Source organism: Bacillus sp. BF2-3 (assembly GCF_008368795.1).
Classification (GTDB): domain Bacteria; phylum Bacillota; class Bacilli; order Bacillales; family Bacillaceae_G; genus Bacillus_A; species Bacillus_A cereus.
This window is the reverse complement of the sequence record NZ_QOSA01000037.1, coordinates 57,672-115,342: the sequence shown is the minus strand read 5'-3', so window position 1 is coordinate 115,342 and position 57,671 is coordinate 57,672. Positions and strand designations below refer to the sequence as shown.

The window sequence follows — 57,671 nt, the reverse complement described above, 5'->3', positions numbered from 1 at the left end:
AAATGGGAGATGCTACTTTATTTTTCTCTTTGATCATTTCACGAATTCCGGCGAATTGCGCCCATTTTACCATTCCTCGGCCTTGTTGCATATTAGCGTTGTTCATGCTTTGTGTCCCCCTAACAGTGTGTTTCTGTATCTTGCTGTTGCATTATTTGTATACGAAATTCCTCTTAATATGCTATTCTCTCCAAATTTTGTGCGTATTTCATCCGTTACTTTCGTTAGCTTTATTTCTTGTTCTCTTTGCGTGATATTATCAAAAAGTGAAATTTGTTCTTCTCCTTCTTGAAGTAGGTTTGTTAAGGATATGTTTGTGCTACGAATGGTTTCGCCAGTATATTGCTGATTTGAACTATCTCATTTTTACTTCGTTTAGAAGAAGGAATTCCTAAGTAAAGAGTTCTATCGAACTCTAATTTATTAGGCTAGTTCCACAGTTCTTGCGGTTAGAAGCCTTATCGTTGCATTCTTTAGAAGGAATCATCTTGGTTAAAATGATAAAAAATGTGAAAATCGACATCTAAGATGACCCTATTCAGTAGGATTAAATAATTGTACATTGTAATTCTTTTTAAAAACAAAAGAACATTAGTTCTTATTATACACGAACATTAGTTCTTTTATAAAGAGGTTTAAAAAATTTTTTAAAATTAATTTTTTTGTTAAAAAGAATATGTAACAAAGGGGTAAAATCCCTAACAATAAAAAAGTAGTGGAGAGATAATGATATTGATATAGCATATTTAAGAGACATAACTTTAGGAATTTTTAAACGTTTTATGAGTTCAGGAGTTGGTAGATATGATTCATATAGATATTGATATGTTGATTTATCAAAAAGTTCAACAGTTCATTAGCTCCAAATTATACATAAAGGAAAGATAATATTTTGTTCTGATGAAGAGCGAAAGTTCGATTTTGAAATGCAGGCTTTAAAAATGTATTTAAAATTGAATGAGGAATAATAAATTAACGGAGCAACTTCCAGTGACTTCATAAAAGATGCACTAAGAGAAATTCCATTTACGTATGTCTAAAATACAGAATTTTACTTAAAGATTGTGAAAAAGTGTCTTTTTATTTTCTCAACTGTTGAATTGCTATAGAACAAGAACTCTTCCTATAGCAATTCATGAGTTTAGAGGAGAGAAAAGTATATAAATAATTAAAGTTAGATATTATAATAATATAGTGAAAAGGACCTCTGTTTCATTAAGAAATGTGTATGTTCTGATTTGAAATTTAAGATGTATGAAATAGCCACTTGTATATTGAACGGCGTTGAAGTTACGCAAGTAATGAAAGCCAACTTAACTTATAGGTGAAATCTATTTAAAATGAAGTTAGGTTCATACATAAGTTATTTGGAAGTGCGTCATAATCTGTCATTAAATAGGCTTTATTGGGTCTATATTTCTATCAAATGTTTTTTGCAACTGAACCCTTTTTTAATTTGCTTCAAGCCAATTGTAAGAAGAAAAATGAAAAGTGGTTTCATGGGTTTGTTGGTTTTCTATCTTTTTCAGTTTTTTTACTTCGTTTTGACGCTTAAGAGTATTCTCTCTAATACGGTCTACAAGATTATTAGCGAAAAATGCAGGTTCATATTCAATTACTTCGCCTTGGGATAAATACTTTTTGACGTTCATAGCATGTTTACCTATTGCATTTAATACATCTACCTTGTGGAATGTTGTAATTCCAGCTTCTGCAAGTATTTTCTTCACAACATTAATTGCCTTTAGATCGGGACAGATCCCAACTTGTTCAAGGATAGGATTTAATAAGGCATAATTATTCTTTTGTAAAACAATATTATTTTTAAGTTCTTCTATTGGTTCTTCATCTATTTTTGTTTTAGAAGATTTATTTGGATATGTATCATTCTCGTTGGGATAAATCTCACTAAGGTCAAGATAACTAGAATAAATATTATTAGGATGTACTTTTTCCTCCCCTAGGGGTGGAGTTTTCTCCTCACTAAGGGGTGTACTTTTTCCGTCACTAGGTACCGGGATTTCTCCTTCCCTAGTACCGGAATTTTTCTTATCTACTTTTTTTACACCGTATTTATCTATGGCAGTAGCTATACACTCTTCTAATGTTTTTAATGGTTCTTTCTTCTTTTTCTTACGCATCTTAACATGTTTGTAGTATTCTTTTTCACCTAGGAAATGTGCTAATGACGCTCCACTAGGATCGGGTTCATTCAAGTAGATTCGATTAGCGCCTCCATCTACTGATTCTGTGGATACAAGTTCTTCAGCTATAAGCTCTTCCATGAACTTCGTAACAGTTTTGTTTGAAATATTTAATGAGAATTCGATTTCTTGATTATCTAAAATACAATAAATATCACCTTTTTCATCTACGAAGGCAGGCGTGTCGTTTCCGTTATCAACTGAAATTTGTGTTGTATATATAGATAAATTAAATCGATCTCTTATTAACATGTATAGTAATTTCGCACCGATACTTAAATTCTCACGATATTGTTTTTTCCAAATGAAAACTTTGGGTAGTTTATAGAACTCTTCGTTTGGTATATCTTTTATATTAATTCTCTTTTTTAACATAAAAAAGCCTCCAGATTCATTGGTAGTATAATAGTTTGCAAAGGACAAAAGATTAAAAAGATAAAGAGCAGTATCTTTGTATTATTAAAGATGATAGATTTTCATAATAGAACAAATACAAATTGAAATATTAATTTACGCATTCCAATTTTAGACTCAAAACGAAAATATAAGTGTTCTTACTTTTAAATTTTGTCCTAGGCTCGATGTGGCGAACATCGCAGCCTATTTTTTAGGTTAATTTTTATGAAATGTCTCGAAAAGGTATTGACAAATCGGATTTAATGATGTTTATTTTTCTTGGTTTTATCATACAAGGGACAAATAGCGATTGCAATCACCTTTTTTACAAATACTAACTTTAGTTATTTAATGACAAAAATGTTATTTTAACTAAAAAACAATATTAACTTTGTTAATCTAGTGTTTATTCAACAAAATAGGATATATTTTTATTTGTTACATGAATGAAATATGTCGATAATGTCATTTATCTGAAAGATAGGAAAATTAAGTGAGATATGGTTTTTGTAATTAAGTAGGGGCTAAAGCTCCTACTTTTCTTGTGTTTTTAAAGTTTACAATTTTTTTCTGAAATGAAGTGGTGCTTTTGATAAAATTACTAGCATTTTTTAAATCAAGTGTTTATGTTACCTACATTAAGAAAACATTAGGAGGAATTATTTTTGAAAAGCCTTAATATTACTATTTATACAATTAACAGTGCAGAAGGAGAAAGGGTTGCAGAAAAATTAGCCAAGTACGATTTAATGGCGACAAATAAACATATTGTACGAGATCGTTTTACTTTTACCGAGTTCAAAGCTTTGTTAGCGTTAACAGACAACGGTTTAGATGACTTATTAACTCAACGTGGTAGTACAATTGATTTTCTTACTGAACAAGGGATTGATCTTGATGACTTAACGTTACGTGAAGCATACAATGTCATTCTTCAAAATCCGAAGTTGCTAAAAACAACTATCTTGACAGACTGGAATAGGATTGCATTTGGGTTAAACGGTACGAAGATGTTCCTTCCACGACATTTAAGAAAGCAAGAACAACGGAAGATGTACTTAAAACCAGAAGCACAAATCGAGTACGAGGAAGCTAGTTGAATATAAAAGTTACTAATCATATGTAGTAATTTTAAAAAAATTTCGACTTAACTAAAATATTTTAGTGTATTCCTAATACTAGTAGGGTTAAAGATATAATTAATCACCTTGTTAGTTATATAACATTACATACATTAAGAATTCATAAGGGACAAGTTAAGTGTGAAGATTAGTATGGCGAATTCTTGAAGAATATACCAAGTTTTTAGAAACAATTGCAATATTCTTTTGCATTGTATTGTCAATAAAGATTTTAACCAATCCTTAGTATGTGAAGGTTTTCTAATTATCTATACAGAATTGAAATCATTACCTAATAGGAAGTATTAGGTCTTTATTATTGGCAGGGTAAAACGGATGTTAGAAAATATTTCAATGGCAAAAGAACATGTGGTACTTCGGGACATATTAAGTGTAGTAACGAACTTGCTGTGATTGAGGGATTGACTAATGTAGTAAGTAGACTGTAATTACATACTTGATTAATAAGACATATTTAGCATTTGTTCGCAATTTTCAATGCATATTTGAAGTTATTAATTGGAGTAATAGATTGTAAAGGACCTGTTTTGATTGAATGAGAATTGACTTCTCGAATCAGTGGTCTTTTTTTTATTTTTAGTGGATTCTACTGTATTCCTCTATAAAAATATAATCTAATCTATTGAAAAAACAAAAAACTATGTGATAAAGGATTTTTCAAATGACAAATATACTAAAAGAAATTTATGTAAATAACGAACTAGATGTACTAGTAGATACTAATACGGAGGTGTTAGAAGCAGCAAAACTAATGAAGAGACTACAATCTCATATTAGCGAATTCTCCTACAATTTAAAATCTAGTGGAATGCAGGAGAAGGAAATTGTTTGTGGTGGACAGATTCAGAGTATTGTAAACATGAATAATCTAAGTGATACTGCGGGTGCTAATATTGTCTATGTAACACTTAATGATGGTTTTGGTGAGCTATTAATTGTGGTACCAGTAACTTTATGGCAGAAACTCAGTGCTAAAAAAGGTGATGTTGTAATTGCGAGTGGGAAAATGTTTGCCTTAAAAAGAGATTGTAAATTCAAATCAAAGGCAAATACAGATATTATTGTTTCACATGGATTTGAACCTTTTCGTGTGTTAGTGAGAGAAATTAAATTATTACCAGAATAAAGCGTTGGATAACGTCTTATTGATTTAATGAAAATTACAAGTGTACAATTTTCTTCTGACCTATTGACTTTTTGTTCTCAAATGGTTTTGTTTGTACATGCAAAAAAATATAACGTCGAATCCTCTTAAAGCGACTCAAAATAAGAGGTAAGATGAGGTGGGCTGATGCACTTCATAAAATACAGTCTGTAGTCTTAAAGAATTCAAAAGGAATATGAACAGATTGACAACAGAAGAATTAGGACCGGTAGAAGGTAGTGTTCTGGATGCAGTACCAGATGTAGTTGTTCCTCACGTATCTGGTTTTCTAGTTAGAGGAATTATACATTAGATTGCATTACATTAAAAACAAAAGAAGATTTCTTAAACACTAATGAACACCTCTTAATTAGAGTGGATTTTCATATTTTTGAAATTGCAGATAGCGAACGCTATATAAATCGAGTAACAAATAACTAAGCAAACTAAGACAATACAGGAGGATTTTAACTATGCAAAAAACATTAGCTAAAGAATACATTGAATCTGTAGCAAAGGCTTTATTAGAAACATCTCCAAGAGAGGTAATAGAATTTAAAACAGTATTAAATTCACACCCACAAGGTAATGAAACTCATGCAGGGATAAACGAAGTAATTTCTCGTATTTTCACTGATCCATTATTGACAGAACTCTTATCTATTGTAGGAATTGAATCTGAAGAGAAAACAATACAAGAACCAATTCTTGCTAGCTTATTAGCTTCTCAAATTTCAACTCAACAACTTTCTAAACAAATTCGTGAACAAGTAGCGAAAGTAGATATGGATTCTTCAGTAATGATTCCTTACATGAAATTAGAACCAAAGGCTAATCTTGCAGCTTTCATCAAGGAACAAGCTGCTTTCAAAAAACTTGTAGAAGATATAAAGGCTCAATCTGAAGTGAATACCAAAGAAGATTTTGCTGCAAATATTAAAAATCAAGTAGAACAACAAAGACCTGCTAAGACTACTGAGGGAAAAATAAAAAGTATCCTTGATGAAGTTGTTAACGAAATTATTGAAGACGGAGCTGCTAGTCAAACAGTCTGCTTAGACCCTAGTGGAATTAAGGTTTACGAAATTCTATTTTCTTCTGTTTTTTATAAAAAGGCAAATATGTTAGGTTTTAAAGAGTCTGTAGAGTACAAGCACGAATACACAGCATATATCCTAAGTGAACTTGCTACTTATTTAGTTGAAGAAGAAGGCTTTAAACTATCCTTTGAGGTGGTAGAAGATAAGGTAGTAGCAGGTTTAGCTTAATAGCCTGGTATTAAAGAGAATATAGGATGGAAAAGGCTACCCTTATTTTCTGGAAATAGTGTAGTAGACAAATGGTAAAAACAGTGCGGTACAGAAAAAAATAGACATATCAGTTCTCTTCATTTAGGAGCGCTCAATAAAGTAGATTAAGTTTAACCTTGAACTAAACATAGGAAGTGGTTAATTTAGTCGTGCATTTTAATCTATACGGAGGTGTACGACTATGGCCATTCCAGTTATACAAAATCTTGTGGCTGCAAGTAAATATCCAATCAAAGCTCCTTATTCTATGAACGCAGAGTATATTACAGTGCATAATACGTATAATGATGCTCCTGCAAAAAATGAAATAAATTACATGATTGGAAATAACAATGAGGTTTCATTTCATTTTGCAGTAGATGATATTGAAGTTATACAGGGTATTCCAGTTAATCGTAATGCTTGGCATTGTGGAGATGGCGGTGGGAATGGAAACCGAAAATCTATCGGTGTTGAAATCTGTTACTCGTTGTCTGGTGGTCCAAGATACGAAAAAGCTGAAAGTTTAGCAATTAAATTCGTCGCTCAACTGTTACGAGAACGCGGATGGGGAATTGATCGTGTGCGTACTCATAAGAGTTGGACAGAGATTGGTGTTCGAAACGGTAATTCTAGAGCAGTTAAGAATTGCCCACACCGTATCTTAGATGAAGGGCGCTGGAATAGTTTCTTAGCAGCAGTACAAGCTGAACTTACTGGTACGGATGCAACTATAGCACCACCAGTAACTCAACCCCCATCTTCAGATGGTATTGGTGTTGTTGAGATTCTTGTTCCAGAACTTAATGTAAGGGAATTTGCTAGCTTTGATTCACGAGTTGTTAAGACAGTGAAAAAAGGTGAAATGTATCAAACTTGGGGACTATCTAATGGTCTATACAATGTTGGAGGAAACCAGTGGGTGTCAGCAGGTCCTGCTTATGTTAAGTTTACTCCTGCAGGAAGTTCTAATGGAAATCCAGAAAATTTAGCTGGAAAACGTGATCCAATTGGGAAAATTACAACTACTGCAAATCTAAACGTTCGTACACAATCTTCTACAGATGGGGATATTATTCGTACTATCCTTAATGGAGAAACGTGGAATATTTACGATATTAGTGATGGATGGGCGAGAGTGCATGATGGTTGGGTTTCTCTATCTTATGCAAATCTAACAAGATATTAATTTCCAAAAAAGTAGGCACATGTTGTGTCTGCTTTTTTATTTAGATAATTTAAAAGTTATTATTGACTTTATTTGATTATAGGGTTTTATTAATAATCCAGCAAATATATTTAAAATTAAATTAATAGATTTTAGGATGGTCTTCGCTGTGAGGAAGAAGACCCTAGTATTCAATACTAGATTAGGGGAGTGGTAGGAGCCCTTAATTTAAATATAAAAAATAAATACCGGAAAATAAAAGAGAAGTACTTATGATTTTAAATATTATTTCTCTTTCGCTTAGCTGTTAGAGCGCTTATCTTACACACATAGAGTTACAGGTTCAAGTTTGTCATTTTAAAAAATTATAGTTCTATAGCTCTGCATAGCCTATGCGGTAGCACGGATTAAAATACCGTTTGGGTCGTTTGTTTTTAATAAAACGAAAAGGAGTTTGATATTAGTTGAAAACATTTTTAAGCAACTTAGTCCCCAGGGGTTATAAGACTAGAAATACAATAATTATTTATTGGCTAGGTTATGAATTAGTACTAGGTAACTAATGTAACGATAATACTACAGATAGATATACTAATGGTCGAAGAGGATTACTAGCTAGGTGGGTAGTAGTTGGTAAGGTTTACGCGATTTTGTAACCTGTTCTTTCTGGTAACTTATGATTATTCTCTCGCTCGTACTATTAACAGATTAGATATATTTAAAATAATATATACGCCTAATGTAAAGAGTTTACTTGTGTAGAAAAAAACTACGTGGGAAAGCTCTTTTTTTACCTTGATTTTTAATTTTTAAGTGCTTACGTTTTGAGAGGAGTTATTTATTAACAACTCATAAAAGCAGTTTGATGTTGTTTCATTAAAAACATTTTACTATAACATGAAATGTTTAAGAAGTACTTCTATTTTCATAAATCATGACACTACTAATGATAATCATATTTTAATAGAAATATGTAGGTACTTCTTTCAAAAAGATAGTAAATAAACTATCAACAATCTCCTTTTAATAAACTTATAGAGAAAAATTGGGGAGAAATGTAATCTTCACGTGTCATAAATAGAAGTAAAGTTTTTATACAGGATTTTAAAGAAAAGTAAAATCTCCACTAAATTGGCTGTATTTCTGTTGTTAAAACAGCTTCATGACCATGTGGCAAATGAAACATTTTTACCAAATTAATTAAACATTAGTTGGAGGTAATTTATTATGCATCAAATTATTACAATTACAGGTCGCTTAACTCGTGATCCTGAGAGTAATACGTATGGTGAAAAGACAGTTTGTCGTTTTGCTGTAGCAGTAGATGATGGGTATGGAGATAAAAAAACTACTGATTTCTTTAATGTATCTGTTTGGGGGAAAATGGGTGAAAAGGTACAAAGATACCAAAAGAAAGGTTCTGTTGTGCAAGTAATCGGTAAAATGAAATCTTCTAAGAAGGATAAAACTACGTACTGGGAATTACGCGCAAATAACATTGTATTTTTTACCTTTGATAATAATAGTAATCAACAACAAAATAACTTTGAAATGTTCACTGGTGACATAAATATCAGTGATGATGATTTACCATTTTAAAGTAGGTTATTTATTGGTGGAGGTGATTATATGAGTGATCAGAGAAGGTTACGGTCGGAGTTAAAACAAGGGCTCCATCAATTTACGATGACCCTTTATAATTCTTATAGACAAACTTTATCGCATGAAAAATCTGTAGAACAAATATCCAACTGTTTAATAGAAGAGTATGAATATGTAACTAAACAAGTCATGAAACAAGAACAAACTTTTAATCTTGGAAGCCTTGTTGAAAAGGTGGAAAAACGTGCTAAGGATGAAAAGGACCCCGTAAAACAGTTTGAGTTGTATGAAGATGTGGAAATTCTATTGCGTGCACAGGAACTTGTTACAAAATACGAAACGGGGAAGGATAATAAATGAATATTGCAAAATTAATGTGTGTAATTAATAAGTTTTGGTTTTGATAATAGAATGTTTTGTCGATTAAAAGATGATATGACCCATTTCATATCAACAAAGAAAGATAAATTTATTATGAATTATAAAAATTTTTTTACTCAGTCACAAAACATTAAAGATTGATTTAATACAGTACTTCCTATAAGAGAAGCCAATACCTTTGAAAATAGATTATTTCTATTTAATAGATGTAAAATTTGTTTTTGGAGGATTTGATTATATTCAATTTAGGGGTGAACAATTAAAGGATAAAGATTTTGTTGTTATTGTTAGTCAGCAAACTTATAAATTGTTCCTACCAATAGTTTCTCATCTTTATTCTACGCGCATTCATAATACACACAATGAAGTAGATTCATACTTTCCTATGTTAGACAGTTCGGAATGGTCAACTAAAATACATTTCTATTATAAAAAAAGTGAGGATTACGACCATTCGTTCAGTATATATTTTTTGAAAGGAAGGGTTAGCTATGCTAAAGAATCGTTCATGTTCATGGTGTGATAGCACCGGTATTACGGAGAAAGGATTTTGCTGTATGTGTAAAGGGAAAGGGTATATGGAAGTAATTGATCAAGCAGTGTTTGCTGCAAAACAACAACCTAACTTATCATGTCTTATCCGCGCTATTTCTAAGCATACGACTCCGGAGCAATTTTCAAACATCATGAATGATTGCTAAGTCTTAGCCAATTAGTTCAAGAGCTCCTTGAAAGAGGCTCCCTTTTTTTAGAGTTAATACCCTTAACTAAAGTAAGGAGAAAGGTAAATGTACTAGGGTTAAGATGTTTGTAAGTCACTTGTTTGGTTTATATATGTATACAAGTTTAAATTTACCAGTTAATCATGATTATAAGGAACAAGAAAGGGTCTAACCTGGCCTCCTAAAATTATTAACAACAGCAATATTAAAAACCGCTACATTGAAATCCCTCGATTAATACTCTAAAGAGATGTTTGAAAGAGGGATTTCAAATTAGGGGATGAAGCTGTATCAGAGGATATAGTTCATAAGTTAATAGAAGCTTAAGAGTAATTAAAAATTCCTACTAGCCTTGAGAAAAATAGTGGATTTAAAAATTGTAGAACTTGGATATGTGGTTAAGGTAAATTATGATAATCGTATGCACCAATGAGTGAAACCTAAATAGCAACAATAATAGAACTTGTTTACTCTCCCTTAAGAACATGATTTTGTAAATGTGATTTAAGTTGGGAGAAGAAAAAGTAGGATATGGCTCTAATCTCTGTAATTCGTTATGGTGATTAAGTACCATATCTTCTTTTTTTGGGGTGTTGCATATGTTTAAAGATGTTTTAATGGAGGATAATAAGGGGGCATTAATTCGAATTATTGTCTTTGTACTAGCTTGGTTGAATCAGTATTTGACTTCTAAAGGCTATCAACCTTTACCTGTATTAGGTGAAGCAGAAGTTGCTGCTGTTGTTACATTTATCGCATCGGTGCTGACATTGATAAATGATAACAAGGTAACGTCAAAGACAAAAGAACTTAAGGAATAATGTCATCTTGTAAGACGGGCTTAAATGCTCGTCTTATTTTTTTACCGACTTATTGACGTTTTCAAATTAACTGCTTACGTTTCTATTGAGAGTTGTGAATAGGGGGGATTTGCATTTATGAGTACTTACATTACCAAATGAAAATACAGCATTTAAATTGTAGCCACCAACTATAATAAATGCGAAAGTTAGGCGTTAAATCCATTTGAAGAAGTTGAGAGTTGTGAAGAAAATTTAATAGAAAATCAATTAGATAGAAAATATTTTTGTATAACCGAAAGGGGAAGCTCAAGATGATAATTACAGAACATGCCGTCAGGAGGTATAAGCAACGTGTTGGAAAAAGAACTGCTTCTAAGAAACGTGTTGTAATGCAAATTAATCGAGATCTTGCTCGTGATGTAAAATACCGCAAACCTTCTAAGGTTAAAAATCATTATATATTAGTAACATCTAGATACCAAGCTGTTTGTTACAAATCTAGAGTTGTTACTATCACTGGTCCGAAAGATGATGTTACCAACTACAAGTATACCACTCGTTGTGATCAGGAGTTGGGTCTTGTTGCATAAGTGTAGTAAGAAACAAATGGCGAATATGAGAATGTAGCAATTTGCAATTATGTAAATAGATTCAGCTTTATAAGAATACTAAAGGAAGGGGCTAGAAATTAGAAACCAGAAAGAAAAGCAAACGGCTGGGAATGTCGTGTAGAAAAATAGAGATTTAAAACCAGGGATTACTTAATGGTAAAAGATAAAAAGGCTATAAATACACATTTTAAAAAATAATTATTAATCCTAAGTATTTGTTTTTAAATATACATTTGAAGTGTTTTGAGAAAATTAACCCCACTCCGTTATTTCGTTTTGATGAAAAATATCTACTTTATTTATCTAGTGAGATCATTCAATCAAGAAATAAGAAAATCCAAGAGGAAAATGAAAGGATAAATTAGTGAGAATGTTTAGAAAGATGACAATGATTTCATTGAATGTTTATGTAAAGTTAATTGGTATCTTAAAATGGAGTATGGCAAAATTATTAGAGTGTAATGCATATGTTTTTATATCTTAGGGGTGAAAAATTTGAATTCAGCAAACTTGGGTTGGTTTATTTTATCTCAAACAATTTTGGGAATTGGCAGTTATGCAATTATGTGCGCTATATTCTGTTTAAGGTTCCATCGAAACATTACGATAATTTCTCTACTTTCATTTTTGACTAGTATTATTAATTACTCCATCTACTTTAATAAACAAGAAGGTATTGGTTATTTAGTACCGATTATAGGAATGCTGATAACTTTCCTTTATTTAGCTGCTATAGAGAAGCTTTCTATTATTTGGGCACTTGTAGTGACTGTTGCAGGAGGTGTCATTATACCTCTTATTATTCAAATTATGATCATATTTGCTTCACTTGGATTTTTTAGTCCTTCTGAATTGAAAGAGCATATTTGGAGGAATTATGCAATGGATATTACATCTGGTTTTAGCTATGCTTTATTAGCATTTGTTCTTTATTCTCAAGAGTGGACTTTTAAATTTGATTTCGAAAAAATACGTTTTAAATATGAGAAATATATAGTGATAGGAATTTCTCTTGTTGCGGCAATTGTTCTACCTGCTTCAATGTTTATGACACATGTAAAAGGTACTGATTTGAATTTAATATTTTTAACTATTAGCTCAACTTTAGTATTTATTCTACTTTTAATATTTTCCATAAGAAAAGAACGGACAGAAAAACAGTTTGACAAAACAATTAAGGAGGTAAAAACGAATGCTCAAAAAAATGATGTTTAATCTTTCAATGGCTGCAACTAAGATGTCTATTACTAGTAGTATTTCTTGGTGGTGGCAATAAATAATTAATGAAGAGGGCAGGCATCTTTATGATGATGGCTTTCTTTTTATAGATAATAATCAGATTTATTTGTAAATAAATAAAATGTCATAGAATCTTCATTCTAATTTAATTAGTTTTTTTATGTATAATATGGGAAAATTAAGTGGTACCAGTAATTATATCCACGGGATAATTTTATAATAAATGTAAGCGGGAATGTCTATCTAAAAAAGATGTCCATGTGCTTATAATTTTTAGACAAGGTTCAGTTGGAAGAGTAGTAGGTTTTAATAATATTACTGAAAGAAGCCGAATTCACCATACTTATTCATATAACAAGGGAGTAGTAAATAAAATGTCAAACAAAGATAAATCAAATATATTTGAAAAAACATTTGGTGAACTACTAGAAAACAACAAAGAAGAGAATGATGCGGTGATTTATCAATCGAGAGATAAATTACAAGAGGTCTTGTTAAGAGCAGAAGGGAAAAAAATCTTATCGCATGAAGATAGGGAAAAATCAACTGAGGGGTATATTTCTCCTTCCATTAAAGATGAAAAGTTGGAAGAGTTTGTAGGTGAAATGCCATTACCTCCTATTAATAGAGAACAAGAATCAAGGGCTGTATCTATTGGTTTACAAGAAATTCGGGAAATGAAGGAGTATATGCTGTATATTCATCGTTATATGATTAATGAATTTAATCGAATTTATGCTTCATTTCCAATTCTGTTTGCAAAAGACTTTGAAGATAAATTCGGCACTGCTCATAAGGAATTAGCCACAATAATGGAAGATATCGAGCATTTCATTATTGGAGATATTTATAATGTAGAGGCAGTGAAAAATGATTTTAAACTCGTTCAAATCCTCGAAGGAAAGCGGCTTTCAATCCTCTATGATTTTTTAGAATATCAAAATAATAAAAAAATACAATAAAGACTTGTAAAATCAAGTGTAAGTGCTTATATTCTGTTTGGACATTTTATATTATGGTGTAAATGATTTTTAAGGTAAAACAACTGTTACAAATTTTGCATAGGGATGAGGTAGTTTATATGGAGAACAAACAAATCGTATCATATAATGCACAGTCAAGAGGTCATAAGACAAAGGGGAATACATACAAAGAACGTTACGTCGAGAATACATGCCCGGAGTGTCAAAATCCTCGTGCATATAAAGATGAATGGAAAACAAGGATTAAGTATACATGCTTAAAGCGTGCTTGCCGTCATCAGTGGTTCGAAAAGAAAGAGTTTCCTGAAGTTAAAGAATAAAAATAATGTATAAAGAGTCCGTTCTTTTAGGAGGGCTCTTTTTTATTTTACTTCTCTATAAAAACTTCTAACCTTCTCACTACTGTAACAACAGAAATATAATAATGAGAGGACTTGATCCAAAATGAAAACAAAAATCAAAAAGGGAAAAATAATACAGAACTGTTTAAAAGTCACGGCAGCAACCGTAGTGGCTAGCGGTGTAGGATTTCAATTTTATGAGATTCAAGAGTTAAACAAAGAAGTGAAATCCTTAGAGAAAAACCATAAACAAACTGTCCTAGAATTAAAAACCGCGAATGAAAACAACAAAGTATTAGAAGAACAAAAAAAACAAATTGCAGCTAATACAGAACAGCTTTCTATTGAATTAGAAGAAATAAAAAATGAAAACGAAGCTATGAATGAGGGGAAACATCAGTCTCAAGAAGAGAATCAGAAACTTCAAGCAGAGAATGCAGATTTAGCTAAGCAATTGCGCGAAGCGAAGGAATCTGCCAGGCCAGTGATGCCTGAAAAAACATCATCAGACAAATCTGATCCTCCTACTGCTAAAGATACTAGTGTTTCTAAAACGATTATGGGGATTGGTACTGCTTATACATTAAACGAGCCAGGAGTTACAGGTATAACAGCTTCAGGTAAGACAATACAACCAGGTATGATTGCAATGGATCGCTCGGTTCCAATGGGAACAAGAGTAAGAATTACATGTGATTCTTATCCATATATTAATGGAATTTACACTGTCGAAGATCGAGGTGGTGCTATAAAAGGAAACATAGTAGACATTTATATGACAGATGCTGACAGAATGAATGACTTTGGACGAAGAGATATCAAGATAGAATTTCTTAACTAGTTGATGATATGGATATCATTGGGCACGGTTGCTGAGAAAATCAGGAGAACATTAGAAGGAAAAGCAATTTTGGTATAACTATTATTTAGGTAAACAAACTGAAAGAAGTACAATGAATAGCGTAATACTTTATATTAAGAAAAATAGAATTAAAAAAGTTTTATAAAAATGGCCCATTGTATTATTTGATGGGCTATTTTTATGCATTCCTCAAAGAACGCGAAGTAAGTAGGAGAAGATGAGTTTGTTTCGGACAAGAGATGACAGGAACCATATTAATTTTTCCACGTACATAAAGTGGTACTATATACCGAATGTACGTTTGGTGTATAATAGACCTATATCGAAATGGAGGTGAAAGAAATGAGGCGCAATAAAGTATCTAAATTTTGTATCTAACCAAATTAAGCACAGGCACTGGTAACTAATAAAATAGTTAGCTATTTACATGTTATAGTCAATCACTTTCTATTCTCTTTGGGATAACGTATACAAAGATACAGGGAAAGGTTTGACATATGGTATATGCTTTCATAAACTTTCTGCCATGAAGAAAGTGTTTATTTTGCAAAAAGAAGTGGATAGTATTGCGATTCAGTCGTCTATTTGCAACATTGCGGATGCAAATACACTTTTTTTCAAAAAATAAACAGTATCCTGGGTTTCAAATCTAATAAGAACGAAGGAATCTTCTCATTAAAATAAACAGCTAGTAAAGGTAGCTAGAATTGATTAATATATGGAAAATTATTTGGACAAAGTCTCAAATTAAAGAATGAAGCGATAAGGTTTCTAACTGCATGGACTGTGAAGATGGTCTAATAAATTAGAATTCCAGAGAAATCTTTATTTAGGAATTTTCTCTTCTAAACGAAGTGAAAGTGTAGGCAGTTGAGTATAGTATGTAATATAAATAGGAAGGAAAACGTTTTTCGACTAAATGAAATAAAAGTCTATACATCAGAAGAATTGAAAGATAAAATGGAACTTGACCTAAACCAACATTTAAAACAGGTAGTTGAAATGCCGAGTATGCTAGGTGTTTAACTAAGAATGGATTATGAAAGTATTGCTTCTATTTCAGATTGGTATGTAAATAAGAAAAAGCTATCGATTATATTGGCAGAAATACTGAATTAATTAGATTTTTTCTATACGATGACGTACTTAAATGTAGGATTAAATTCATTCGTGGCAAATATGTCGTGAAAGATGATTGAAGTGTGTAAACATTTATAAGTATGCTTTCAATCTTGAATAGGTAGGGCAGAATTTTAGGAATACGACAAAAGTGAGAAAATGAAGCACAATGTAGAATTACTCCAAGTTTTAAAAGAGGATTTAAGCAGAAAAGTTAATGTACATGTAGTTATAAAAAGTGTTTCACGTATAAAGGTTAAAAAATAATATGAGGAATTTGGACGATACTTACAAGATTGAACGTTACTCGTAAGTAGTACCTTTTACAGACATTAATTGCATTATGTACAAAAAAATTATGGAAAGATAAACGAATTCACTGCTTAATTTCGCCTTCTAACAGGGGATTTTTTGCGTTGTTTTCAAACATTTCGCACTTAAAAGACCTGTGGGAGGGAGAAAATTGTACAGATTATTATTACTTGAAGATGAAGTTGAAATCGGTAGCACACTTGAAATGATTTTAAGAAGCGAAAATTATCATATTGATTGGTTTACTACTGGTGATGAAGCAGTGAATGCTGCTGTATCTAATGATTATGACTTAATGATATTAGATGTCATGTTAAAGAAAACAGTGGGAGAGTTAAATACTCGTATTTCAAATGGCCTTGAAGTTGCAAGGTTAGTGAATCAAAAAAAGAAAATTCCATATTTACTCCTGACATCAAGAAGCGAACCGCTAGATATTATGCAAGGCTTAGATATGGGAGCAGAAGACTATATAACAAAACCATATGACTTAACGGTGTTGCTTGCGAGAATCCGAACAGTTTTAAGAAGAAGTTATAGTAACGATATTTCTAACGGAGGAATTACTCGATGCGGTAATATTGAGATTAATTTATTAACGCACAAAGTAATTGTTGAGGGTAAGCATGTTCATTTAACTAAACAACTTTTCGAATTATTACATTACTTCATCATTCATAAGGGACAAATTATTTCTAAAGAAGAATTATATAAAAATATTTGGGGATATGATCCTTCAGAACTTCAAGAAACAAATACTCTGGAAGTAAATATCCGTAGGTTAAGAAATTCACTTGATATTGATATAATCAAAACAGTTCGAGGTAAGGGTTATGTTCTTGAAGTCTCTAGTTGTTAGAAGGATAAAAAATAATAAATTACATATGAAGATAATGGCGGTGGCAGTCATTGCTGTTACCTTAATTACAATACCCATTCAGCTACTATTTTTTATTTCTGTTGTTTTAAAAAATGGGGAAGAAGCGTTTAGTCATATCAAGTACAGAGCGATTCAGATTGAAAATGAAGCTTGGAGAATTGGCGGGGTTGATAAGATACAGCAGGAATTTTTTGATGGAATTCTATTAAAAGGTGAAGAAATAAAAGTTTCATCTGCAGCAAAAAACACTGAATACACTTTCTACATTAAACAAAACGAAGAAGCAATAAGTAGTGTAGATAAATACTTTGCAGCCTTTTTAATAGAAACTTTAGTTAAAAGACATCAAAAAGAAATAAATAAATTAGGTAACATATCAATTCGTAACGATGAAGCAAACGGCCTTTATTATATGACTTATAAGCATACTTTTAAACATGGAGATAATAATGAAACAATTATAGTAAAAAGAAACGTAACACCAATTGTTATAAAGCTAATAGAGAAATATCAAAAAGAATTTTTTATTTACTTATTGTATTTCATTATTGCTATAAACATATTTATCTATTTTGGGCTTGGCCTAGTATTTCGCTTCTTTTGGAAAGCTCTTGATAAATCATTTGTGGAGTTAAAAGAAAAGGATTACAAGGCTAGAATAGACATAAAGGATAGTTATGGAAAAGAAATAAGCAATGTTCAGCATCAAATCAATGATATTCTCGAGCAAATGCAAAATCATATTGAAGTTAATATAGAGTCCATGCAGGATGTTTCACATGAGGTAAACAATAAGTTAACCTCAATTAAACAATCTATTGATGTGCTACGATTTTACGGAACAAATAATAAACTAATTGTAGAACAAAAATTAAAGTCAATAGATGATAATATTGAACAAATTACAAAAGTTATGTCTACATTTCTCGATCTTGCAAAATTAGACCGGGGAATTTATATGGATGCTACAAAATCTCGGGATGTAAAAGAAATGATTGAGAATTACCTACAATATATAAAAAAGGTTTTTCCTGATTTTGATTTTATTGGTAAATATGATGTAAGCTCGCCAATTATTCATTTTAATAAAGAACATTTTGTATTAGCCTTAAATCCTATCATTGAAAATGCAGTTAGGTATTCATTGCATAGTAATGAGATAGTCATTCATATTCGAGAAGGTAAATATTCAAACTATGTATATATTGATATTATTAATTGGGGTATTCAAATTGAAAAAGAGGAAATCCCACAGTTATTTAATAGATATTACAGAGGGAAGAATATTGAAAATTCAATGAAAGGGTTCGGAATGGGTTTAACAATATCCAAAAAAGTGATGCATTTATATAAGGGGAAAATTCATGTAAAGAGTTATGAAGATGGCAAAAACATTTTTACATTAATCATACCCTTGCATCAGGAATCGAGAGGTGATACCTAATGGGAAATAAGATTAGGAAATTTCTCAATAATTTTGTGAAACGTGATAAACTACGTGTGCAAGTAGTTTTATTAACCCTTATACTTGTTCTTGTTTCAGCAATACCAGTCAATTTATTTTCTATTTATAATGAGCTACAACTAACAACTCAAAGAGAATTTGAATCTATGTTTTCCAGGGTAGAGAAAATACAGGACAAAATAGTTTCTTCAGGAATAGGTGCATCACAGGAACTTGATTCTGAGTTCTTTAAGCAGATTAGCTATCCAGGTGAATCAATGAAAATTCGCATGGGTGAACAAGGAGCACAAGATTATCATTATGCAGCTGAGTATGAACAGAATGATAAATTTGGTATGTTTGAAGCTCAAATACTGACCTTATTCGTCCCAACCTTTTTTGATTCTATTAAAGCACATATGAAATCACTAGATGCTACTGCTGATAAAGATAGTTATAGTTTTTATATTGATGAAAAAAATAAAGCATATGGTGAGATTTTACATTCTTTTAAACATAAAGGTCATTATGACACGATAATCATAAAAAAAGATATAACACCTAATTTGAAGATGCAAATGGTTAATAGCATGGAAAACTTCTTATATATGTTCATTTGGTTTTTCTTCTTTTCAGTTGTGTCAGTATTAGTATGTTTAAAATTTATTTTTAAACCATTACAAAGTGCAATTGATTCAAGTTTTGAAAATGTAGTAGATAATAATTATCAAACAAGGATTGAAGATCCTTTGTATGGAGAAGAAATATCAAAAATTGTTCATCGTTTTAATGCAGTATTAGACAGGATGCATGAGCTTGTACAAAACAATCTTAATTCCATGCAAGATGTATCGCATGAGATAAAGACATATCTTACGGCAATCAAACAATCTGTTGATGTTATTAAAATATATGGAAAAAGTGATGATAAACTAGTTGCTGAAAAACTAAATGCTATTGAAGATAATATAATTAGGGGAACGGCCATTATATCAACTACGCTGGAACTAGCCCGTTTGAAACAAATCCCAAATATTGATAGTGCCAATTACTATGACGTGAAATATTTAGTAAATTTCTTGTTAAGATTTAAGCAAGAAACCTATCCGAGTTTTATTTTTGAGACAGACTATGATTCTGAAGAAGTTGAGATATTTATAGACAGGAACCATTTTTTCTTAATGATGAATCCAATTCTTGATAATGCTGTTAAGTATTCAATGAATTCAAATATAGTTAAAATAGATACCATTTCTAAAAGAACTGATAATATGGTATATATTTCTATCACCAATACGGGGGTTGTTATTGATCAAAAAGAGATTCCTTTTCTCTTCGATCGTTATTATCGTGGGAAAAATTTGGGGAATTCAAAACAAGGATCTGGTTTAGGCTTGACCATAGCTAAAGAAGTAATGAATCTGTATAAAGGTCGAATAACTGTTCATGGCACAGCAGATGGAGTAACATCTTTTATATTAAGTTTTCCAAAGGCCATTAGAAGAGAAGACTCAGGAAATTTATCCTGAGTCTTTTTATTTTGATGGTGAGAAATAATAATTATATAGATACATTAATCTTAGGTGGCAAAGTATTTGTTGGAGTAATTTGAAAAATAATTTTTGGGGATTATAACTAGGGGCTGGACTATTTCTGTCCCAATCTACTTCAAACTTGCTGTACATTCAAACAATAGAGATTGAATGTATTCATCTTGTGGAGCTTTAACGCTCGTATTTTTTTAAGTGGGCTAAGATATACTCCATTTTTGCAGTTGAGTCATTTGAATTTTGTTTGCGTTGGTACTCTGCAATTTCTTGGAATAGGCTTTCTTCAAGAGCTTGAATGTCATCTCTATTATAGTTCATTATTTCATCCATCTCCAATGTATATATGAGGTTGAGCAAGTCATCAATTTTCTCTTCATCTACTATAAGTCCGGAGAATTCTTCAAGAGATAAATCTACCCCTATATTACCACGGTAAATCTTCAAGCAACCACACCTCCCTTATGTAAGTCTACAAATATCTAACATAGACAGCACCTCTGAAATCATTGTATCTCTTAATTTATAGATGAAAATGATTTTATAGGAAGTGTCTTATTTCTTTACTTTACCGGTACTATAAAAGATTTTACGCTAACTAATCGTGTAGATAGGTTCTATCTCAGTCCTATATTTTTTTATATTCTCCAAAAGAGTATCAATTCACTCAATTTTTCTGTATTTTCTTTTTAGAGAGTTTTTAAGAAGAGAATTTTTAAATCTTAATTCAAAACGGTTATATCGTCGTTATCTGTCATTTCTATAACTTTTCACCTCAAACGTTAATAAATTTAAGCACAATAACTCCTTCCTGGACTAACTTATTTTAAGAATTTGAACCATTAGAAATGAGGGTGTAAAGTATTATCTCAAATATTTAAAGGTGAGTTAGCTCAATTTAGCATTTATAAGAAAAGGTACCTTTTAGCTTTTTAGCAAATGTGGTATAAAGGAAGATGGAGTGCTTGAGGGAGGAATTAGTCATGAATAAGCAAGAAGCGATAGAGATCATTAAGAATTCTTTTTATCATTTAATGTTCGAAGAAAATGTTAAAGTGGGTTCAATTAATGTTCTTTTGTATTTTCCATCTATAGGCATAGCAGTGTTAGAACCTAATAAAGATCGAAGACACTTACTTACAGAGGATAATATTGAAGATATGGATGAACTCTATATTAAAAAAGAATTAAAAGCTAAACCCATTTATTTAGATTTTGAAAACGATGAATTCAATATTGGATTTGTTATCAATGACATACTGTTGGAGGCAAGATTTGCACCAGCAGAGAATTTTTTGGAGAGTAGAGGTACCTAAGAGAAGGGGGTTAATTATTACATAACTCTTTTTAAAAGTCTCAAAATTTAATTATTGAGTCCTATTATAGGAGTATAAGACTTATCTTTCTTGATATGTACCTCACTATAAATGAACTATACTTGAAAGAAAGAGACGTATTTACGTCTCTCTTTTATTTTGAGGAAAATATAAGGTTTGTGAATTTCTGATATAACTCTAAGTTAGAATGTAACGTTTTAAAATCAAAAAGAGCTTGTTCCTCTTAATTATTAAATTGAAAAGTTAGGCGAACAAGTTAATTTACTAGAAGAAAGCACAGTGTTTTATAATCAAGTCCAACAGAGTGTGTTGTAATAAAATGTTTAGGTAATAGGTTTAAATATTTTATTCATTGTGAAATTAAAATAGTGGACACAGTAAAGAAGACTATGCTTCAAAAGGATTAAGAAAATTTGTATTCATAGAGTTTTTCCCTTCTTTAGAACATCTTAAAATTAAAGAGAGAAAAGAAATTTAAATTTTTATTTATTTGGTAAAAAATATCAAAATTTTGTTTTAATTTCTTATTATTTTTTATATAATAAGAACATCAGTTCGTAAAAGGTAGAAAAATCATAAACTAACAGAACAAGAGGGAATAGGAAAATGAGAGAAATGAGATATGGGTTATCGGGATATTTAGCACCGGATGGTATTTTCTATGAATGTGACTACGGTAAGCATAGCGAACTTGCCAATGAGCTTATTGAAAAATATAAAATAAAAAATAAAACGAACTATAACGAAATTGCAACTAGAGGAGAATTTTTAAAATTTGGCACATATCCTTGGTCAAGTAAAGAGGGGTGTAGTGGTTGCCACGTTTTTAAAAGTCTATTCCACCCATTATCTAATAAGCAATCTATATGGATAAATGAGAATTTGGATAAACTTACTGACAAGCAACGTTCTGAATTGAATAGATTACTTGATCAAGAAGAGCTCATAAGAAATAAATTAGCTATGGAGAGTAAGAAAGATGTGGAAAAAATACAGATTTCATATAGAGTTGGTACAAGATTATCAGCTGTTGGTGTTTAACGCTAACATTTTTATTAATTTTACTTAAATAGATAAAAAGTATTAATTAAACAGTTATTGATGCGGTCTTCGGAGTTAATAAATTTAGGGAAATGACAGCCTAGAAATACTAGGTTTAATCAAAAGGAAATTAAATTGTGGGGATAAGAACAATTAGAAAAGGAATTTGACTTATACTTTTCAGTTGATAACACTTGCTTGTTTAAAGCACATTAACTTTGTGTATTGAAGTGACTTTGAGGTTTCGAAATAAAATGTAACCGTAATGGATAACAAACTCATTTTGGTGCATTTACTAAAATTTTTGAATTCGATGAAGAAGTTTATGTTCCAACATAGCATAAATAACATATAGACGTGTATTTGACGTGGTACTATATGAGCATCATATAAAAAGAAAACACGTCAATTAAAAACATATTATGGTTAATCTAATGATATTAATTATTTCAGGTGTATACAGTAGATGCCAGATGATATCTTCTCAAGATACGAGGTATTTGGGGATTTTTTAAGAACCTATTAAATGATTCCAATCTACATATCGATTAATTATGCTGGTGATGATGTATTTCTTTCGTATCTTACAATAGTGTATAACCTGTTTATAGGATTTGAGCTAAATCCTTAATATAGTATTACAATTCTTTGTATAAATGCAGGCCGTTGAGTTTGCGGACACGATCATATTCAAGGTAATTTTGGAAAAGAAGATATTTAATTTCATATGAATATAATTGGTTGCCCGAATTATTATTCTAATTACCTTAAAAAAATGTAATACCAGAAGGGGTGAAAAATGAACACAAACCATTTGGTATTAAAGCATTTTATAATTTAGGCATAATAAAAAACCACGATTACTCGTAGTTTTCTTTTTTACTAACTTTAATCTTAACACTTTCAATTTCTTTCTCTAGATAATCAAAGTTTTGAGTGACTTTGTTTTCTAAGCTAGTGAAATTGAATTGTACCTCTTTTAATGTTGTAGCAATACCTTCAAGCTGTTGGGTGTTCTTCTCTAAGTTGACGAATAATTCTCTTTCACGATTGTCAGAGCGAAGCCGATCTTCCGCTATCATTTTATAATGGTCTTCACGCTGTTCTTTCATGTTTTCATTCATAGAGGTGATTTGTTCTTTGTGACTATCACTAACACTACGAACATATCCCATAACCTTTATGGACATAAAGATAACAAATAGCATGATAATCGCAAAGAGAACCATAAAAGGTTTATCACCCTCAGTAATGCTAACAAAAATCTTTTCGATAATGCCAATTTCATCCGGAGTCATGCAGCGACTACCTCCTTATCTGGAGCTAAATTTGTAATCCGTCGCAGTAGTTCATCATGGGGCAAGGTTTGCACATGAAACTTCACCTGCTTTTTTCGGTACGAACTCCTTTTAGTACGCCCTTAAGGCGTTTTGCTTTATTCTCGTCTCTATATAAAGACGAATGTTTATCTGTGCAATGTAAAAATAAAAAAATTAATCAAGCTTAGATTAGAATAGTTCATAAAAAGGATAATAGTAGTTACTCGTAGACTATGTTTGAGGGGAAATTTAGAGGAAGTATCTGTTTTGTTATTGTTGATTTTAAAATTAATAATTTGAATCAAGCAATAATTGTGTGATTCAATTGATGAACTTTCCAATCAGTTTAAATTCGTCTGTTAGGAATAGGTTGTCTTAAATGGGAATAGTTATTTCGGGATATCTATGTTTTCTTTGTAGAAAACATAGATAATTTCTATACCCGGATTTAAAATCTGTGATGTTTGTTGTTGGTTTATTCATATACGTGAAGGGAAGAAGTGTCTAATTGCTTCAAAAATCCAGTAATATTGGTACGTATTTTTTTTCAAACTATTCAATCGTATCTTCACATTGTTTTACTGTTGCTTCGTAATCAATCTCGCTCATCTTTTGTTCTTCTTCTATTAATGAAGAAATAGATTTTACCAATTTTTTAGCTAGTAAATTGTCGGAGTTTTTGAGTCGATACAATAATCGAACCTTGTTTTGAAAAGAATAGTTCGCCCATTCGTCTTCTCCAATATATATATTAACTTGTGGTTTATCTGAATTATTGTTTTCAATGTATTCGATCATTTTTTAAGCGCTCCAATTGCTATATTCACTTGCGGGATCTTCATGAGCATAAGAACCACAAACGGGGCAACCTTTTGTATCTCGCTCATCAATTACATACTCAATTACGTACTCTTGGGAACAGTTTAAGCATTCTACCCATTTTTCTGAAAATTCATATTCTTTTCTTTGACTTTTCAATTTTTATCACCTCTCTTACACGTATACAACAACCTTTAGTAATGTATATTGTCAATTTCTTGTTTGGACAATTCCTAACTGTAGTTCATGTTTAGTATTGATTTTTTAATAAAGGAAAGGTTGTAATAAGTTATTGTAGAGAGGTGGTGTTGAAAATGAATTATATGAAGAAGCTTGATGAAGCGATTGAGTTATTCAAAAATTTAATTAGTGCAACTACAAATGAAGCAAAGTCGGCTGTTCTTGCAACTAACCAGGACAACGAGATTGCTGATAAACTTTTAGTTCTTTTAAAGAATAAAACGTTATATCTTCCAGCTCTGACTTTGTTGCCGTCCGTTACTAAGAATGACAGCAATAAACGTTTAAGGAATTATGTTAGCTTTGTTAATGCTATTGATAAGTTAGAAGGCAAAAAGCTAAATGCATATGTCTTTGATTACGTACTTCGTCATATTGATGAGGAAGAATTGAAAATGTACAAAGCTATTTTAACGAATGCTGACTTAGTACCAGTTGTTAAAGAACCAGTTGATGAGACTGTGTTAGAAGAAAAAATTCAAGAAGAAGTGGCTCAAGGAGAAAAGGTTCAAGAAGAAGTGGCTCAAGGAGAAAAGGTTCAAGAAGAAGTGGCTCAAGGAGAAAAGGTTCAAGAAGACGTTGAGTCAGCATAATTCTATATAAAAAATTCAAGAAGAAGTGGCTCAAGGAGAAAAGGTTCAAGAAGAAGTGGCTCAAGGAGAAAAGGTTCAAGAAGAAGTGGAGAAAAGGTTCAAGAAGACGTTGAGTCAGCATAATTCTATATTTATGAGAAAACAAGCGGATAAGAGTTTCGGCTTGTTTTTTTTCTTGACTTTCTTCTAAAAAAGGTTATGTTACAAACGCTCCTGTGAGAGAAGCAAGACGTGAGACCAAAATGAATAATCAAATGCTTGTCCTTGCTCTAATGGTTATGGATGAAATTGTAAATTTAAAAAATCCTCACAGAAAAAACAACTATGACTCTAATCATGAATAATAAGTTATTAATGATATTGGAATTCGGCAAAATGAGTAGGGTTTAAGTGAGCAGGTGAGCGTTTCTTAAATCTGAATAGGAGGCATTTTTCTCTTTAAAAGCGTGATATAGTCTCAATTTGTGTAGTGAAATGTGGCTACACGTAATGGTGCGGGTTAGATGTAGTGAATCTACCTCAAGATAGTGGAATCCGTAAAGATTCTATATGAAGTAAAATTTGTAATGTTTTGCTACAAAGAAGTGTCTTGCTACGTGGTCAACAATCAATAGGTTATTAGCTGCGACCTGACATCAAAATAAACAATCAGTTTATGAGGTTCATATTATTAAAAATAATTTAAGTAGTTTTGGAGAGAGACTTTTCTTCGAATTCATACCTAAAATGGCATATTTAAGGGAAGTTTCTGGAGCAGGAGATAAGCAACTACGCTTAAATGGTAAATAGAGAGAGAGGAAGAAATGAAATATGAAGAAATTTATTGAGTCATTAAAAAAAGAAATAAAAGAGATTCTTGACTGCTGCAAGCAACCTTTATGGAAATTAAGATATTTCTTTTATGGATGGGCATTGGGGGGAGTTATAGGTACGGCTTATTTTTACAAAATTGGTGAGCTAGATGAATATGGAGTGCTTCTTCGTATAACCGCAGCCATAATTTTGTTTATTTTCCCATTGGCTTATGGAGAGAAAAATGAGGTAGGGCCTGGTTGAATCTATTGTTTAATGTTAATTCTGATATCAAGACAATGGAATCATTTATGTAACAAAAGATGATTTGTGAGGCAGGCAAAGAAGTACTGTAGAGGAACTATAACAAGATAAAAGAATTTCCAGGCCATCTTTATATACATGCATTGGGATTGACAAGATTCCAAGAAAGAAAAATGGCATCTTTGTTAAGAAACAAAGAGTAATTCTATACCGCAGTGGTGCATAAGCACATTACTTGAAAGGTTTTTGAATTTTTAAATGGGTGACCTAAAAAGGAAATAAAAAGAATATATGATGAAGAAAAATATCATCACTTTAATTTGCATAGGTTTAGTTGCTGATGGAAAAGGGAAGAGAACCCTTCTTACTGGGATAATATTGTCGACGTTATCCAGTCGAGAGCTCGTGGTTTAGAAGATTGAGTGTTATATAGCAATAGCTTATATATAATGTAGCGTTCATCATATGATTTTAATCCTCATATGTGCTTGTTATGTTATTTACTCCTTTTTATTTCTCTCTTTTCTTGGGGGCCTCTAATTAGAGGTCCCTATTTTTTTGCTAAAATTGGAAAGGTGGTTTGCAATATGATAGTAGGCGATATTATTGTCGTAAGTGGAAAGTCTCTTATCTCAAAGATGATTCAAAAGGTGGCAGGTTCTAAGTGGACACATGTAGCTTTGTATATTGGTGGAGGATATATCATAGAGATAGATTGGAATACTAAATCCTCTATAGTAAGGGAGACATATTCTATTAGTAATTTAGAATACATGGTGTTAAGAAATAAAAATGCGTTAACGAAAGAACAACAAGAAATTATTATCTCTACAGCGGTTTCATATCAGAGAAAAGGTTTTCAATATGATTGGCTCCGATTAATTTCTCTATATTTAAAGTCGAAATTTCCAAATAGTAAACTAATAAATAAATTAGATAGAAGGAATAAATTTATTTGTACAGAACTGGTGGATGAGATTTTAAAAGAAGCAGGTATTGATCTTTTTCCAAACCAAGGTGGGGATATTTTCCCTCATGACTACCTCACTTGTGAACAATTAATAGCATTGAATAAAGTTAAATGGTCAAGTTATAAAAAGGCTAACTGAATCTTTTTACCCAAGTAGTTGACTTGTAAGTTGCTAACTATTTATGTTTTATTTTTACTTTTGATGTTACTTTCTTAATGTTAATAACAAGAAGACCATCAATTTCAAGGTGCTTCTATTTATACTTTTATCTTGTAATGAAGTAGTTAGGAGATAAAATACTTTCCTATTGAACCTTCTAAAAAAAATGGTTATCTTTAGTAACTATTATAATTATAGGGGGATTTCAATGAAGTTTAAAATCCAATCAGATGTAATTGATATTCAATCAGTGGCACCTATACAAGTAATTGATTGGGGTGTTAATTTGATTCAAGCTCCTCAAATGTGGTCAATTACAAAAGGTGAGGGGATTAGGGTTGCTATACTAGATACGGGTATCGATGCTACCCATCCAGATCTTGCTGCCAATTACAAAAAAGGAATGAATTTTACTACAAATAATTTTACTGACATAATGGATAGGAAGGGGCACGGCACGCACTGTGCAGGTATAATTGCTGGGTGTGACAACTCAATTGGTATCGTTGGGGTTGCTCCTAAAGCTGAGCTTTACATTGCTAAGGTATTAGCAGACGATGGTTCTGGTTTAGTTGAGGCAATTGTAAAGGGAATTGATTGGGCTATTTCTGAACAAGTAGATATCATTTCTATGAGTCTAGGTTCTTCGAATGATCCTGGTCCTGTCCTACATGATGCAATTAAACGTGCCCATGAGGCAGGTATTATTATTGTTGCTGCTACTGGTAATGAAAATACTCATGTTGGGTGGCCAGCATCATATGATGAGGTAATTGCAGTGGGAGCGATTAATAGAAATCTTGATAGAGCCACCTTCTCTAACTTCGGCAGTGAAACAGATGTAGCTGCTCCAGGTGTAGATATTTATAGTACATATCCTGTCAATCGCTATGCAAAACTATCTGGTACGTCTATGGCTACACCAATGGTAGCGGGGGTAATCGCCCTTATTCTAGCTTACTATCGTGATATTGGCAAAAAGTTAACTCCTGATCAAATCATGCAACTAATTCGTGAGCATTCGGTTGACCTTGGAGAAAAAGGTGTCGATGATATGTTTGGTAATGGACTAGTAAATGTTTGTGAATTAATGAAAATTAGTTGAAAAGAGGGGGCTTCTGGTCATCTCCCTGTCAAGTAGACAGTAATAAAAAGAGTATTATGCCACGGCCTTTTCCCGATATTCTATCGGGGAAAGGCCGTGAAGTTTTTCTTGGAATCTTTCTGTATTATAAAATTGAATATATTCTTGAATTGCTCGGTAGGCCATTTCATATGTTTTTGGGCGCACTACATACAACTTCTCTGTTTTTAAATGTGAGAAGAATGATTCGATACACGCATTATCAAAACAGTTTCCACGTCTAGAATGACTACCGACAAATCCTAATTTCTCTAACTGTTTTGCGTAGGATTTAGATGTATATTGAAACCCTTGATCTGAATGGAAAAGGGGCTTAGTAGTTAATGACTTCCCTTCTAATTGACGTAATGTAGTTAAAACCAAATCTAAATCATTTCTTGAAGATAGCTTCCAGGCAACAATTTCATTGTTGTATAGATCTAACACAGCTGACAAATAGGCAAATTGTTCTCCGATTCGTACATAAGTAATATCTGTTACGAATTTTTGGTTTTGCTTTTCAGCTTGAAACTCTCGATTCAAATGATTTTTAAATACCACAGATGTTTTTCTTCCATAAAACGGACGTTTTTTTCGAATGATAGATTGAATACCCAGCTCTCTCATAAGACGACGAACACGTTTATGATTCATTACCATTCCTTCTCGAGTCAAAGCACGAGTCATACGTTTATACCCATAGTAAGGGTGCTGACGATGAATAGATAAAATATGTTCTTTATGCCACATATCCCTTTTCTGACGTAAACGCTGCACGTTATGATATTTCCGCCATTTATAGTAGCCAGCCTTAGAAACTTCCGCGATTTGAAGCAACCATCGGAGTGGATAGGCTTGGCGTAATGAATCGATAAGAGAAAATCGTTCTTTCTTTAGGACCATTCTTTCCCGTGTAGATTTGGATTGCGCTTTTTTAAATACTCAACCTGTGCCTTCAAATAAGCATTTTCTTCTTCTAGACTATTAAAATTCTTTCGATTCCAGACACCACGTTGATCATCAAAGGACTCCCCCTGTTGCGCACGTTTTACCCACTCAATAATCTGGGCATCGCTCTTCACACCGAGTTGTTCACGAATTTCTCGCAATGATTTTCTCTCTTCTAATCGAAGACGAACTGCTTCTCGCTTTAGTTCTTCTGTATATTTTTGAAATGATTGTCCTTTTCTTGCCATAAAAAAATCCCCTCCAGATAAAACAGTATTGAGTCCATCATATCAGATGGACTCTTTTTTTACTGTCTACCTATAGGGGATAATACCATTCGGCTCCTTTTTTTGTTTTTAAAATTTATTTCTAGATTTTTTAAGAACCGTTTTATGTTATCTCAAAATTATCATATATCATAAGAGATGTAGTTTTAGTGTAAAAATATTTGAACCCTAACATAGACGGAATTATTTTTTTATAAAGGGATTATCGTGTTCTACGATGTGTTATGGATTTGAAATATGAAAAGGCTGCAAAGCTTTCCTGAAAAAGCGCTTTGCAGCCTTTTAATTCGTTGTGTTGTTTAGGGGAAAATTAATTGTATTTCCTTTCGAATTAAGAATATCAAACAAATATATCTATTAAACTTTCACTTTGATATATGTTTCTTTCATTCTCCAAGAGTCATTTGCTTAAAGTGACGACGGATACGTTTATCCAATTCAGGTTCATGCTGACAATCTTAATGTTACCTATATAATTCATATTTATATAGGACCGGATTCATGTAACCAAGTCGTTCAAGTTTTCTATAAGATGCTGCAGCCTTTTCATAGGAGGAGTAGCGATGAGATATATATTTTAATGTCATCCATGTATCAGAGTGATAGAATTGCAGTCCTATATAATAGGAACTATCATCCACTTTGATAACGGATACTCTCGTTGGATAGTTTTTCATGTAATCATCTTTCTATGTGTTTGTATGACAATTTGTTATTTTTCATAGTGACAGTAATGAATTCGTTCATGATAATCTCCTTCTATTTAATAGACGACTTAACCTAACCCTCTGACTGGAAAATTTATAGACTTGTAATATGGTTGAGAATGTGATATTGACATGGGAATTGGTAGTTATGTATTAAAAAAAGAGAGTAGTTATTCTTTAAATCTTAATTTTGTTTCACATCAGACATTAGCTTAGTCAACATCTGTTTAATTGTTTCAATATCTTCCTTAAAAGTTCTACCCGAGAGTTATCCTCTAATGGGATTTCTGCTTTATATAATTAAGGTGAAAATAAAAAGAACGCAATCTGTTGAGGATGCATTCTTTGTTGTGGATTCATAGTCGTGAACTTGTTCAGTGCAAATTTCGTATACCATTTTGTAATTCAAAAAGTACAAAAGATTCGCCTGTGTACCAAGTTAGATATAGGAGATTTGTTGATGAAGCTAACAGTATTTGATTGAGAAAATATGACAAATTGGTTAGGTTATGCCTGAAGTCATGAAAGGAGGGCGAGGACATGGAAGGACTTAGGTATGAACGATTTGAACAAAACTTACTTGATCATTGGGTGAAACGTAAGGAGTCAGCAAAGGTGGGACTAAAGACTACTGTTGTTTGTCTTCAAATGAACAATGGATTTGAAGTAGTTGGACAATCAGCTTGTATGAATCCAGATGAGTACGACTATGAACTAGGTGTCTATTACGCTACAAAAGACGCGCTTAAAAGAATCGCTGATATTGTAGCTTACATTGAACATGAAGGTACCTTTTAGGTGTTAAGTCAAACGAGAAGCGCGTGATGGATAATCTATGCTCTTAAGTGTTTTAACTTTTTCAAAATGAACCATACTTAAAAACCTTGAAATAACATTTATTTAAGTAACTCACCTATATGAGGAATCAAAATGAATTTTGGAAAGTATTAATTTTAGCTTTGGAAAAAAACTTTAAGAATAGTGTTAATTGTGTCATAGGCAAATTTCCTTGATGAGGAGAATCCATTATTGCAGACGTTAGATCAATCGCTGGTTAGTAATGCTTAGTTGAATCATTTTTATCATACACAGAAAGTAGGTACTATCTATGGCTACTAAAGAGCGTGAAATTGAAACTTACGATACATCTAGTTTTCTACAAAAGAACAAGTCAAAGGTTGCAATGGGGGCAGTTGGTAGTTTTGCCTATAGAGCGAAACACTTAATACAAACTCAACCTGTGCAAGGTTTAGTAAAAAGTGAAATTTTTGATGAAGAAAAAGGAATTTCCAAGAAAGCTAATAAGGGAAGTAGAATGCGATTTTCTGGAAAGAATCTTGAAACTGTTATGGGTAAGGGACATTATGCTGTTACTGCTGCTACTATTTTAGATGTAGGACGCCGAATTGAAGGATATGATGATACAGAAGAGATTAAAGGAGAACAAGAATTTCAACTTAGGAAAAAAATGAAGAAGCAAAGAGAGAAGAATAGAAATTTATATGGGAACATAAATCAAGGAGATGTCGTATTTAATCTTTTTGAATCCAGAACAGGTCATCATAAGATGGGGAATGCTAAATTTAATTAGAGTGGAGCAGTGTATGTTTTCAATTGCAGATAACTTGTTAGGAACCATGAAAAATACTAATAAACTCCTTAAAAAAAGTAATTGATGTAGAGAAGTTTATGCGTTCTAAAACAAATTGTTCAAGTATTTCTACTATTGGATATGTGAATCCCAATAATTGGGCATCAAATATAATGGGACTCAGAATTTAAAAGTAGGTATAAAAAAACTAAAATTTATTCATCTAGAAGCAAGAGCAGATAATCCAACAAACCCACTAGTCGAAAATTTTTAGAGGAGAAAAATTGGAAAACACTTCTTTAGTAGAGGTTATAAAATGAGCAATACAAGTACTCTTCAATAGGTAGGTGCACATGGTAAAACAAATTGATGACTAGTGCATTTTAGTACAAAAGAGTGCTATACGAAGTTCTTTAGCAAGTGCTTGAAATTAATGATTAAATGCGTGTACATACGCAAATGTGGGGATTTACTACTAGACAAATATGTAGAATTTATACAAGAGCAAGAAACATCGCAATAAATTGATATATCTATCCAATAAAATCAAGAATTACATCAAAAAAATTTTCTCAAGTAACAAAAGAGATTTTTAAATCTAATAAATAGGAGGATGAAAAATGGCTATTTTAAATTCACTCAAAAAATTAGCTGAAATAGGTGTTTTAAATACACAAATCGGTTCAACGATGGCTGTGAATGGTGTTAAGAGTGCTCCAAAAAAGATTATTAAAAGTACCTTCATCGATACGAAAAATAAGGAAAAGAGCTGGCGTAATCTATACACTGGTAAAAAATTAAACCCAAAACACGTTTTGGTGGCTGGAGGGGGGTATCTTGCTTTTAAACAAGCTAAGTTTGGCTATGAATATCAAATGGAACCTCTTAAACGAGCTACGCTGAATAATTATCAGTACATTGGGCCGCCAGAAATTATGATGTATGACGGTGTAGGACAAGAAAGAGTTCCAAAAAATTTAAACGTTGATGGAAGCATTGTGTTTGACCTTCACAATAAAAGAAGGGGGTAACCTAGATGAAAATAAGATCATTACTAAGTGGTGCTGGTTTTGGATACACTGCAGCAATGAGTTTGTATGGCGGTGATAGTTTAGGTACATCGGTGGCTAAAGCATCTGTTAAAAGTTTATTAGCTTTTTCTAATCCTTATGCAATGGGAACGATAAATTTTGCAGGTTTGGTGCAAAAAAAATTATGGGATCTACAAGAATTTAAACATCAAAAGGAACAATGGTGGAAAGCACAATATGCAACAAGTAACGTAGTTGGGGGGAATTTTGTAGATACGCGAGGGGCTCAAACAATGAGACAAGCAGCTGTACAGGCTATCCAAGGAAGTAAGATGAATGCAAGAAGTGCACTTGGTGGAGAAGCTAAAATATTAAGCCCTTACTAAGTTGCTACACATCTAGAAGATATTAGAGAAGAGGATTGGAAATATGAGTGGAATTATTAATCTTGAACGTGAAATGCTCCAAATTATTCATGATCCTGTTCAATGGGGAGAACACCAACTAGGGGTAAGCGCGAGTTGGTATCAAGAGCAAATTATTCGACAGTCACATCATCGCGAAGGTTTACGTTATGGTGAGCGTGCCGGCAAATGTATAGAAGAAAACCAACGAATTATAAATCCTAACACGGGAGAATATAAGTCGATAGGAGAGCTTTATCAGTCCCAATTAGATGGTATTGCTACACCATTATTAACATTGAATGAGTTCTATCGATTAAAGAACAGTAAAGCTTTTTCCATTGAAGATAACGGTGTTCAAGATACGTTCGCTGTTGTAACAAAACATGGAGCACGAGTTACCCTTACAAGAAATCATCCAGTACTAACAGTCGATGGATGGAAAGAAGTAGATGCACTCCGTATCGGAGAGAGAATTGCTACACCTAAGATTTTAACTGTGTATGGCACAAAACAAGTAGAGAAGAATAAACTTCGAATTCTTGCATATATGCTCGCTGCTGGGCGTTTAAATAAGAATAGCATTAGCTTCCAAATACGTTATGAAGGTGTTGGTGAGTCGTTGCAGAAATCTTGTGAGGCAATTGGTATTACAACGTATCATGAGCTTCATAAGAAGGCGACAGTCTATCTAATGGACTTTAGAAGTTTTGAGTTTTATAGAGAGATAGAAGAAAAAAAAATCCCTTCGTTTATTTACGAGTTGGATAGGGATCACTTAGCGTTCTTCTTAGGAAGTCTGTATTCTGCAGGTGGTTGGTTTTGCGCCGGACGTATTAGTGAAATTGGGTATGCTACTAAGTGTCGAAAATTTGCATTAGACCTAAAACACTTACTATTACGTTTTGGTATCCAAACGAATTTACTTCAAAAAGAAATGAACGGTTCTGTTTATTACCATCTTATGGTTTATCACTGTTCCTCTATTTTATTATTCCTCGAACATTTAGCTACACCAGAGCGTAATTATGAAGCAGTCCAACAAAGAGCACTGAAAATGAAACCTTCTGAACCAACACTCCCTAAAGAAGTATGGAAATACATTGAAAAGGAACGAATTGTTAAAGGAATGACGAAAGCTGAAGTGGTAGGAAAGGGTAATCGTCGCTATCGTACAGAAAAAGGTATCTCTTTAAGTAATGCTCGTGAATATGCAGAGAATTTACAATTTGCAATGTTACATTACTTAATTGATTCTCATGTATTATGGGAGGAAGTAGTAGAAATCATTCCTTATGGTAAGAGACAGACTTATGATGTCTTTGTTCCAGAGACTCATAACTTAGTAGTTGAAGATATTCTTGTATTTAGTCCATGTACAAATGTTTAGCATAGATAGAAATTGAATACACAAATGAAAAAAAGAGTAAGTGTTGTTACTATGATTTCTAACATCTTTACGATATATAACAACTTTGTAACGCCCCTTCAGGTAATCATTCCTGCTGGTAACGTGGTGAACGTAGGGAAACTCTAATTTTTTAAATGGAAATACCCCCTGATCTGAGGCTATATAGAATGCGTTCCTAATATCAATAACAAGGTGCAACGACTATTCCATTGGATGTGAAATGCGTCAACAAGAATTGAGTCCATACGGGTGATTGAATTATCTTGATTCAGAGCATTACGATCTTCTTCTATATCTAGGGGAGATGATAGAGTCACGCATCATGTAAGAGTATGAACAGTTCATGAGGAAATAATAAAATAGTAGCGTTTTTTAAGAAAATAACAGAAGTAGATTAAATGAGTGATAAAAATTTTGAATCTATATTCATCATTATCTAAGAAGCATCTATCATCCTATTTACTCCAATATGCCGAAGAGGGACATTCCTCAAAACATAGACTTAAATGAAAATGCATAAAGACGTAAAAATGAATAAAAAACGTTTAGAATCTGAGGACGTACTACCTTACTAGGGTTGCTTATGAACATGAGGTACTTGCTGAATTTTAAGTGTTTAATAAAAATATATTGACGGAGCAGCAAGCATTGGTTACAACTACACTACATTACTAACTCATAATAGTCCAGTTGCTATAGATATTGAATGGATAAAAATTGAGCAGTTACATAAGTCTTTGTTACTCAATACTATCTTTACGATTTTCGTCTTACAAGACTAGAGTTTTGGAAAACAGATATATTATTTGGGAAATTTCAATTTATTAGCCGTGTTAAAATTTCTAAAGCGGAGTTTACATCAGGTAATTCAGCTAAGGAGATTATAAAGCAGGTAAGTCCGCATTTACTTAGACGAACATGTTTTAAATGGATTATTGTTCGGATTATTAGTGTTCGTTAATAAATACCCTAAATTTATAATTTTTATTAATATATCGAACATTATGAAAATAACGAAGGTAAAGAAAATATCTATCAATTCGTGTAAACAGCAGGAACGTTCAGTTAGTTCTATTGATTTAGAACAAATAGAGAAAGCAAACCCACCTAATTTAAAAAAGAGCTTGCAAAGTTTGGGATTGAGTTATTCATGGTTCCGATATGAATATGCCTTCCCGCGGAGTATGGTAATAAAGGCGATAGGTATCCGCAGTGGGCCTGTTGCTTTTTTTATACGAAGGAGGACAACAATATGGATGAAGTATTAGGAAAAAAGGTTGAACTGGATACCGAATTAGAGCGTTCCATTATTGAATACAGACCACGCGTAAAGTATGAACCAAATAAACCTTTTACTGTTAATTTACCAACAGAAGAAATCATAGAGGAAGATCAAAAGGAATTTGATGAAGATGGTTCGTTTATTCCGGAAGAAAAGCCAGCTAAACAATATGATAAATTTGTAGGTACACTAGAGCTTATTAATGAACTTATTGAATATATTGAGAAAAAAATGAAAGGCTTACAAGTTCCAATTTCTATAGAAGAACTTGAGAAGGTATATGAGTCACAACCATTTTTTGAACAAGATATAGGGGACGAAGGTTTCATTGACTTTGAAACATATCAGAAAACATTTGAAAATCCAGAAGCACCTGCAAATTCACTTATTCAAGATATTGTTCATTCGTACGCAGAAGATGTGGAGGGCAGCTTAGAGTTAGAATTTTATGAAGATCTAAAAGAGTTGCATTCGATAGTAGAGGAAGGATATTTCCTATTTAAAGAAACTGTTTTAAAGAATTATCTTGATGGAAATATTCCTAAGACACCAGAAAAGAATAACGGTTTTACTGAGCAAATTGAAAAAGCAGTTAAGAAGCAAAAACAATGGTTTGATCAAGTTACAAGCCTCTATAGGAACAACGAGCGTAAATATTATGATGCCCTAAAAACACAGTACGGTTCACCTGAATTCTTCAAGATAAGTGAGGAATATACAAAAACAAAGCGCCCTTATGACGTTGTGGTTCGTAAAGAAAAGACACTTAATGAGGTGAGTTCTCTTATAGATGGTCTTCTTATAGGTTCACAAGATTGTTCTGAATCTATTAAATTTGGATTAGCTATAGGTAGCGAGATTGATGGTGAAGAGGTTATGAATTTATTAGAAAATCAGGCTTCTACAAAAGAACAACTTACCGATTTGCTCAAATTAACTCAGCTATCATTGAAGTTACAACTTAATCAACAAATTGAAGATAAGAAACAATATCGAGACGTGTTAAAAAACATTAACAATCTTTCTCGTAAAAAGCGTGCGCATGATGAATTATTAATGGCATTGGAACTTCGAAATACGATGTACCTAAACATGTACGATTCATTGCAACATTTGGAATCTCCAAGCAAGGCACCTGGTGTGGAATCATTCCTAAATCAAATGGCCGGGGGATTAAGTCTTGTACAAGAACAGTATGACTCATTTCTACAAGATGTATATGCAATGTATATGTCTGAATACGAAGTAAGAAAAGAAAAAATCGATAAAACATTAAACAAGGAAAATGCAAGAGCAGGTTATTCTTTGGTATCAGAGTATCTATAAAAGAGGTTTACTTCATCCTAATCCATATAAGGATAGATGAGAAAACGCTGGCCAACTTATAGGAGGCTCTATTCCTTTTGAATATGGTGACTATTAGACAAAGAAAATAAAGTGACCTAAGAGGTGAATCCAGATTGTTCAGTTTATCTCGAGATGAATTATTTTTTTATCGTTGAAAAACATACCATTGGGATGTACTAAAAGTAAGTAGAAGGTGTTTTTGCAACAAAACTTAATAATTAGTAAAACAATTAAATGTAGAAGCAGATTGGGATAAATGCGGACAACCTTCTTATGAAAATGAAGGTATATGGAAATAACAAATGTGGGTCATACTTAAGATCTAGGAAAGTAATAAACTATCTACAAAATCTACTATACTAAGGTAGAATCTGTAAGAAGTAAGATGCGTGCTATCTGCATTTCAGAAATACAAGATTTTAAACAATACAATATTTTAATGGAGGGGTAAGAATGTATACGTACAATCAACTTATTTTCCCTTCTCATATGGAAAAGAATACTCGTTTTCTAGTATTAGCGGGCTTTTCTTTAAATGGGCCAGTAGGGACACCTTTTATTATTCGAGATAACATAGAGCCATCTTATATTCTTGGTGATTGTCGCCTGACGGAGAACGTAAGAATGGCAAAAAAATACGGAATCACCCCACTAATCCTTCGGTTAAATGGGTCTCATGGAGAATGCGTTGTTAATCATGATGAACTTAATACTCCAGTTTTCCGATTTAAAACATTTGAAGCAACAGATGAGTCAAATAACATAGCTATTCACCTATTTCCAACGTATATGATTATTAAAGGCATAAACACTAGTTATTCATACCTATTTGCTGATTATAAAGGAGTAGATGACTTAGCTTTTGCTATCAAACAAGATCTTTGTTTTGGGTCGGGAGAAGTTGATGTAGAAGTTATTAATCAAATTCCAATAAAAGGATTATGTACTTCTGAGAAATACGTTAGATTTACTGGAGCGGATGATGGCTTCCATTATGTAAGTAATCATAGCAATCCAGACTCAGAAGATAAGATTCAAATGCAATTACAGCTATTAAAAGATAGTTTTATTGCTGAAGATGGAAGTGAGGTTTTCTTTACAGGAGAATTAAGTAGTTTTCAAGTAGATACACTCCTATTTACAGATATACCTTACGAGAAAGCACCTGGGCAGCTATCCTCTATATTCGGGGAATTTGCCAAGACTAAGACAAATGAACAATCTATTTTCTGCTCAGTTGTTTTATGCTCTGATCTATTCTCTAAAAGTCGTTTTACGGTAACAGGAGAAGATACATACGAGACTCAAGTGCAATCACTTGTAGAAAAAGCCTCTATTAATACGGAAGAACATCGTCATTTAGAGCACATAGAAGTTGTAGTTGGTATACAAAACTCTGAGAACCCTAAATATTCCTCTATGCCAGTTGCAGCAAATTATGCTTGTATGCGATATAAACTGCCGAATTTCTATAATTCAGCTACAAATAAACAACTACTAAACATAAATACATTACAAAATAGAGAACTCAAAAAGGTGGAAGTTGCTAAATTAACAAGTAGTGGTTATATATGTATAGTACCATCAATTAAAAAAGGATTTGTTCCTTATTCCTCAAGAAATCTTTACCCTCAAAACAAATTTTATTCAAAACCTCATTATCTCCGGAGTATAGGTTACGATGTTAATCGAATTGCTGGATTCTTTAATCAATACATTGGGGAACCATTAAGCTTCGTATTACTTCAATCTATCATTACGCAAGTTGATGCCTTCATTGATAGTCTTGCAGAAGATCATCCAATCTACAGAGATATAAAAATGGAAGTCTTACATTATGATCAAGAAAATCTTACTCTATCTATTTCATTTGAGTTATATGGTGAGATTGAAACGGTTAGAACTTCCTTTACTTATATTTCGTCAAGTGAGGTGAGTGTTTCATGGCAGTAGAAATCAATAAGCCAACCCAAGCAAATGGTTCTATGGACTATGAAGACATGACAAAGACAATAAAGCATTTACTAGATGCTGCTTGGGGAACTCAGTGGGGAAGCTTTACCCCGGAAGAACCAACTGTGACAGTTGACAAGCCTGTAGCATATCCAGTTATCATTCATTACCTTAGGTTAATGCAACCAGGACTAATTGGTAAAAGCATCAGAGAAATTAAACCTCGTCAACGTTACCTTGCTTTTAATGAAGATCCTAAAGGAACTCTACCACCTGCAACTAAGGTTTATGGTCAGGTATTTGATGCAGAAGTTGTTTTTGAGATTTGGGAAGAAACCAATGCGCGAGTAGACAAGCTCACAAAGGAGTTTCGTCAAACGCTTGCAACATTCACGGGATTCCTTAAAGAGAAGGGGCTTAAAGAACTTCAATTCGTAAAGATGGAAACAGACTTATCAAAAGCAAATATAAGTAATGCTAGTAAGGTTCGTAGACTTGTTTATTTTGCTAAATTTGAAGAATTAACAGAAGTTCCTGTAGATATCCTTCGTGTGATAGATGTCGTAGAACAGAAACTTCAGGAAACCACAAAAACGTTAAGAAACAAAAAAATCCAACTGGATGAATAGCGCTTGTCGCTTTTCAAATATAACAAAATAAAGAGGAGGCAAACCTATGCTTTATGAAAATCTTCCTGGCATTAATGTCACACTAAAAGATGGTGGCTTAATTGTCCCAGAACGAGGCGGATCAGAATCGATCCTAATCATTGCTCCATCTCTTGCGAAAGATGCTCCTGAAGAACCAGTATTAATTCGTAGTTCAACTGAACTTGTACAAGCTGGATTCGGTGACTTCTATGTTGCAGGAGAAGTTAACCCAATTGCTGCAGAATGGAAAGCTGCTACTGATGCAGGAGCTAGAATGGTTTACTTAGTAGCCCTTAAAGAAATCAGCTTAGAGCGTGCTGCTGAACTTGAGAAATATGCAATTGATGCCTATGTGGCTGCAGGAAACCAACTAGTAGAAGCCCAAGCTAAATTCAAAGACGTTTTAGTTGGCTCTACAGAAGCTGTTCGTATGCGCCGAAAATTCATCTATTTCTACGACATGCTAATGAGTGACCTACTTGATTTCACTGTGGATCACGTAGTTCTTAAAGGGGTTACACTTGAGGACGAAGCTACTAACTTAGTTGGTGAGTTTTTCCCTGAAGTTCCAAACTCTGAAGATTTCCCTTATATTAGTGGAATGGTTACTTCTTCTTATGTAATGGAGTCTCACGCTATTAATTACCCAGTAGAAATCAAAACTGGTACAAGCGATACGCTAGTAGTAAAGGTTGATGGCAAAGATGTAACGTTTACGCTTCCTGCTAAAACTTACAATGGTAGTTCATTAACAATAGCTGACTTGGTAAAAGACTTGAAGGCTGTTATCGATGAAGATGCAACTGGTATTAAAGTTAATGTGAGAGAAGACAGTGGTAAAATTGTCCTTTACTTCGATGCTCCTGCTTCTATCCAAGCTGGTACAACAGCGGCTGGTCTTCAATTAGATAAGCAAGTAGCAACATGGAAGAAAACAAGCTTTGGTGTAATTCACCGTGGCTCATTCGCTCAAACAGTTGCTGATTATTGTTCAATGAAAACTTTAATGAAATCAGCTGCGATTGGATACATTGGAGTTAAATCTCCAGTAGATACAAAGGTTTCTACAATCCGAAAATATGTGGAAGAATTATCTAAGATTGATACAGAAATCTCACCTTATCTTCAAGTAGTGGGATCTGAAGTGGGAGTAATCATGCCAACAACAAACTCAATCCACTATGTAAATGGTGCGACTCACTACGCTGCACTACTTTCAACTCTTCGAAAAGAAAGTGCACCTACAAATAAACCTATCAAAGGTGTTAAAGCTATCCGTTTTGATTACTCTCTTCGCCAACTTTCTAAACTAACTAGTAAGAAAATCGTTACATTCCGTTTAAAAGATTCAAATCAGTTAGTTGTTACAGACGGAATCACAACTGCGCCATCTATTGTAATGGCTGGAAAAGTACGTGAAAGTGACTTTGCTCGTTTATCTACTCTTCGTATTACCCAGCTTGCTATCCAAGTTGTTCGTGAAGCAGTAGAACCATTTATTGGTGAAGCAAATGAAATGCCACAATACAACGCAATGAACACTGCTATCAAGTCTGCATTAGAGAAAATACGCGAAGCAGGCGCTATTCAAGGATACAAATTCTCAATTGAAAACCTTGGAGTATACTTAGATGAGGTAACTGTAACTTTAGAAATTATCCCGGCATTTGAATTACGTCGTGTACAAGTTCAAGTTAACTTAACTCCTCCTGAGTATATGCTACAAGGACTTAGCCAGTAAGAACTATTAATGAGAAGAGGGGATCAAATGCCCCTCTCTTATATAAAAGAATAACAGGAGGTTATTAACCTATGAGTACAACAGCTTCTCGCTATAGTAAAACTTTCACTACTTACGGTGGCTCTGACATCGTATGTACATTTAATGGACAGGTAGTTGGCCAATTACAAGCTATTACTTACTCAGTTACTCGTGAAAAAGGACCTGTGTATGTAATGGGTGATCCAAACCCAAAATCTTTCTCTCGTGGTTGAGATGTAGCCACCTTTCTATGGTGACATAGAATGACAAACTCCGTGAACTGCTGGAAACCCCTAAAGCTTTTGTTACTACAACGTAACTAGAAATGGTAAGCGTGAATGTTAAAAAAACAAAAGATATTTATATTCATGTTATGAATTGAAAAATTTATGGCGTAGAAAATAATGGGCAATCAGCAGCCAAGCTCCTGTTCCGAAAGGATGGAGAAGGTTCAACGACTAGAGTGTACTACCTGAAATGGTAATGAGACTTATTAGTGCGGAGCAAGTTGAACGTCCATGTAAGATGACAATGCTTTAATGGGCGAATTCACATCAAAATATAATTACAAAAATAACCTTATTAAAAACATCAATTCACCAGAATACTGGTATATTGCAGAAATGCAAGCCTCAGATGTAAGAGATATCCTTTGTCCGGATAACCGATTGAAACAGAACTCCCAAGCAAAAAATTAAAATTTTTACAACACCATGATGGCTTAGTGTTTTAAAAAATGTTTTTAAAAAGGAAAAAAGAAAAGTATTTAGAAGTGTGTTATCAACTTGAAGATATAGTCTAGTCCGTCTGTAAAACAGAGTTAAAATATCTCGAAAGAGACGGTGTAAACGAAACGTGGTATTGCAGGAAGTTTAGTATTTACTATCTTCGACCGTGATGCACTATTTAATCTTAAGCAACAAGCTGCTGTTCACCGTCATGGCTTAAATCAAACGGATGCACTTGCTAGTAGCTCTACTCAGGTATTAGATGCTGATGCAAATGCTGCAGCTTTAACTCAGCGTAATGACTTAGTTCAGGGATGGCAGACAAAACGTAAAGCCAACTTCATCGACGAAATCCCTCCATTTGATATCACAATCAACTTCCTTAACGAATATGGACAAGCTAGTAAAATGGAAATCTACGGTGTAGAGATTCTTAACGAAGGAATGGGCTTAAGTGTAGATGACAACACTACAGAAAAAGCTTGTACTTTCATTGCTCGTAATATTGTTGAAATGCGTCCACAAGATGATTGGGAAGTAGAATAATAAAAACTTAAAGAGGTGCTTCGGCATCTCTTTTTGTATTTGGTAGCAAAAATATTATCGAGTGGTTATGTTCTATTTATAGAAAAATAGAAAGGCAGGTGTCTTCATGAGTAGTAGATATCAGAAGACTTATACGAGTTTTGCTGGTACAGATATTGTTGCTGTTGTAACCCCTGAAGGTGGTAAATCTGTAGTGCTAGGTCAATTGCAAACAATCTCTTATTCTGTTTATAGACCGACAGCTCCAGTATTTGCTTTAGGACAAATTGCAGCTAAAGGTGTTGTCCGTGGTGCAAGAACAGTAGCAGGAAGCTTAATCTTTACGGTGTTTGACCGCCATGTATTATACGAAATTATGAAAGATCATAATGTGAATGGGAACAGTTGTCCTATCAATAAAAGTGACGAGCTACCACCATTTGATATAACAATTAACTTTATGAATGAATATGGGCAATCTTCTAAATTGGTGATATATGGAGTTAACCTTATTTCAGAAGGTCAAACAATGTCAGTTGAAGACATGATTACAGAAAATACAATGGAATTCATTGCTCTAGATATCGAAACAATGAAACCAGATGTTTTTGATGAAGGGTGGTAAGAGATATGAGTAATGGGGCTTATACACCGGCAGGTAAATCTAAAAGAGGTTATGCAAATTATTACTCAGGAACAGATATCCGAATTTACTTTGGAGATAACTGGATAGATGAAATTGTAGAAATAGAATGGACAATGCAGGAACAATTAGCACCAATCTTCGGATATGCTTCTTATACCTGGGATAAGGTAGCTAGAGGGAACAGGTTGGTTCAAGGTTCTTTTTCTATTAACTTCAAAGAAGCTGGTTATTTACAAACGGTACTTAATAGTTTAAGTTCTGAAATGACAGAGGAAAATGAGTGGTTTAGCCTAGCAGAATTTAATGGTGAAAATGGTCAAAGTGCCCATAAAAATACAAAGGTTGAAGACCTTATAGGTAATTTTCAAGCATTAGCAGATGATTATGAAAATGCACTATGGGGAACAAACTCTAACTCTTCAAAGTTAATAGATAGCCGTAGAACTGATACATTCTTTTATAGCACAAATGAAAATGAAAAAAATAGGAATTTGAAAGAACATGGTTTTAATATCTTACTAACTTATGGAAATAATCCTTGTGCTGTTAGAGGGACTGGAAGCTACAAGACCGTTCAAACAATAGTTGGAGTGCAATTAACAGGTGTTTCTCAAAGAGTAAATCCGTCTGGGAACCCTATTTCTGAAGTATATACTTTTATAGCAAAAGATATCTCGGGGAATGTGCAAAAAGCGTACTAATTTTAATTATGGGATTTATATGACTAAATGATTTTAACTTTTAAATTTTTATATTAACGAGAGAAAGAGGAGGAAGTATAATGACAAAACATATTAAAAAAGAAGAAGCTTTAATGGAGGGTACTCAAGAAGAAACTTCGGTTGTTAAAGTAGGAGACAAATTCGATGAAGATGACGTTTCAAAAGCAGAACAAGAAATCTTCCCAGGTGGCCCGACTTATAACGAACTTGAAAAATGGAAGTCTATGTATGCAGGAGAAGTATACTTAACTGAGTTTGATGAGGAAAACATTTTTGTATGGCGACCAATTAAGCGTAAAGAATACAAAGATATTGCTAAAATTCCAAATGCAGATAATTTCTATAAAGAAGAGCGTATCTGCGAAAAAGCAGTTCTTTTCCCTGCTAACTATGGTTTCATGCAAATGACAAATGGTAAAGCTGGTATCCCGACACTATTACACGAATTGGTACTAGAGAAGTCAGGGTTCGCAGCAAAAACAGGCGCAATGCGCTTAAGCTAAGAGCGAAGGAGGCGTATTATCGCCTCCTATTTTTATTGTAGGGAGGAAAAAACATGCTAATCGATCCTAATTTATTAGATGACAAGGTAAAAGAATTACCTATTGAATTTGAAACATATGAAGAAGAGGTAGGTTTCAAGGAGCAATTACGTATTTGGCATGAGAAATATGGGCATATCTTTATGCAAGAAATAAACGATGTCATATTTTTCTTCCGTGCATTAAGCAAAGAAGAATTGAAAATTGCACAGGAAGTATACAATGATGACTTTGAAAGAACTGAGTATATATGTAAAACTTGCGTTATAGAGCCAATTATTGAAGATTACTCGTTAGATATTTTTGCAGGTGTTCCAGAAATTCTCTGTCTTTCTATCTTAGAGGAGTCAGGTTACACAAAAGCTCAAAAAGTTAAAATTATGATAGCTAGATGGGAAAAACATATGGAAGAAGTAGAAAATCAACTTCCATTAGTAATAAAAGAAGCATTCCAAGATATCCCATTAAGCGAAATTGAATCATGGACAATGGCTAAAACAGCAGAGTATTATGTGAAAGCTAAATGGTTATTAGAAAATATACGAGGATTAAAATTATTGGGTGAAGAAGAAACTCAACAACAGTAGCCGTAAGGTGGTGAAGACGTATGGTCGATAAACGTTATATGGGTGAAGAGAAAGAGAAAAATCATGTGCTTAGAAATATAGCCAAAACAAGTTCTTTTATAGGGGAAGGGGTAATGGAATATCGCGATTTTTCTATGATAGGTAAGTCCGTATCTCATTTATCTAGTAACGTAGCAGTTACAGGTAGTGTTGCGTTAAGTAAAGATAATTATAAATACAGTACTGTATCCGATGCAGGAGCATTTATGCAGAGGAAATCTAATGGTCTTGGTAAAACTGCTTATGTTAGTAGAAAGTTACGCGGTGGTTTTGATGGTTATATACAGGAGAAGATGTATAAAAAATTAGAAAATTATATCCGTAGAAATATTAAAAAGAAGCAGATACTTAATAAGCGTCTAAGTCAAAAGAATATGGAATACACTACTCGTTATTATAACGAATTCCACAAAAGAAATATGTGGGGTTTTAACAAATTTGAATACGAAGCTACTCAATTATTCCGTCAAAATAAAATTCTTGAAAAACTTCAAAAACTATCTTCTATTAAAAACAATGGTGGGGACAAGATCCTCAAAGCCCTTATCCAATACTACAATCAGAATAAAGATATTTTCAATAGTCCTGGCGATTACATTAATGATTTTATAAAGCAACTGGAAAATGGAAAATATGCTCATAAAGTTAAATTCCTAGGTGATACGCAACGAAATGTATTTCAAAAGCAAATGCTTCAAACTCTTGGGTGGTACAAGGATATTAAAAAAATATTTGAAGAAAATAAAGGTACAATACTACCCCAAGCTAAGGCAATTGAAACCGCGTATGCTTACGAATTTATCAAAGATGCAATTAATCAGACCAACACATTAATGACTTATTTAAAGAAAACAGGCTTTAATTACACTACATTAAAAGATGCTGAAAAATTTGATATAGCTACTAAGCGTAGGTATGGGTTAATCATTAATGACATTGATGAAAAAGGAAATGAAAAATCTATTGATGTTACTGCAAAGTTACGAAATTTCTTAAATAACAATAAATACAATAACGATTTAAATATATTGTTAGATAAAAAGGGAATATCTTTCGACTTTGAAAATATAATTCTTGATAGTAATTTATACACGCATGCTAAAACAGGTGAAATGATTGAAAACAGGTATTTAAAAGCTGGTGCTATTAGTGCAATAGATTCTTTCCAGGAACGTGTTGAAGCTCCATCATTTATTACTAATTCGACGGATCTAACATCTTGGCAAGCTTTTTACTCTAGTCTATCTAAAGAAGAATTACAGGTATTAGATTCAGGACAAGTTCATAAATTCGCAAGCAACTTAGGCGATAAAGGATTTGATAGTGTAACTAAAACGAATCAAGAAGAGGATATTCGTAATCCATTAAATAATAATGGCCATTTTTATACTAGTGGAAATGTTTTTCGTTATACAGAATCTGGCATAGGAGATTTAATTGAAACACCATTACAATTCGGTGCGTTCTCGCGTATGGATAAGTCTTATGCTCGTTCTGGGTATAAAGAAGAGGTAACGGATAGAGATGCCTCGCAACTTTACGAGGATAATTCTGTTGGAAAATTAGTAAGAGGGACATGGAAGTATATAAATCCCTCTAAGGGATTTATATCTTTAAATGAACCAGCAGTGGATAAAAGTTTATCAACCTTAATGGAATTCATGATTCCGACATTTGATGACGACGTAGTACGTATCTCTGCAATTGAAAAACTTAGACGTTCATTCCATCAATTCGATTTAAGAGCATTAGATAATGAAACTGGAGTTTTTACACCGGATGTCGTGAAGAAGTTTGCAAAAAATAAGGGGATTTTATCTGAATTAGATATAAAGAATATAAAGGGGTTAGAAACATTAAACGAGTTTCTGGGTTGTGACAATATTCATACTATTGATGCAAGGCCTCGTGAAGCAAGGGTATTCCTTGAAGATGTTATAAATAATGATAAAGATAAAGTTAGTTTTATTAGTACTAAATTAGTTTCAGATAGTAGCATAAGTAAAGTTGGAAAAGCAATTGCATCAGAGATTAATATTAACGACTTAAAGAGTTCTGGAGCCATTGATGATGAATGTGATCTAACATTTAATACAAAAATAAATACTATCGACGCGGTATCACCCCTAGTTGGGCAAGGGCTAGCTGTTTCGAAAGAAAGGTTAGCGGGAAGTCATATTAATAGAGATACTTTAGCAAACGGAAAAAAATCAACTCAAGTTATTGACGATATTAGTCGAATTGATGAGTTATCAGATTTTTTTAAAGAGAAATTTTATAGTGCTTCAAAGTTAGATGATATCTTTGGTTTCTTAACGAAAACAGGAGTTGGATGCGAAGATTCCGGACGTGGGGAAACACTTGTATCATCAATATTAAGGACTTCGCCACATCAAGATTTTTTAGTTGGGAATCATGGTAGTACCTTATCAGGTATTGGTCGGCGTTATGTTTCTCGTGGTTCTAACAAAGTTTATTCTTCGCGAATCCTAAATAAGATGTTTGATGATTTGCCTAGTATAGGTGAATCACCAGACTCATCGCTTAATGATCAAATACAGAAGGATGAAATAAAACTTTTTGGTAAAGCACATGAAACACCTGATAAGTATCATTTGGATGGAACAGGTTCTGATGAGATTACAAGGCTGATTTACGATAATCAAGGTACATATCATTGGAACAATAAGAAGTTCTCAAATGTTGAAATTCGAGAAAAAAATGGAACAGTTCCTAAAAGTATCGATACACATATGTTTATGGTTCAAGAGTTTGACACTTCAGTTAAATTAACTCAGGAAGATAACCAAGGTGTTATTGATTGGATGGCACAGTATTTTAAATTCGGTGAGAAAGATAAAATTGGTTTTACTAGAGATTTTGTTGCTCGAATGAATAATACATACGCCTCGGTAGCTGATGGGAAATATATTGAAATGGTAACGCATGATATTCTTCCTAAAATACCTTTCACCGGAAAAATAGCCGATATGTTCTTACAGAAACGTACATCCATTGAAAGTTATAAGAGAGACCAAGTATACGATTCAGATTGGAGACTTTGGCCCCAGCTATACGAAGGTAATACGGTTGTTTCTCAAAATCAAGTTATTACTGGCGAGGAAATCACAAATATCGGTGCACGAAGAATTATTTCTCGACTAAATAATGTTTTTGTTCCTCAAGTGCGTGAAGGCGAACGAGAAATTAACCAGTATTTTGATATTTTAGATAAAACTAGTAAATTTGTTCAAAGTAAAGGAAGTGCAAGTTTAGAAGCGTTCTTTGATGATACAGATGGAAAAGAACGAAAAAACAAAGGATTAAAAGGCTACTCAACAGATAAGAAGAAAACATTGTCCTGGGCTAAAAAAATGGGTTATGGTGACACCGAAGCCGTTAAATCACAAATTAATGAACTTTTCGATGGACTAGAAGATATTTCGTCTACAAAAGAAACTAATCAAGCAGGTAAGTACCTACCCTTGGCTATAAAGTCTCGACAAGAATATAAAGGTATTTTTTATAGCATGGGTGAGACTGAAGACTCTGATGGCACATCGTTAATGGGAGCCTTAACACCAAAAGGGCAAAAATATATTCCTCGATTCTTTGAGACGAATAGCAGTAAAGAAGGTCAAGAGATTCTAGGATATGTTCCTGAAGACACAAAAGGAATTTTACAGGACAGTTGGGGGCTTAAAGTAGATAAACAAGAAGGCATTGAAGATTATTTTAATACTCATTATCTACCAACTGAAAATTGGACTGGATGGAACGCAAGCACAAATCTTGATGGTATAAAAATCAAGGTTATGCAGAAGAAGGGGGGAAATCCAATTACTTCTGGTGATTGGAGTAAGAATCAAACTAGAGCGGAAAAAACAGGAGAAAAAGTAATTCCAATACACTCTTTAAGTAGTTTGATTAATATCGGTCGCTTGCGTGATGTGTTATTAGGAATGGGACTATCAGATGTAGATGTTCAATTAACTACTTCTTATGGTGAAGGACCAGGTGGAATCAATACTTCCATCGACATCATGAAAGATGTGAAAAATGAAATTTTAGATGGTCTTAATGCGGGAGTACATTCCTCATTATTCTAGAATACATTAAGCGGCGTTCAGTCTTTTTAGACGAGCGCCGTTATTTATTAGGAGGGTATTATGGAAGATATTAAAAGAGTGCCTATTAAAAACAGGGTGTTAATACCCGATTATGAATCAGCAGAAGATTTTGGTGAAATTAGAATAGAAAATCAAACTGAACGTGCAGCGTTTAAATACAGACAAAGTGCAATAGCTCAAACATATAATGAATTAACGAAAGATAATCGTATAAGTTCGTTAGGTATTTGGGAGTTGGCTCGTACTCCAAATAGTTTTAATGTAAATGCTCAACAAGCATTAGACCCTTTTATAAAATTAAAAAATGAAGACAATGTAGTATTCTTTGATATAGAAGCAATTGGAACGCCTGAACACATGAGAAGTAGTAAAGGATTAGACCTATTTGCTATGACTGGGTTATCTTTTGGTGGAACTAAGTTTAATGGAAAAGACTTTGTTAAAAAGAACGGGGCTATTCTTTCAATGGCAGTCGCTCCTGAAAAGGATGCGTATTCCCAATTAAAACAGCAAATTAATAAATTAAAGCAAAATCCGATCATGTCAGTTTCACAAGACATACATCGTATATTACTGGATCTAACTAAATATTCTGATGAAAGTAAATTTAAGCGTGCAACAAGTAATGGGAAATCCTATATGTCTCTATTAGGGCATTCACGTGTTCTTCCTACAGACACGGCTTTTACAAGAAATACAATAGAAGTAATTGAACGTGGTCTTAATAACCTGTTTCATAAAGGGACAAAACTTGAAGATGCCTTATCTATTTTTCAAGGCTATATTATATCTAGTAATGCAAAATTAGGAGGATATAATATCCATCACTACGATTTACCAGCCATTCTTGGAATAATAAAGGACACAAGTACAAAAAAATTCTTTGCAGATGCAGCGAAAAGTTCACTAGACTTTTTTCATGGATACTCTGCAACAGTTGAAAATCCATATTCATTAACTGGTGCTAGTTTACGTCAAGAACATATTTACCAAGCTATTTTAGCGAAAAGGAAAATTAAAGCGGGTAAAGTAGCAATTGAAGGGAAAAGCCCTTCATATCTATATCATTTAGCAAAAAATGATATTCAAGCAAATATTGATATTGCTGGGTTTACTCACAAAAAAATCAAATCATTTATTGAGGGAGCAGAAAAGTCTGCTACTTATGATTTTTCTTCATCAGCAATAAAGAAAAATACTCTAGAAATAGGTAAGGAATTATTTTCTTATCAAAGAGGTTACTTTGACAAAGATAAACACAAATACAATCTTGTGGGTGAAATTGGTGAAAATAAGGAAAGCATAGTACCTCGGTTAGAAAATTTAAAGACATTACTCCCTTCAAATGAAACCTTCGTAATTCAAGAATTCCTCAAAGGTGTAGCGTTAACAGGTGCAGATAAAAAAGGTTTTGGCGTAAGGCTTGATTCTAAAGATATAAAGGGGAAAGTCCTTTTATTAATGTCCGAAACGCAGGAGGGATTAGCACAGCAAATTCATAGTTCTTTCATGCCAATGGATGATGCAATTTCTAGAAATTTGCGTGACTTAAAGATAAAATATGACGCTTCTTTTCGTGAATATGAACGAATGTTCGACACTAATGGATGGAAAAAAATGAAGGAGTACTATCACTATCTAGATAAAGCAGGTAGTGTTGAAGAAGATTTTGACTGGAGATTACACATTATCAAAAATGGTGGGACAGAAGAATTAGCTATGAAATTCCCTTATATGGTCGCACGATTAGAGGGAGAAAGAGATGTCTGGAGAACAGCTATTAGTACTCTCAAAGATTCAGGATTAAATGACGAACAGAAGTTAATTGCACTGCGCCACATTAAAAATAAGTTAGATGAGAAAGGAGATAATAAAGCTCAAGTAACTGCTAAAGGAAATAAATTTTTTAATTTTAATTTTGATAAAGAAGACAATACAATATTTAATGCAAAAGACACGAATTCAATTAAAGCTTCTTTCAGTTCTTATATTAACGACAGAAGAGGGAATTGTATTGGGGATCTGGAAAAGTCATATAAGTTAGCTCGTATTGATGAATTGCAAAAAATAATCATTAATAATTTCAAAATTTCACAAGATAGAAAAGCCTCTAATGATGTGAAATATCTTGTGAATCAGATGAAGAAGGAAGTTATGTCGGGAAATAAAACTGAAATAGCTCTGATTGAGATGTCAAACCTCGTTCGTGAAAAGATAGAAAACATGGGTACAGACAATTTTGTTCGTGAAGTAACCAATCAGATGACAGATAGCCGTGTAACTGCAATTAAAGGTTTGATGAAGCATCTACCAAATGTTATGCGTGAAAGTATTGAAAATGCTCGTTCATACAAAAATGCTAACGAATTATTAAACGGTAATAGTTCATTAAAGAAATTTTTAAAAGAGCAAGATAACCGTATTAAGAGATTATTTGAGAAAAAATTTGGTACACATGGAATAAATGATCTAAACGTAATTAGTAAGACAAGTGGTATGGCTGCTAAGTACGAAGAACTTGTTGATAAAATCATGTCAGCTTACAGCGAATACTTCAACACTCAAATTCGATTTATGGACGGTGGTAATCCTATACTTATCTTAGCTAGTAAGAAGATTATTATGGATTTAAGTAAAGTAAAGACATATGAAGAATTGGTTCGAAACCCTAGATTAGCAACTATTGAGCTTCCATCCTTTGATAAGAACATGAAGGTGAAATACGGTGGAAACCAAAAAGCTTCTGTTATTCGTTCTGGTATTGGTGTAAAAGGTGCTTATCATAGTACATCGGTAACAGATGCTCTTAATATGATTCTTGATTATTCTAAGAAAGCCAAAGAGCTGTCTGAGAGAGCTGAAAGTATAGGTGGCAATAATGCATTTGTTCAAATAAGACAAGGGCTACGTTACCGTATTGGAAGACAAATAAATTCAGTGCCTACTGATGCAAGTCGTAAATTACACTTTGATAATAGGGAAATGTTTGATAGCAAATCGGTTATGAGTGACGAATTCCTTTCAAGCAAATGGGATATCACAGGATATGCAGAGTCATGGTATCGTGCAAATTCTAAACGATTAGGAATTAGTGCTTCTGCCGACATTATTGCTCAAAATGCAATTGAAAAAGGAATTACATTCTTTGAAGCGATGGGACAGAGGGCAAAAGATTACGCTATTGCCGGAGAACTTCTTGATTTTGCAAAAGGTGCTTCTGGACTAAAAGGAAGTTTGGTTGGGATTAATAACCGGTCAGCTTCAAAAGAGCTTGTTGGGACTACAAATGTAAACGCTCGTACTTACATGGCATTAGGTAACTACTATGCTAAAACAATAGAGAGTCCACATAAGCTAATCAATTACCGAAAGGTAGACCACAAAGTTGCATCAAAAGTGTTACGTAACTTGGGTAAAAATCAATCGTTCCGTACAAAAAATAGTTTTATTTCATCAGCTTTATTCAAAGCTCTTGATGATGCAAATGAGGTTCGTGGTATTACAATGCAAACTGGTTATATGACGAATGAAGAAATTGCATTAAAGCTGGAAGATGCTAACACTATTATGAAATATAAGAGTATGATTGACACAGCTCAATTAAAAAAACAAATCTCTCCTGTAGAAGCAAGACAAATGAAGGAGTCTTTAGACATAAGGATGCTTTCTAATAGTGAAGGTTACGCATTTATGGATTACAAGTTAATGAAGGCTTTTGATGGAATGGATGAGGTTCGTATCAATATGAACGCCGAAAAAGTAATGTTCAACAACTATATTGAGGTAGCTATTGAAAAAGAAGCTGAAAAACAAGGTCTTGGTAATGGTTTATGGAAAGAGAAAGGAATCGCTTTTAATAAACCATTAGAGATTGATATCAATTCTATGTTCAATGAGAGAAATCATCTTACTCTTGGAAAATATGAACTTAACAATATCAAAAATAAAATTATTGATAAAAAACGTTTTAAGAAAGGTGATACAGTATCTATCCTTGGCTTCAACGTAGATGACATCAATAAAAAATCGCTTGTATTAGGTAGACAACGTGAAACAGGACATGGATTTAAAGTGGTAACTGAGGGTGGTTTCCGTGCTACTATGACCCCAATGCTTGGTGATATTATGGGTGATTTATACGGCGTAGAAGGGGTAGAACAGGTGATTTCTCATCAAGTGGAAAAGGACGGTTCTACTGATTTACCGGCCTTAATCCGTGGTTACGATACTCAAATTCGTCAACAATTCAGTGGTTCTGTAATGAATAAGAAAATCACTACTGACTATGCTACTGAAGAAAGAGCGTTATCTTCATTCTATAAGGATGTTGAACAAATGCTTGGTATTAAAACAACTAATAAAGATGGCCAGTATGTAGTGGATTCTAATTTTGGTTTAAATGGAAAACAGCTAGACTATAAAGGACGTGAGGAGCTTTCATCTAAGTGGATGAGGAAGTTAGGTCTTAACCGTGAAGTATTTGCTGACATCACAATGGCCTATGAGGCTTGGGATCGTCATGGTGGAATTAATCATAGTAAGAACACGGTTAAAGAGCCTGGGGTATTAGATGATTCTGATTTTCGAACAGGGTTATATGTTCCGGGAGAATCCTCTATATATTCTAACTTTATGCATGATATGGTTTATAGTTCTAAAGTAAAGCCAGAAATTAAAGCACAACAAAAAGTATTTAATGAAATGGTTAAGTTTGTTGGTAACTATGAAAATAATTGGGAACCTAAAACAGGAGATGTAGTTATTGATTACACTCCTAATAGTACGAGGCTAATGACTGATGTAAATGCAAAGATGAAAGATGGTGTACTTCATGTAAGTAAGGATTCATTTGAAGCAATTCCACAAAAGTTTGATTATACCCAACCTTTCAATGTTGAGGATTACAGAAAAACTGTTATTAACGCTGGATTGATGGAATTTAATTTAGATCCTGATGTTAAAGGTAAGAAAATCCAAGAACACTTACTTAGAACAAAAGGAACGGCATACTTGAAGCTTCCAGAATTTGCAGTAAATCAATACATTCCTCTTTTGGATATTAACTCAATGAAACTACCTGGTAATGTTAATTTTGTTGAGAAAACAGAATTCCTTGATACATTAAAAGGCTACTATACTTCTATTATTAGAAAAACAGAAGAGTACAATGACTTGTTTACAACAGATAAGTTTTCCGCAAGCGATACAGTGACGCGACGTGGAGTTCTAGAAACGGAAATTAATAGAGAAATTTCTCAACTTATTGCAAATTTTAGTGATTCAACTTCAAAAACGAGTAGGGTTAAGCATATTTCTGGGAATTTTAGTGGAGATAACTTAGCGGTGTTTTTAACTCCTTCTGGAATAAATGATGAGAAACAAAGAAATACTGTGGTGAATGAGATCATAAGATTGCGTGATTCTGATAAGGAAAATAACAAATTAGCAGTTGATGTAATCAATGCTTCTGAAGCATTCTTCTCAGAAAATAGTGCTGAGAACCTCACTCTTGGAAATTTATATGGTGCTGGAGCATACGAAAAAAATCGTAAAGGTACGGGTGTATATAATGACTGGAGAACAGCTAAGAATGATGAATCTGGGGTTGGTAAAGCCGAACAAGAAAAATCAATTCTAGCTCGTGCTATCTTTTCTACAATTGGCAGTATAGATAATACAAGTATGAGGATATCTGCAGAGTTTATGAAGATGACAAAATCAAAAAAAGAGCCATTCGATGAGGCAGAAGGTTCAGGTCAAAACGTAGAAGAAGTAATGGATAAAAGAATAGCTGTTGAGCCAGAATTTTTCTTGAATAAAGCAATGCCACTTCATCATACAATGCATAATGGGATGAATGAATCACTATTAGATATTGCGACTGTTGGTAAGAAAGTATTCAGTGGAAGTGCTACAAGTTTAGCTGGGATGGGGACTATAGGATTTGATGAATTATGGGCGACAAGCGCTCTAATGAAAGGTACACCAACACCAGAAGGCCTGCAAGAGATGGCACCAGTAGCACCTGAAACTTTAGGGTCCCCTACGGCCCGTATAACACCTAATCAAAATGGTGAGTACATTAACATCTCTGTAAAGGCATCAGCTAGTAAGAGAATGAATCATAATAATCTAGCAGCGATGATAAACAATGAAATCATGGCAATGTCGAATGTCAAAATGAACACGAGTATTAACGTAAATGATAATTCGAAAAAAATTGACAGCAAGTGGTTAGAGAGCGCTATTGCAAATGCGATGAATAAGGGTTATGCATATTAATAGACAAATGAGAGTTAACATTTTGTTAGCTCTCATTTGTTTTAATACAGAAAAAGAGGTGACCAGATTGAAAGAAAAAATATTAATTACCTCTCTAACAAGAGTTAGAAAAAATGCGCCTTGGCGTGTTGGTATATACATAAATGAAAACTACACATTTATTAATGTAGGTGACAAAGGGAATGTAACTGCAAGCCCAAGATTTAGTGTGTTCCTTTCAGAAGTCGAAAAGAAAGTATCTCGGTACCCCGTAGACATTAGTTTTTATTCAATTGAGAATAATAGAGAGATGGAAGTCATAATGATGCGTGACCAAATTGTTTATCTGGATTGTGGTTACAATTCTCATAGGCTATTATCAAATGCTCGTTTTTACTACGAAAAAAAAGTGCGCTCTAACCCATTAGAATTAGCTCAGCAAAAGGTAGAAGAAAATAGTGAATCCTTTAATGTAATGGAGAGACGTGAAGAAAAAATTGCTTCTTCAGACTACATTGCGGTTGGAAGATTAGAAAAAGTTATAGACGGTGATACAATTGATGTGAAGTTGGTAAAGTTATCTAATTTTTTATCCGATTATTTGAAAGTAGAACAAACAATTACAATTCGATATAACGGTGTAGAAACACCCGAAATATTTCAACCGGGAGCAGAGTCCTACAAAAACCCTAGAAATACTAAGTTAGGAAAAATATATGGGGTTACAATGCAGGATATGTACACGATTGGAGAAGAAGCGTATAAATACAACAAGGAAATCTTGGGGGGAGAAGCAGCTCAAAAACCACTTGTCCTTATTCATTTTGACCGTAAAAAAGGTGGAGATGTACCTTTAATGGATAAAAAAGCTGGTTTTTATATAGCTGATATTTATGCAACAAATGAGAAAAGTGCTGATATTTTGCTAGATAAGGTTAAGCAAGATGAAAAGAAAGATGAAAAGAAAGATATAACATTTGTTCATGTAAACAAATCCCTTTTAGTAACCAAATCTGAGCAATTCCCGCATATTCCTCTCGGTCTCTATCCGTTTGAGTCTGCCAACACTTTAACAGTTCTTAATCCGTGGTATTGGATTGCTGAATTAGGTTTAAAAGCATATAGTATAGGAGTTGGTACTCCTTCAGCAGGCTCAAATAATGGAGATAGTACTCCTGATATTAGTAGTGACAAACCGTATGATGAAGACTTCAATCCTGAAACAAGCAACATCAAAGGTACAACAGGCCCAATTGATAACGCGCTAAATT

48 protein-coding genes and 4 pseudogenes (2 of these 52 cut by a window edge) are annotated in these 57,671 nt (G+C 33.1%); 43 read left to right on the top strand and 9 right to left on the bottom strand.

What is annotated here, in order from left to right; all coding sequences use genetic code 11:
* Together DN401_RS23520 and DN401_RS23515 are read right to left on the bottom strand one after the other, a co-directional pair.
* Nucleotides 1–106, bottom strand: the 5' end (the start) of a protein-coding gene (locus DN401_RS23520) for a YolD-like family protein (protein WP_001057826.1). It extends 215 nt beyond the left edge of the window; only the first 106 of its 321 coding nucleotides appear in the window; it begins with the start codon at nt 104–106; its stop codon lies off the left edge, out of view.
* A pseudogene (locus DN401_RS23515) lies at nt 103–351 on the bottom strand (Y-family DNA polymerase); the annotation flags it as partial. The gene DN401_RS23520 and the pseudogene DN401_RS23515, both read right to left, overlap by 4 nt.
* Nucleotides 352–722: 371 nt before the next feature.
* Here DN401_RS23515 and mntA point away from each other — a divergent pair.
* Nucleotides 723–968 (top strand): annotated as a pseudogene (mntA, locus tag DN401_RS30325) (type VII toxin-antitoxin system MntA family adenylyltransferase antitoxin); the annotation flags it as partial.
* A gap of 483 nt (nt 969–1,451) precedes the next feature.
* On the opposite strand, the gene DN401_RS23510 reads toward mntA, so the two are convergent.
* A complete protein-coding gene (locus DN401_RS23510) occupies nt 1,452–2,579 on the bottom strand; it encodes a replication initiator protein A (RefSeq protein WP_000914744.1) in 1,128 nt (375 codons plus the stop codon).
* Nucleotides 2,580–3,265: 686 nt separating this feature from the next.
* Here DN401_RS23510 and DN401_RS23505 point away from each other — a divergent pair.
* The 18 genes and pseudogenes from DN401_RS23505 to DN401_RS23420 all read left to right on the top strand — a co-directional run bounded on the left by DN401_RS23505 (nt 3,266) and on the right by DN401_RS23420 (nt 20,171).
* Nucleotides 3,266–3,700, top strand: a complete 435-nt coding sequence (locus DN401_RS23505; protein ID WP_000838805.1) for an ArsC/Spx/MgsR family protein — start codon at nt 3,266–3,268, stop codon at nt 3,698–3,700.
* 703 nt (nt 3,701–4,403) lie between these two features.
* Nucleotides 4,404–4,868 (top strand): hypothetical protein, encoded by a 465-nt coding sequence (locus DN401_RS23500; protein WP_000181810.1) that lies wholly within the window; start codon nt 4,404–4,406, stop codon nt 4,866–4,868.
* Nucleotides 4,869–5,359: 491 nt separating this feature from the next.
* Entirely contained in the window at nt 5,360–6,154 is a 795-nt protein-coding gene (locus tag DN401_RS23490; RefSeq protein ID WP_001172955.1) for a hypothetical protein, read from the top strand.
* A 223-nt stretch (nt 6,155–6,377) separates the two neighbouring features.
* Complete coding sequence (locus DN401_RS23485; protein ID WP_149287974.1) at nt 6,378–7,364, top strand: N-acetylmuramoyl-L-alanine amidase; 987 nt, start codon at nt 6,378–6,380, stop codon at nt 7,362–7,364.
* Between the two features lie 1,206 nt (nt 7,365–8,570).
* Entirely contained in the window at nt 8,571–8,942 is a 372-nt protein-coding gene (locus tag DN401_RS23480; protein WP_000553952.1) for a single-stranded DNA-binding protein, read from the top strand.
* Between the two features lie 30 nt (nt 8,943–8,972).
* Nucleotides 8,973–9,305, top strand: coding sequence for a hypothetical protein (locus tag DN401_RS23475; RefSeq protein WP_001283602.1), 333 nt, complete (start codon nt 8,973–8,975; stop codon nt 9,303–9,305).
* A 199-nt stretch (nt 9,306–9,504) separates the two neighbouring features.
* The gene (locus DN401_RS30515; RefSeq protein ID WP_370512986.1) at nt 9,505–9,849 is read left to right on the top strand and encodes a dihydrofolate reductase; all 345 of its coding nucleotides are present in this window, start codon (nt 9,505–9,507) and stop codon (nt 9,847–9,849) included.
* The gene (locus DN401_RS23465) at nt 9,818–10,027 is read left to right on the top strand and encodes a hypothetical protein (RefSeq protein WP_000916955.1); all 210 of its coding nucleotides are present in this window, start codon (nt 9,818–9,820) and stop codon (nt 10,025–10,027) included. The genes DN401_RS30515 and DN401_RS23465 overlap by 32 nt, the downstream gene beginning before the upstream one ends.
* Before the next feature lie 638 nt (nt 10,028–10,665).
* Complete coding sequence (locus DN401_RS23460) at nt 10,666–10,869, top strand: phage holin (protein WP_232305170.1); 204 nt, start codon at nt 10,666–10,668, stop codon at nt 10,867–10,869.
* 293 nt (nt 10,870–11,162) lie between these two features.
* Nucleotides 11,163–11,441, top strand: coding sequence for a hypothetical protein (locus DN401_RS23455; RefSeq protein WP_000587333.1), 279 nt, complete (start codon nt 11,163–11,165; stop codon nt 11,439–11,441).
* A 507-nt stretch (nt 11,442–11,948) separates the two neighbouring features.
* The gene (locus DN401_RS23450) at nt 11,949–12,677 is read left to right on the top strand and encodes a hypothetical protein (RefSeq protein ID WP_225989755.1); all 729 of its coding nucleotides are present in this window, start codon (nt 11,949–11,951) and stop codon (nt 12,675–12,677) included.
* Between the two features lie 284 nt (nt 12,678–12,961).
* Nucleotides 12,962–13,663 (top strand): hypothetical protein, encoded by a 702-nt coding sequence (locus tag DN401_RS23445; RefSeq protein ID WP_225989754.1) that lies wholly within the window; start codon nt 12,962–12,964, stop codon nt 13,661–13,663.
* Nucleotides 13,664–13,782: 119 nt separating this feature from the next.
* The gene (locus DN401_RS23440) at nt 13,783–14,004 is read left to right on the top strand and encodes a zinc ribbon domain-containing protein (protein ID WP_000428645.1); all 222 of its coding nucleotides are present in this window, start codon (nt 13,783–13,785) and stop codon (nt 14,002–14,004) included.
* Nucleotides 14,005–14,194: 190 nt separating this feature from the next.
* Nucleotides 14,195–14,866, top strand: coding sequence for a 3D domain-containing protein (locus DN401_RS23435; RefSeq protein ID WP_227069121.1), 672 nt, complete (start codon nt 14,195–14,197; stop codon nt 14,864–14,866).
* A 417-nt stretch (nt 14,867–15,283) separates the two neighbouring features.
* Nucleotides 15,284–15,547, top strand: a pseudogene (locus tag DN401_RS30315) (hypothetical protein); the annotation flags it as partial.
* Nucleotides 15,548–16,469: 922 nt separating this feature from the next.
* Nucleotides 16,470–17,177: a response regulator transcription factor gene (locus tag DN401_RS23430; RefSeq protein ID WP_000286077.1), complete on the top strand. Its 708-nt coding sequence runs from the start codon at nt 16,470–16,472 to the stop codon at nt 17,175–17,177.
* Nucleotides 17,152–18,642: a sensor histidine kinase gene (locus DN401_RS23425; protein WP_149287973.1), complete on the top strand. Its 1,491-nt coding sequence runs from the start codon at nt 17,152–17,154 to the stop codon at nt 18,640–18,642. Before DN401_RS23430 ends, DN401_RS23425 begins: the two co-directional genes overlap by 26 nt.
* Complete coding sequence (locus tag DN401_RS23420; RefSeq protein ID WP_098806132.1) at nt 18,642–20,171, top strand: sensor histidine kinase; 1,530 nt, start codon at nt 18,642–18,644, stop codon at nt 20,169–20,171. The genes DN401_RS23425 and DN401_RS23420 overlap by 1 nt, the downstream gene beginning before the upstream one ends.
* A 195-nt stretch (nt 20,172–20,366) precedes the next feature.
* Here DN401_RS23420 and DN401_RS23415 read toward each other — a convergent pair whose 3' ends face one another.
* Nucleotides 20,367–20,636: a hypothetical protein gene (locus DN401_RS23415; protein WP_000708630.1), complete on the bottom strand. Its 270-nt coding sequence runs from the start codon at nt 20,634–20,636 to the stop codon at nt 20,367–20,369.
* A 536-nt stretch (nt 20,637–21,172) separates the two neighbouring features.
* Here DN401_RS23415 and DN401_RS23410 point away from each other — a divergent pair.
* Nucleotides 21,173–21,505: a hypothetical protein gene (locus DN401_RS23410; protein ID WP_001041141.1), complete on the top strand. Its 333-nt coding sequence runs from the start codon at nt 21,173–21,175 to the stop codon at nt 21,503–21,505.
* A 636-nt stretch (nt 21,506–22,141) separates the two neighbouring features.
* Nucleotides 22,142–22,567 carry a hypothetical protein gene (locus DN401_RS23405; protein WP_232291853.1) on the top strand — a complete coding sequence of 142 codons (426 nt, stop codon included), beginning with the start codon at nt 22,142–22,144 and terminating at the stop codon, nt 22,565–22,567.
* Nucleotides 22,568–23,427: 860 nt separating this feature from the next.
* Here the strand turns inward: DN401_RS23405 and DN401_RS23400 are convergent.
* The 3 genes from DN401_RS23400 to DN401_RS23390 all read right to left on the bottom strand — a co-directional run bounded on the left by DN401_RS23400 (nt 23,428) and on the right by DN401_RS23390 (nt 24,864).
* Nucleotides 23,428–23,865, bottom strand: a complete 438-nt coding sequence (locus tag DN401_RS23400; RefSeq protein ID WP_000186692.1) for a hypothetical protein — start codon at nt 23,863–23,865, stop codon at nt 23,428–23,430.
* A 573-nt stretch (nt 23,866–24,438) separates the two neighbouring features.
* Entirely contained in the window at nt 24,439–24,684 is a 246-nt protein-coding gene (locus tag DN401_RS23395; RefSeq protein WP_000575194.1) for a hypothetical protein, read from the bottom strand.
* 3 nt (nt 24,685–24,687) lie between these two features.
* Complete coding sequence (locus DN401_RS23390; RefSeq protein WP_000842045.1) at nt 24,688–24,864, bottom strand: hypothetical protein; 177 nt, start codon at nt 24,862–24,864, stop codon at nt 24,688–24,690.
* Nucleotides 24,865–25,019: 155 nt separating this feature from the next.
* Between DN401_RS23390 and DN401_RS23385 the strand changes: the two genes are divergently transcribed.
* The 4 genes from DN401_RS23385 (at nt 25,020) to DN401_RS23370 (ending at nt 28,829) form a co-directional block, all read left to right on the top strand.
* Nucleotides 25,020–25,538, top strand: a complete 519-nt coding sequence (locus DN401_RS23385; RefSeq protein ID WP_255481385.1) for a hypothetical protein — start codon at nt 25,020–25,022, stop codon at nt 25,536–25,538.
* Nucleotides 25,539–26,348: 810 nt separating this feature from the next.
* Complete coding sequence (locus DN401_RS23380) at nt 26,349–26,594, top strand: hypothetical protein (RefSeq protein WP_000713421.1); 246 nt, start codon at nt 26,349–26,351, stop codon at nt 26,592–26,594.
* Nucleotides 26,595–27,181: 587 nt separating this feature from the next.
* A complete protein-coding gene (locus DN401_RS23375; RefSeq protein WP_149287972.1) occupies nt 27,182–27,703 on the top strand; it encodes a C40 family peptidase in 522 nt (173 codons plus the stop codon).
* A gap of 229 nt (nt 27,704–27,932) precedes the next feature.
* Nucleotides 27,933–28,829 carry a S8 family peptidase gene (locus DN401_RS23370; protein WP_000669390.1) on the top strand — a complete coding sequence of 299 codons (897 nt, stop codon included), beginning with the start codon at nt 27,933–27,935 and terminating at the stop codon, nt 28,827–28,829.
* Between the two features lie 54 nt (nt 28,830–28,883).
* Here the strand turns inward: DN401_RS23370 and DN401_RS23365 are convergent.
* Both DN401_RS23365 and DN401_RS30425 read right to left on the bottom strand, forming a co-directional pair.
* Nucleotides 28,884–30,043, bottom strand: a protein-coding gene (locus tag DN401_RS23365) for an IS3-like element ISBth8 family transposase (protein WP_149287971.1) whose coding sequence is annotated in 2 segments (ribosomal slippage) — nt 28,884–29,785 and nt 29,785–30,043 — 1,161 coding nt in all. Because the reading frame shifts where the segments join, the coding sequence is not laid out codon by codon here.
* Between the two features lie 324 nt (nt 30,044–30,367).
* A pseudogene (locus tag DN401_RS30425) lies at nt 30,368–30,534 on the bottom strand (DDE-type integrase/transposase/recombinase); the annotation flags it as partial.
* A gap of 795 nt (nt 30,535–31,329) precedes the next feature.
* On the opposite strand from DN401_RS30425, the gene DN401_RS23360 reads away from it, so the two are divergent.
* From DN401_RS23360 to DN401_RS23280, 18 genes are all read left to right on the top strand, one after another.
* Nucleotides 31,330–31,587 (top strand): Gp49 family protein, encoded by a 258-nt coding sequence (locus tag DN401_RS23360; protein ID WP_000398755.1) that lies wholly within the window; start codon nt 31,330–31,332, stop codon nt 31,585–31,587.
* A gap of 310 nt (nt 31,588–31,897) precedes the next feature.
* A complete protein-coding gene (locus DN401_RS23355) occupies nt 31,898–32,380 on the top strand; it encodes a hypothetical protein (RefSeq protein WP_149287970.1) in 483 nt (160 codons plus the stop codon).
* A gap of 620 nt (nt 32,381–33,000) precedes the next feature.
* The gene (locus DN401_RS23350) at nt 33,001–33,411 is read left to right on the top strand and encodes a hypothetical protein (protein WP_149287969.1); all 411 of its coding nucleotides are present in this window, start codon (nt 33,001–33,003) and stop codon (nt 33,409–33,411) included.
* 5 nt (nt 33,412–33,416) lie between these two features.
* Nucleotides 33,417–33,797 carry a hypothetical protein gene (locus DN401_RS23345; protein WP_149287968.1) on the top strand — a complete coding sequence of 127 codons (381 nt, stop codon included), beginning with the start codon at nt 33,417–33,419 and terminating at the stop codon, nt 33,795–33,797.
* A 43-nt stretch (nt 33,798–33,840) separates the two neighbouring features.
* A complete protein-coding gene (locus DN401_RS23340; protein ID WP_149287967.1) occupies nt 33,841–35,205 on the top strand; it encodes an LAGLIDADG family homing endonuclease in 1,365 nt (454 codons plus the stop codon).
* Nucleotides 35,206–36,478: 1,273 nt separating this feature from the next.
* Nucleotides 36,479–37,834, top strand: a complete 1,356-nt coding sequence (locus tag DN401_RS23335) for a hypothetical protein (protein WP_149287966.1) — start codon at nt 36,479–36,481, stop codon at nt 37,832–37,834.
* A 474-nt stretch (nt 37,835–38,308) separates the two neighbouring features.
* Complete coding sequence (locus DN401_RS23330; RefSeq protein WP_149287965.1) at nt 38,309–39,808, top strand: hypothetical protein; 1,500 nt, start codon at nt 38,309–38,311, stop codon at nt 39,806–39,808.
* A complete protein-coding gene (locus DN401_RS23325) occupies nt 39,799–40,437 on the top strand; it encodes a hypothetical protein (RefSeq protein WP_086401388.1) in 639 nt (212 codons plus the stop codon). Before DN401_RS23330 ends, DN401_RS23325 begins: the two co-directional genes overlap by 10 nt.
* Before the next feature lie 46 nt (nt 40,438–40,483).
* Entirely contained in the window at nt 40,484–42,199 is a 1,716-nt protein-coding gene (locus tag DN401_RS23320) for a hypothetical protein (protein WP_000965155.1), read from the top strand.
* Nucleotides 42,200–42,270: 71 nt separating this feature from the next.
* Nucleotides 42,271–42,453, top strand: coding sequence for a hypothetical protein (locus tag DN401_RS23315; RefSeq protein WP_000108095.1), 183 nt, complete (start codon nt 42,271–42,273; stop codon nt 42,451–42,453).
* A gap of 903 nt (nt 42,454–43,356) precedes the next feature.
* Nucleotides 43,357–43,494 carry a hypothetical protein gene (locus DN401_RS29940; RefSeq protein WP_000409223.1) on the top strand — a complete coding sequence of 46 codons (138 nt, stop codon included), beginning with the start codon at nt 43,357–43,359 and terminating at the stop codon, nt 43,492–43,494.
* A 106-nt stretch (nt 43,495–43,600) separates the two neighbouring features.
* Nucleotides 43,601–44,098 carry a hypothetical protein gene (locus tag DN401_RS23310; protein WP_000098836.1) on the top strand — a complete coding sequence of 166 codons (498 nt, stop codon included), beginning with the start codon at nt 43,601–43,603 and terminating at the stop codon, nt 44,096–44,098.
* Nucleotides 44,099–44,103: 5 nt separating this feature from the next.
* Nucleotides 44,104–44,820, top strand: a complete 717-nt coding sequence (locus tag DN401_RS23305; RefSeq protein ID WP_149287964.1) for a hypothetical protein — start codon at nt 44,104–44,106, stop codon at nt 44,818–44,820.
* An 80-nt stretch (nt 44,821–44,900) separates the two neighbouring features.
* Entirely contained in the window at nt 44,901–45,344 is a 444-nt protein-coding gene (locus DN401_RS23300; protein WP_000160472.1) for a hypothetical protein, read from the top strand.
* Nucleotides 45,345–45,397: 53 nt separating this feature from the next.
* Nucleotides 45,398–45,970 (top strand): hypothetical protein, encoded by a 573-nt coding sequence (locus tag DN401_RS23295; RefSeq protein WP_000904181.1) that lies wholly within the window; start codon nt 45,398–45,400, stop codon nt 45,968–45,970.
* A gap of 20 nt (nt 45,971–45,990) precedes the next feature.
* Nucleotides 45,991–50,118, top strand: coding sequence for a hypothetical protein (locus DN401_RS23290; RefSeq protein WP_149287963.1), 4,128 nt, complete (start codon nt 45,991–45,993; stop codon nt 50,116–50,118).
* A 60-nt stretch (nt 50,119–50,178) separates the two neighbouring features.
* Nucleotides 50,179–56,421, top strand: coding sequence for a hypothetical protein (locus DN401_RS23285; RefSeq protein WP_149287962.1), 6,243 nt, complete (start codon nt 50,179–50,181; stop codon nt 56,419–56,421).
* Nucleotides 56,422–56,488: 67 nt separating this feature from the next.
* A protein-coding gene (locus DN401_RS23280; RefSeq protein ID WP_149287982.1) for a nuclease crosses the window boundary here: on the top strand, nt 56,489–57,671 show its 5' end (the start). Its footprint extends 6,179 nt past the window's final position; the window shows 1,183 of its 7,362 coding nt (coding positions 1–1,183); it begins with the start codon at nt 56,489–56,491; the stop codon falls past the right edge of the window.

What these genes read in the sequence shown, in the direction of transcription:
- DN401_RS23285 (WP_149287962.1), top strand. Translation starts at nt 50,179, where the DNA reads ATGGAAGATATTAAAAGAGTGCCTATTAAAAACAGGGTGTTAATACCC.
- DN401_RS23290 (WP_149287963.1), top strand. Translation starts at nt 45,991, where the DNA reads ATGGTCGATAAACGTTATATGGGTGAAGAGAAAGAGAAAAATCATGTG.
- DN401_RS23325 (WP_086401388.1), top strand. Translation starts at nt 39,799, where the DNA reads ATGGCAGTAGAAATCAATAAGCCAACCCAAGCAAATGGTTCTATGGAC.
- DN401_RS23465 (WP_000916955.1), top strand. Translation starts at nt 9,818, where the DNA reads ATGCTAAAGAATCGTTCATGTTCATGGTGTGATAGCACCGGTATTACG.
- DN401_RS23425 (WP_149287973.1), top strand. Translation starts at nt 17,152, where the DNA reads ATGTTCTTGAAGTCTCTAGTTGTTAGAAGGATAAAAAATAATAAATTA.
- DN401_RS23500 (WP_000181810.1), top strand. Translation starts at nt 4,404, where the DNA reads ATGACAAATATACTAAAAGAAATTTATGTAAATAACGAACTAGATGTA.
- DN401_RS23400 (WP_000186692.1), bottom strand. Translation starts at nt 23,865, where the DNA reads ATGACTCCGGATGAAATTGGCATTATCGAAAAGATTTTTGTTAGCATT.
- DN401_RS23395 (WP_000575194.1), bottom strand. Translation starts at nt 24,684, where the DNA reads ATGATCGAATACATTGAAAACAATAATTCAGATAAACCACAAGTTAAT.
- DN401_RS23480 (WP_000553952.1), top strand. Translation starts at nt 8,571, where the DNA reads ATGCATCAAATTATTACAATTACAGGTCGCTTAACTCGTGATCCTGAG.
- DN401_RS23315 (WP_000108095.1), top strand. Translation starts at nt 42,271, where the DNA reads ATGAGTACAACAGCTTCTCGCTATAGTAAAACTTTCACTACTTACGGT.
- DN401_RS23460 (WP_232305170.1), top strand. Translation starts at nt 10,666, where the DNA reads ATGGAGGATAATAAGGGGGCATTAATTCGAATTATTGTCTTTGTACTA.
- DN401_RS23340 (WP_149287967.1), top strand. Translation starts at nt 33,841, where the DNA reads ATGAGTGGAATTATTAATCTTGAACGTGAAATGCTCCAAATTATTCAT.
- DN401_RS23370 (WP_000669390.1), top strand. Translation starts at nt 27,933, where the DNA reads ATGAAGTTTAAAATCCAATCAGATGTAATTGATATTCAATCAGTGGCA.
- DN401_RS23405 (WP_232291853.1), top strand. Translation starts at nt 22,142, where the DNA reads ATGAGATATGGGTTATCGGGATATTTAGCACCGGATGGTATTTTCTAT.
- DN401_RS23350 (WP_149287969.1), top strand. Translation starts at nt 33,001, where the DNA reads ATGGCTATTTTAAATTCACTCAAAAAATTAGCTGAAATAGGTGTTTTA.
- DN401_RS23490 (WP_001172955.1), top strand. Translation starts at nt 5,360, where the DNA reads ATGCAAAAAACATTAGCTAAAGAATACATTGAATCTGTAGCAAAGGCT.
- DN401_RS23335 (WP_149287966.1), top strand. Translation starts at nt 36,479, where the DNA reads ATGGATGAAGTATTAGGAAAAAAGGTTGAACTGGATACCGAATTAGAG.
- DN401_RS23310 (WP_000098836.1), top strand. Translation starts at nt 43,601, where the DNA reads ATGAGTAGTAGATATCAGAAGACTTATACGAGTTTTGCTGGTACAGAT.
- DN401_RS23300 (WP_000160472.1), top strand. Translation starts at nt 44,901, where the DNA reads ATGACAAAACATATTAAAAAAGAAGAAGCTTTAATGGAGGGTACTCAA.
- DN401_RS23355 (WP_149287970.1), top strand. Translation starts at nt 31,898, where the DNA reads ATGGCTACTAAAGAGCGTGAAATTGAAACTTACGATACATCTAGTTTT.
- DN401_RS23345 (WP_149287968.1), top strand. Translation starts at nt 33,417, where the DNA reads ATGAAAATAAGATCATTACTAAGTGGTGCTGGTTTTGGATACACTGCA.
- DN401_RS23385 (WP_255481385.1), top strand. Translation starts at nt 25,020, where the DNA reads ATGAATTATATGAAGAAGCTTGATGAAGCGATTGAGTTATTCAAAAAT.
- DN401_RS23485 (WP_149287974.1), top strand. Translation starts at nt 6,378, where the DNA reads ATGGCCATTCCAGTTATACAAAATCTTGTGGCTGCAAGTAAATATCCA.
- DN401_RS23440 (WP_000428645.1), top strand. Translation starts at nt 13,783, where the DNA reads ATGGAGAACAAACAAATCGTATCATATAATGCACAGTCAAGAGGTCAT.
- DN401_RS23410 (WP_001041141.1), top strand. Translation starts at nt 21,173, where the DNA reads ATGAATAAGCAAGAAGCGATAGAGATCATTAAGAATTCTTTTTATCAT.
- DN401_RS23360 (WP_000398755.1), top strand. Translation starts at nt 31,330, where the DNA reads ATGGAAGGACTTAGGTATGAACGATTTGAACAAAACTTACTTGATCAT.
- DN401_RS23320 (WP_000965155.1), top strand. Translation starts at nt 40,484, where the DNA reads ATGCTTTATGAAAATCTTCCTGGCATTAATGTCACACTAAAAGATGGT.
- DN401_RS23295 (WP_000904181.1), top strand. Translation starts at nt 45,398, where the DNA reads ATGCTAATCGATCCTAATTTATTAGATGACAAGGTAAAAGAATTACCT.
- DN401_RS23305 (WP_149287964.1), top strand. Translation starts at nt 44,104, where the DNA reads ATGAGTAATGGGGCTTATACACCGGCAGGTAAATCTAAAAGAGGTTAT.
- DN401_RS23330 (WP_149287965.1), top strand. Translation starts at nt 38,309, where the DNA reads ATGTATACGTACAATCAACTTATTTTCCCTTCTCATATGGAAAAGAAT.
- DN401_RS23455 (WP_000587333.1), top strand. Translation starts at nt 11,163, where the DNA reads ATGATAATTACAGAACATGCCGTCAGGAGGTATAAGCAACGTGTTGGA.
- DN401_RS29940 (WP_000409223.1), top strand. Translation starts at nt 43,357, where the DNA reads ATGGAAATCTACGGTGTAGAGATTCTTAACGAAGGAATGGGCTTAAGT.
- DN401_RS23475 (WP_001283602.1), top strand. Translation starts at nt 8,973, where the DNA reads ATGAGTGATCAGAGAAGGTTACGGTCGGAGTTAAAACAAGGGCTCCAT.
- DN401_RS23380 (WP_000713421.1), top strand. Translation starts at nt 26,349, where the DNA reads ATGAAGAAATTTATTGAGTCATTAAAAAAAGAAATAAAAGAGATTCTT.
- DN401_RS23510 (WP_000914744.1), bottom strand. Translation starts at nt 2,579, where the DNA reads ATGTTAAAAAAGAGAATTAATATAAAAGATATACCAAACGAAGAGTTC.
- DN401_RS23375 (WP_149287972.1), top strand. Translation starts at nt 27,182, where the DNA reads ATGATAGTAGGCGATATTATTGTCGTAAGTGGAAAGTCTCTTATCTCA.
- DN401_RS23420 (WP_098806132.1), top strand. Translation starts at nt 18,642, where the DNA reads ATGGGAAATAAGATTAGGAAATTTCTCAATAATTTTGTGAAACGTGAT.